Consider the following 47,352-nt stretch of genomic DNA (forward strand, 5'->3'; position numbering starts at 1 on the left):
CCCGATCCCGTCCCGATCTCGGAAGTTAAGTGCCGCCGCGGCAATGGTACTGCGTCTCAAGACGTGGGAGAGTAGCTCACCGCCAAACCTGAAAAGAAACACAACTCTCTCTCAACGATACAAAAAAACCAGCGCGGGGTGGAGCAGCCAGGTAGCTCGTCAGGCTCATAACCTGAAGGTCACAGGTTCAAATCCTGTCCCCGCAACCAAAAATACACACATAATCAGATACTTACACCGCCCGGCCCTCGCCGGGATTTCTTGCGTTCCGCCATCGTGCGCCACTCGTGCGCCACCGTGACGGAAAACACACGCGCTTTGCACCTTCCCGGTCAAGCTATTAGTTCGTTGAACATAGCCTGTAACCGCGCATCAATAGCAGCCCTTTGCCCGTCAGCGATCAGATTGAGAAACTCCGTCACCTGTTCGTCTCCCAGCGCGAGCATGAAGCCTCGGCCATCCTGCGCGGCGTCGCGACAACGGGCGCAGAGACGGCCATAGTTCTCGACTGTGCGGTACAGTAGCATACCTAGTTGTCCACGATTGACGGCAAAGCGGCCCGAGAGTTGGTCGAGTTCCGGATTGGCTAGGTCTTTGCTGTAGTTCTTGCACTCGACCATGATCATTCGGGATGCGATGTTGTGCGCAGTGTGCGCCCGCCAGAAGAATCCACTCTGTGCCGCATTGGTATATATTATGTCTATTCGCTTCCGCCCCTCGTGGATTTCCTGCTCTTTCTTTGGACAGATCAGGTTCGGCCAGAAAATGAATTCCAGTGCCCCCATGATGAACTTGTGGTAGCGGTCGGCGTTCGCATTGCCCGGCGGTATCGACAGGAGGGTCTCAGCGAGCGCCTGAGCCAACAGCACCTCGTCAAACTCATCATCGAAGTCCTCATGACGAAGCGTCCCCTGTGCCCCTTCGAGTTCCGCATATAGGCGCTTGTATCGGTTCAACACCTCCGGGTGTTCCTCAGAAAATCGCGCTACAAAATCCTTCGAGAAGGGAAAGCGCTCTTTCAATGACTTCTTGGTCGGGGGGCGGCGGGTGCCATCGCGAAGGACGCGCACGAGGGGCGATCCTCGCTGCATCTCTTCCTCTTGAATGAAGTTCAGTATATGCTGTGAATAGAATTCCTGCGAGGTCAGTGCCATCTTCCTACGGACCGTGTATTTTGGCACGAGGATCAGGCGCTTCTGCGCAACAACGGGGAGCCGGACATAGTCGTGCCGCCAAGCTCCGGCGTCGATATCCCAATAGCGGCCCGAAGGATAGTCGCCTTGGAGATCGATGTCGTGCAGCGCGCATTGCTCTTGGGTGTATTTGATCAGCGGGTGGCGAATGATGTTCGTTGTGATATCCGAAATCTTGTCGCTGCCGATGCCGGGAACGAACAAGTCGCATTCAGCCAGTTCCTCGAGAAGACCGCTCTGAGCGGCCTGCGATGCCGCGAGGCTTTCATACAGATCAAACGCTTGCCGTCCGCCAACTCCTCGACCCGCAGGGGCACCTTGGGAAAGGCCAAGACAGGTTTCATTTGGCTCACGCAAGCCATTCAGCATCGCCCGCGCGCTGTCATCGCGCCCGGCTCGAATATGGTCGAGCGCAGTCTGGAAAAAATGGTTGATGTGCTGGTGGCACAGTTCCGACCATGCGTCGCCTTTTAGCGAAATAGCAAACGGGTCGATGAACAGCGGCATGTCACTGTCCGGAGTAATGTCAACGAAGTCGAGTTGGGGCTGCTCAAGCCCTATTCCAAAAATTTCTGAAAACTTCATATTCAATCCAATCTAGCAGCAAGATCCGCGCCCTCATGTTAGGATTATCATTCCTCTTCATCCTCATCGTCCTCGAATAGACCAAGCTGCCCTTCTGCTGTCTGCTTTGCACCGCCCCGTGCTTTTCTTTCGACATCGCTCGGGGTGGGTAGGTCGCTTGCGAGGAAACATGGTCCTGCGACCACCTTGTCGAGCATAGCCTCTAAAGCGGGTTCCATAGCCAGCGTCGCTTCCAACACCCAGAGCATCTCGAGCAGTTCGTCGCTCATGCGGGCAGTCCACCGTTCGGGTCGAATTTCATCCAAGGGAGAGGATTTCTTGCCCGCCCGCTTTTTCATCCGGTAGCCAAGCCATGATCTCACGACATGCAGGCCTGAAACCTCGAATGCCCAGATCTCCGGTGCCACAGGGCCGAAGCGGCCATCGCCGACGGTAATTTCCTGAGTAGCAGGGTCGTATGCGTATTCCTCGGGGTATCTTTCTAGGTCGTCCGACACGCCCTTGATGATCTTTGCCGTGCCGGGCGGAATTTCATCGCCCCGTTCGGCGCTGCGGAACCGTTCGGAATAGGTGTGTAACCAGATCATCTTGCCGCCCAGAGCAACCGCCTCGTAAAAAATTGCGGCGTCTTTGGTGATAGGCACGCGGGGGCCGGGGGTTTCGAGTTCGTTCCAGAACCGGCGAGTATAGGACTGCCCCGCAAGGACGGCATAGACATAGGCCGCTAGATCCTCCACCGAGGGCGCGGTGTCGAAGGTATCGTCCAACTTCGCAAGCAAACCGGTCGTCACGTTCGGATCGGCCCCGGCTGTATCGTGGTATAGGGGGATCACGTCCTTCCCGCCTCGACCACAAAGGTGGTGAATGTCGGGAACAGCGGTTGAAGCCATAACTGCTTGCCCGAAACCGAAAACCTCCGTGGTCATTGTGGTCAGATATAGCTGACAGTCAGACTGTATGCGCCATAACACTTCGCCCATCCGGTCGTTGAACCGAATGTCTTCAATGGCAAAGTGCCGGTCAAAGGATCGGAACGCATATGGCGAAACTTTTGGCGTTGCCGCGCCCGGCTTCAAACTCGCAATCGACGGCAAAGCCAGTCCTGTTTCGTGGTCTCGATACTCGCGTTCTATCTTTCTGTATTTGTTGCTCTTGAAATGCTTGGCGCGCGATTCACATGGCTCGCCTAGGAGCTTCGCCCAGCGCCGATCAATCAATTCCCTTGTCTCGGCAATAGGCCAAGGCCTGCCGAACTTTGATCCGCTCCTCTGATAGGGGAACAGATCAATCAGCATCGGCCACTGGAAGAAGTCCCCCTTCCCAACCGGAAGGAAGGGTTTGTGCCAGTCATCCGGGCAGTCGCGCCACCGGATGCCCGCAAAGGCCCCGATACCGTCCAGTTGCGTCAGCTTGTCTTCCCGGGTCGCCCCTTCAATCTTCGCATACCGGACCTTGGCGGGCTGGTCGGGCGTCGGCTTGGTCCCGCGAACACCGATGGCGATGGCAACCGGCGTCTGGATATTGAACACATTTGGTGTCTTGCGTGTCCCGAGGTTGTCGCCGCCGAGGTCAATGATCCAGATTTCATCGAAGGTGCGCCGCATCACCTCGCGCACACCAACAAATCCCGGTCCGGCCAGATAGCTGGACGCGGTAATGAAGGTGACGATCCCGCCGCAGGCCTGCTGTTCGAACAGACGCCATAGCGCCCAACGCCAGAAATAGACATAGTCGTTATAGAGGTTCTTGAGGTGGCCGCCTGCACCTACCTTCGATGCGGGTTCGGTAAAGTCTTTGAGTATGGCGCGTTCGCCTTGCTTTTCCTGCTTCGCGCCGCCCTCAATCTGGTCACCAAATCGAACCCAGCCACCTTTGCGTTGTGTTGTCTGGTCGCCTTCTTCGATGGTCTGCCGGTCATAGGGGGGATTGCCTAGACAAACGAGAATATCTTCGCCCTGCTTGACCTTGCGGGCGGCCTCGTGCTCCTGAGTCAAGGCTTTATGTGTGAGGTCCAGTCCACCCGGCGGGGCTTTGTTCGGGCTGGATAGTGTATCTGCTAGATAGATGTTGAGCCGCTTTGCAAGTTTTTCTTCCTGCTCACCAGCCGCTGCCTTAGCGTCATTCATTGCACCTTCGAGCGCCTGTGTCAGCCGCAGATGCGCAACGGCATAGGGGCCAACCAGCACTTCGAATCCGTGCAGGTTCTCGGCCATCTGGCGCGCGCGGGCGGGCACTGCGCCGGGCCCGGATCGTGCGCGCACCTTCTCCAGCCCGTGCTTTACAGCCGCAACGGGATAGGTGCCGGTGCCTACGGCGGGATCGAGGAACACCACCCCATCATCGGCAAAGCCCAGCTTTTTGCCGAACCGGTTGTCCAGAAGTTCTGAGGCAAGGCGAACCTGTAACTCGACAACCTCGCGCGGGGTGTAATACACTCCGTAATCCTTTCGCAGCTTGGGATCATAGGCGGCAAGGAAATCTTCATAGAAATACAGCCAAAGGTCAGGCTTCGATTTCATGAAGTCGTGCGGATCAAGTGCCTCGAGCGAGCGTTGCAGCATCTCGAAACCGACCGCCAGTTGCTTGCGGGCATCTGTATGGCCGAGAAGCTCCAAAGTTCTGGCAAGCAGGCCATTATTTGTGTCAAGCGTCTTGGCAGCCTCTGCCGGATCGAGCTTTGCGGCACCGGACAGACGAGCAAGCAGCATCGCATAGGTCACGGTCTGTGCGTAGGCATCCGCGAATTTAGCATCATCAGAGTCGGGAAAGAAGAACTGCCGCCATTCGTTTGCAAGGAGTTTAACGGCGGAGTCTTCCACCGTTAGTGCGCTCTCAACTTCTGATCGTAGAAACCGGCTGAGCGGCGCGAGGTAACTTGCTAGTCCAGTGGGTGTGTGTGGGACGAGGGGTTTCCATCCGAGGAAGTCGCGCAGCAAGCGCTCCACGGCTTCCTCATTGCCCTTGGCGACTGCAGCCTTGCCCATTGCGCTAGGATCGTCGTGCAGGCGAATAACCGGCTGTCCCTCTGGCCGCGTCCCGGAGCGGTAGAGCGCCCACTCTCGGCCATCTGTATAGATCAGATTGGGCAACCCCTTGAGTTTTTCCCACTGAGCCCTGTTGTGCTTGCCGGTCAGTCGCGGCGCATCTGCGCCTAATCCGGGAGCCTTGAGTTCGATGTAACCGCAGATCAGCCCATCCGCGTAGATGGCAATGTCAGGGCGCACCTTGTGTTCCGCAAGATGTGTTTCGGTCCGCGTCTCGATGACGACGCCATAACCCGCCCCGGCGAGCTTGATCAGATCGGCCACGAGCGGCTTGAGCTGATCCTCGGGCGATGCCTGCCCCGGCAACTGGAACTTGGCTTTCAACTGATCGGCGAAAGATATCAGGTCATCAAATTTCATGGCAGCCTCAAGCAATCAATCACTCGTGGCATCAGACAGCATCCGACCGCGCGGCGCAAGCAATGACGACTGTTTGATAGCAAACACTTGTATGTTCTTGGATCAAGTTGCTTGTGGTTGGTCATCTTCCCAGATGTAGGCCGACTTCTATTCTGCTTGCGTTATTTTCTTCGGAAGCAGTCGACAGAAAAGGGCGGCCCTGACAGGCCGCCCCTATAGACAATCGGCGCAATCGCAGAAGGACGAAGCGATGTCCGAATAATGCGCCGGGCGGCGTTAAAATACAATAGGAGTAAAGCGTTGATTTGTTTCCAACGCCAATTCAAATCTTTCCAGTTTTTTAAGCTACTGAATTAGAAAATACTCCGTCATGTTTTCACAATGAAGGGGGGGGGGTGTTTTTAATGCTTTGCGGAGCATGGGTGGCGAGTTCAATGCTATGGTTTTTCGGTGGGCGCGCGGCACGGGCGGAAGTGGTAGCATATGACCTGACCGCGTCGACCATCTTGCGCCGAGTAACACCCTTGGCTGCGCCACGACGATTCGGCCAGCGACAGCGAGCATGCCGTAGCATGACGAGAATGGACGTCCCATTTTGTTGTGTTAGCGACCCTGCGCAGGAGAGCTTTGAGCCCTAGGCACTACTAGATAGGAAAAAAGGGGAGAGAAGGAGCAAGAATGACACAATGAGCCCACAAGACACATTCATGCACACCGCAGCATGGCCAGCCATTTCGTAGGTGTAGCATCATACTCGAACCATTGCGGACCTCAAGCGAGCGTTGAAATGCCTTCGTATAGAGCAATGGAAACTGACATTAGCCAAGAGTCCGCCTCTGTCTTGAAATTCTTTGCAGCATCAATGGTAAGCGGGCAGACCACATGAACGCAAAGACGCCGACTGAGGCCGTCACGCACGCCAATATCTTCAAATACCACTTGCTGTAATCTGTCGTGTCACCTGCTGTTGTCCAATTGAACAAGAGCGCCAAGGCAAGCGCACAAAAATATATCCAAAAAAACATTAGCTGCCCGCTGGCAAGCGTTTCATCATCGTTCTTAACCAGTTTTGTCATACGCGCGGCCTCGTCTTTATCACCCACTGCATTCTCCGAAACAGAAAACGGCGAGGTAAGTACTGCGATCACCGCTAGTGACACACCAATAAGGATTGAAATGATCGTTGCTAGTAAATCCACGATGACGGCAAATTTCTCGGCATCACCATAGGCTACATAGCCTGCCAGACCGGCAGCGATCAGGCTTACAAACAGCCATGCTATGGAACCAAGCCTTACCATGTCAGGTACCTAACGACGAATCTGCGGTCAGCTCTCGATAGTACGCTTCCAGCTCCATTTTAGCATGATCGAATGAAAAACTGTTCGCGTGCCGACGCAAGTTTACAGTCTTGGTCTTCTTCAACATCGAATTTGAGACTTTGGTTTTGTCTTCGAGAATAATGGTGAAGTTATCGGACGACCCCGCTATCATCAGCTCCTTGCCAATGTTTGTAAGCCATTGGTCTTTCTGAATTTCATCTTTTGTGAAGCGCCCGCGCTTTAATACTAGGCGGCCCATCGCATTGGCACGCTTACGCAACCCCGCATCATCAGCGGGCATTCCAAAAATCATTTGCATGATACGAGAACCGGCCTGCTGCCGAGTCGATATGTTTAAATTTTCCATAAAGGAAGTGATCGAAAAATCAACCTCCTTCACCCCTACCTCTTCGATGCGTGCAAGTGTTGTTTGGTCTGGCACGTCGGCTATCTTCATCTTTACCTCGTTCCCCAAAACATCCGCACGCTGCGCAAGCTGTAGCATATTCGATGCAAAGGTTCCATGTTTGTTCTTGACATTGCAGGCTACTATGTGGTTGCGCACCACGTAAAAAACGATCTCGTCCTTGAGGAAATCCTGCTTTCTTGGATGAAAAAATTCCTCAACTGCAGCGCTGTTGTCTGTTGTGTCGAGATTGATTACTCCTATCGCGCCCCGCTCAAACTCAAGCACCCTGACAAAGATCCCCTCGCCACCTCTGGCGCCCTCAAAGCTCGCAAAGAGCTGGCTTGCAAACAAATCGATCTCAACAATTCGGTCTTTGGCGCTTGGAAGGCTACTGAACGCATTTCGTAGAACTGTTTCCAGCGTGCTGTTAAATCCCTCGTTAAAATAAGCTCTTTGAAGCGAAAGCGTTTTAGACCTGTAGGACATGAAAAACCATTTCTCCTGAATATAACTTAGCATCTCGCATCAAGCACAAGACTTCAAACACTTTTCGTCGCCCAGCAGCAAACTATTTTTTGAATTCCAGTTTCGGTTGCTACAGATGACATCTTTTGCATTCGCAGCTATCTGTCCCTGACAAGATCAATGGCGCTGCCAACATCTTCAAGTGAACCGCGCTGTAATGCGGGATGAGCGCGGCCAGAAGGGCCGCGATCCGCTCTTCTGCGCTCTAATGGTGAAAGGCCCGATGCGCGATAGCCAGCCATGCCAACGGATTGATCCGCGACCCCGACAGGGCCTGATTGGCCCCGACCAACGCGGTTTTTGCGGCCCGCGCCTCACGCGTCTTGATCACGAGATCAGGCATCGCTGTTGGCCTCCGACTTCATCAATGCCGGGTTCGTGCGCGGGTCTGCCGCGAGGGCGCGCATGAGCGCATCTTCATCAATTTCAGGCGGCGGGGTCAGTGCCTCTGCCGCATAGTGCAATAAGTCAACAAGTGCTGGCCGTGCCATTTAATTCCCCTTCCGTTTTTAATGGCCGCTCTGATTATTCTCGTCCATTCGACCGCTTGCAACTGTCTTCGCGGCCTCCATCATTCTGTCGCCCATCCTAGAACGCGCGGCCCTGATTTCGGCCTCGATCTTCCGGCGCATTGGCATGTCCCTCGTAATCCGCGCGGCCATGCCGTCCAATTCCGAAACAACCGCAGCAAAATACTCATCGATAATCTCGGTAGCCTCATCGACCGGGATCAGTTCCCGCAGCCTGACCGAATTACGCAATTCGATTTCTTTTGCCCGGGCGTCACGGACGCGGCTGTCGGCGGCGGACTTGTTCGCTCGCCGGTCTGCATCGTCGCGAAACTTGAGATAGCCCTGCACCGCGCCGACAAGGTGGACGTGGCCGCGCTGGCTTCCTCGCGGGATGTAACCGTCCTTTATCAATTGGCGCACCCTTTCGGCGCTGATCATCAGCAAACGCGCAGCGGCGCTGGTTTGTATCTCTGTTGTGGTTCTCGTTCCGGCATCTTCCGGCATTTTCTGTCCTTTCGATTGTCAGATCAGGGGATCACTTCCAAAACAAAACGCATTTTTTCGGGCCTAAAAAACGCGAAAATTCCGGGGCAAGGCTGCGCCGCGTAAATCCGGCCCCCAGAAAGGTACCTAAATAGGGGGGGGCGGGGGGTGTTGCCCCGCCCCTCACTCGTCAGCGTGTTGCGTTGATCCGCTCGGCTGCGCGCCTGAGAGCGGCCTGTGCATCCGTTGTAGATACCTGCCCGTCGTTGTCCTTGGCCTCGGTGTGCGCTCCGGCGCGCTCATCTTGCGCAGGAGCGGCATCCCCGGCTTCTTGGTTGGTCACCCCCCGGCTGGCGTTTATGCGCCCGACGGCGGCGGAAAGCGCCGCTTGTGCAAGATTGGGCTTCTCTGCCTCGGCCCTCGCTGCCTCCTTGGCCTCGTGGGCGGCGATGCGCTGTCGGGTTGCTTCAAGACTGCGCTCGCGCTGCGCTGCTGCATCTTGCCGCCCATCTGTGAACGCATTCGCGGTCGCAAAGGCGAATTGAATTGCCTTCATTGGTTCGCCGCTGCCCGCTTGATCGGCCTCTGCGAGTGCAGCTTCATAGGCTGCACGCCACGCGCCGTCATTGTGATAGCGTTCCAGTTCTTCCTTCATCATGTCGTTTCCTTTCGGGTTGGTGTGATTTGTGCCGGGGCGCGCGTCATGCCGCCTCAACGTTTCGATGCGGTGGCGACGGCTGCCGGGTGCCGGGGGGGCCGCCGTCGCCGCCGCTCATCCGGCGAAGTGCGATTTTGAGGGCGGCGCGGAATGCGCTGATGTGTTCCTTGACTGCCGCGTCAGGCACCCCCGCCGCGATCAAAGGATCGACAAGCGCATGAGCCGCTGCGCGCCATGCGGCCTGCATGCAAACCTCGTCGGTTGCGTGGAGAATGGCGCGCGCGGTCTCGATGACAAACGGGGACCGGGGTGACGGGGCGAGCGGCAGGATCGCCGCGCGATGCTGGTCACGCTGCATGGTCATCCTCCTCCAACGATGCGCCCCGCATCGCGCGAAGTACGCGGATCACCGAGGCGGCATCGAGGCGCGCGTCGAGATAGCTCGCGTACACGAATTCACGGCAGGACCATGCGTTTTCTTCTTGCATGATTTCAGTCAAGCCTTCGCGGGAGCGTCGGACGCCTTCGGTCCAGTTGGCGGCGTAATTCTCGGCCCATGCCGCGACGGCGGGGTCAGCCAGATTTGCATCAGGGCCGAAACGGTTTTCGGCTGCGATACGTGCGGCGGCACGGGCGGCTTCGGGTGATTTCAACATTTCAATCTCCTCAGATCATCAGAACCAATCGGGATCGGACGGTTCGGGGGTGGGTGTGGGCGGATTGGCGAAAAGCTCATCGCGGGCCTCGACCAGAAGCGCGATGTGCCGCCGTGAGGCGAATTCGACATCGCGCCAGAAGCGCCGGGCGTCGATGCATGCGCGGAGCATTTCCGCAGGCGTGGGCATGAATACGGAGGTTTCTTTTATTCTCCGGGCCGCAACTTGCGCGGTGGGGATACTGAACCCTCGAAACACCGAGCCGTAGATGCTCTCGGTGTCCTCGAAGTCGGCCAGTGTTTCGACAACGGCGCTCACGCGCTCCGGCGCGGGGCCGCCGCCGGATGATTGCAAGACCTTGGCCAAACCCACCACAATCGCCGCGAGGACGTCCCGCCTCGCCTCGGTCTGTGCCGCAGCGAGCGCAAACCTGTTCTGCGCTTGCAGGTCTTCCAACGCTGGCAGCGCCTCGCAAACTGCCATCGCCCACTCGCGTGATCCGTCGAAAACTGACCGGCGGAGACGATGGTTATTGGCTAGGTGAAGCTGCAACGCCTCATTCCGTCGCAATGTCTCCGACGAAGTCGAACGCGCATGCTTCGTGATATCCACAAGTTGGGTGAGTGGCGCAGTCGGTTCTTTTCCGGCGACCATGTCGATAAGTGCCTGATCTGGCATAGTGAGAATTTTTTGGGCGAATCTGTCTGGCTCGAAGATCGCAATCTCTGTGTTCAAAAAGGGCATGAATATTTACCTCCCGGAAGAAGATCCTCGACTGACCAGCTATTCACGATCTCTGCGTCGGTCCGGCGTCGGCCAGCGCCGCCGCCTGCGGGCGTGGTCTGGATTACGTTCCCCTCCGCGTCGAGCGTAGTGGCCTGCGCCGGTGCAGCATCCGGTTCATCGAGCCAAGCCTCGGCGCGCAGCCATGATGCGGCGTGCTTGATGAAGCGGGGCTCGGTGTCGAGCGTGGCGCTCGCATACCGCCGCGCCCCGTCGATCAGGTTCTCGGCGTCGGTCTTTTTCAGTGCCGCCGCAAAGGCGCTGCGAGCCGCGCCCTTGGAGACCCGACGCGGATAGTTTTGCCAGAACCTGTCGAACGCGTCCTCGACTTCATCAGACGAAATCGACTTGCTGGATGATCTCCTTTTACTGTCCGCCGGAAGGCGGGCAGTATTGAGTTCATTACGAGGGTTCTCTCTAAGGGTTCTCTCTAAGAGTTCTGTGCCCACACTGGTGGGCACCCCCTGCCCACGCTGGTGGGCACCCCTGCTCACCCTCGTGGGCACCCTCTGCCCACCCTCGTGGGCCTTTTCCTCCGCATAATGCTCACCCTCGTGGGCCTTTTTAGGACTAAAAGGCTCACGCTCGTGGGCATTTTCTGGCGAATAATGCTCACCCTCGTGGGCCTTTATTGCGAAGAAAGCTGGACGGTATTGGTTCGTTGACCCTCGGCCCTTCTGTACCTCGACCAATAGGTGACCATGCGATACGAGGGCGCGTAGGGCATTCTGCAATCCCGACCGCGACAGACCCGTCACATCGACAAGCCGGGCCTGCGACGGCCATGCTACGCCGCTCCGACTGTTGAAGTAGCGACGCAGCACGATTGCGACCCGCACGGCGACCGGAGGCAGATCGCGGTCGTCCGCGATCTGGTCCAGCCAGCGAAATGATGAGGCCGCATCCATCAGCGGGCCTCGACAATCTCGATTCCCAGAACCGCTCTGAAATCGGCATCCGGTCTGCGCTGCACTTTCTGGCCTCGCGCCTCGGCCTGCATGATGAGCTGCTCTTCGATCCGTTCGATCCGCAAGAGGTCGGCCCGGAGGGCGGTAAGCCGCTTCTCGCGCTGTGAGGCGGTCAATGCGCCGGGGATCGTGTCCGGCACGAGTTCTAGCAAGCGCTCCTCGATGAGGTCGCGCAGCGTCCAGATGAGGAAGTTCGTCCCGCCATCTCCGATCAGGCTGCTGCCGTGGACGCCCAGCATAAAGTGAGATGCGAGGTTTGCCGGATCACCGCTTCGATTGCGCAAATTGATCTGAACATTGGCCCGTTCAGCACGTCGATCTAGCGCGGCGATGATGTCCCGCTTGATCGCGTCCGGATGATTGGGGGCCGCCTCAGCCTCGGCAATCTGGCCAAGGCGGTCGATTCTTTCCGCCCGTGCCGTGTCTAGGTTCCAGCCCGAAGGAATCGGAAGCGGCTTCGCGCGTTTGATTTTCCGCAGACCCGCCACGCCCTCGCGGATCGCCGCCCCAAGAGCACTTGCATCGTTGGCACTTTCCGACGCCGTGCGAAACTCCTCGTCAAGGTCTTTCACACGCGCTTCGATACGGACAATATTGCCCTGCCGCCGCGATATTTCCTCCTCGAAATGTTTCTTGAGCAGGCGTTCTGATGTTCCCGTGCTCAAACGCGCAATCTCGCGTTTGTCGGTATTTTGCTTTTGCTTTTCTTCGGCGCGAGTCTCAGCAATCGCGTTTCGTACCGCGTGTGCTTCGCGGGGCACGTCAACCCTCAGGCGAAGAAACTTCCTGCCGATGTCTTCGCCGACCTGTGCGCGCAGATTCTCGGCGATCTCTTCTGCCGATGCGGAGCCAATTGAAATCAGGGGTGTAACGACGTTCATGCTACTGCCTCCCCATGCGCACCCGTGCGGGCGAGCTTGCGGTTCAGCCAAGCATCGAGGTCGGCGCGACGATACAAAACCTTTCGGGCAGACTGCCTGATGAAGCGCGGGCCATCGTCCGAGTAGCAGCGCAGTTTTGCCAGTGTGCTGGTGGATGTGCGCAGGTAGGCGGCGGCCTCAGAACTGTCGAGAATTTCCAGATTCTTGACATAATCGGGGTCGAGATTGCGGGGTTTCATCTTTTCTCTCCATGCGATTGTTGTTCGACATGGAAAGACTTGCCAAGCTATGCCCCGTTTATCTAGGCGGCGGTTTTCGTCAAAATCGCGCGAAAACCGCCGCCTTGACTAAGTTTTGTTGCTGATCCGGCGCCTCTTTTTCTGCGGGCTGGTCGCCGATTTTATTCCTACGAGATGATCGCGGATGGTGCGACGTTTCCGTCCCTGAATTTTATCCAGCTCTCCATGCGTCGCCGTGTCCTCCGGCGGGACCATTAGACGGGCGCGGGAAACGACATCAAAAATGAAGTCCTCGGCGAAATTCAGCACCGGGTGATCCTCGTCACAGTCGGCTTTTCCGGGCAGAGGTGGCGCGTCCGGAGCTATTTGTGTGAGAAAGTGCCAAACGCCGGTGAGCATCTGAACCTCGGCATTCTTGATGCGTTGCGGCTTCTTGCCGGGCAGATTTCGGGCCAAACGCGCTCGTGCAAGATCGCGTATTTGCACCGCCCCTTTCCGCGTTTCGGCGTCAATGCCTTTGAACACACCAAGATACACCAGACCGGACCGCACAAGGCTACCCGCGCGGCTCATAGGTTCATCTTCAAGTGTTCCCGCCGGATCGGTAGCAATGCACTCTAACTCCGCGCGGCGCTCATCCATTATGCCCGGGTCTTTGAGAAGAGCAGTCTCTAGCTCGCAGACTGCATTTGTGATGGCGTCGCTGAGGGCTTTTGCCCGCGCGGCATTCACCATCAGGCCGAGCGGTTCAAGGAGCTTCGCCGCGTCATCGTCGGAAAGCGGCTTAATCCTCGTCACGCCCCCTTCCCGGTGCCTGAAATGGGGCTGCTTCCATGGCCTAAGCATTTCCTGCACCCCTGCGCATCGGCTTGATCTCGGCGCTCCTGCCCCTGAGCGCGGCGTCGATCCGGTTCCCGACGGTATCCGCCGCCGCGCGGACGGGATCATCCGCGAGGTGTGCATAGCGTTGCGTCGTGGAAGGCTGACTATGGCCGAGGAGCTTGCCGATGACGGCGAGCGGGACGCCGCCGCCAGCCGCGACGCTGGCGTTCGTATGGCGCAGATCGTGCAGGCGGACATCGTCAAGCCCCGCATGGGCGCGGACGGCGTCCCACGGGCGTTTCAGATCGCTCCGGGGGCGGTCCCGGTCGCCGCCGGGGATGACCCAATCTGAAAGCCGTTCCAGATCCTCTAGGAGGGCAAGGGCAGGGGCGTTCAAGACTGCATACCTGCGACCGGTCTTCGTGTCGGCCAGCAGTGCGACCCCGCGCTCGAAGTCGATCTCTGACCAGCGCAGGTGCAGCACCTCGCGCAGGCGCAGCCCGGTCAAGATCAGAAGGCGGATCGCGGCGACGGCATGGCGGTCGATGATCGTGCGCTGGTTCTCTTTCGGCGTGTGCTTGTTGTCGCTCACGCGCCACGGCAGGCCCTCGGTCTCGGCCAGCGCGAGGGTTTCCCCAAGCCGGGCCAGTTCCGCCGCAGAGAGAAACCTCTCGCGGGCATGTTCCTTGAATGCCGTGATGCCCGCCGCCGGATTGTGGCCCTTCTCGACCAGACCGCATGTCGCGGCGTATCTGAAAATCGACCCGATGCATTCGATCAGCCTGTTCGCCGTGACAGGGCTGGTCTTCCCGACCTTCCGGTGGACACGCGCGACCTCGGAGGCCCCGATGGCGTCGAGCTTCGCCGTGCCAAGCGCCGGGAGGATGTGTTTCTTGATATAGCTGCGATAGTTCCTGACGGACGCCGGTTTCAGCTTCGTCTCGGCCTCCTCCTCAAGGTAGCGGGATGCGAAGTCGCGGAATAGCGGCATTTCCCGATCTGCCCGCCGGTCGGCGGCAGGATCAGCGCCAAGCCGGACGCGGGCGAGCAGTTCCTTGGCGCGCTCGCGGGCCTTCTCCGGGTTGAATTCCTCAGTCGTCCCGAGGTTGAGGCGCTTCTTCGCGACACTGCGCCCGCCAGCGCCGGGCCGGTATTCGATGAAATAGGTCATCCGCCCCGTCGGCTCGACCCGTAGGGCGAAGCCGGTCAGGGCGCTGTCGTAATAGACGACACGCTTGTCGGCGGGCTTGATGGCGGTCATTCCCCGCCGGGTGAGCTTCGCAATCGGCATCCTGTTCCCCTCGATCCGCAGCCCCTTGAGGGGCCTTTGTGCGCCACCGTGCGCCACCTGTGCGCCACCGTGACCGGCATAACGTGGCATAACTTGGGGCGAAGCTATACAAAAACAAACTGGATATCAATTACATATGCTATGTTCTGGAAAGGTTCGGAAACACCGGAAACGACCGCTCATATATCTCATAACCTGAAGGTCACAGGTTCAAATCCTGTCCCCGCAACCAAAATACCTATATATATCAACACCCTGCGCCCCGCAACACGCGGGGCTTTTTGCTGTGTTGAGTTCGTGTCCGCACCATGTCCGCAAATGGAAGCGTTACCTCTCCCGCATCATCAATATTTACCGTCACTGCTTCGATCAGTCCTCTGATCGTCTCCAGCGCCGCTGGCCTGATGGCCGGATCGCGCAGGCTTTCTGCCAGCTGTTCGACCTTGCGTCGATAAAGCTCTGACAACCGACATTTTTAATGGCGAATGTAGAGGTTGCGGCCACCTATGAGCTATACAACATTAACCGCACCAAGCTTGAGAACCTGATCCACCGAATTTTCGACCCCGCGCGGCTTGAGATTGAGATTATGGATCGCTTCGGGCGTCCGGTCACGCCCAGAGAGTGGTTTCTTGTGCCGCTGTTCGCGATTAATGATGCGGTAGAGAAGATCAAGGACGGTACGATTGCCAATTTTGTATATGATCCTATGCAGGCGAGGTTCGTGAAGCGCTCAAACCTCTCGATAAACGCGGGTGATGGAGAGTGAATAAAGTGCAGCAGCAGTGCGTTCGCGTGACTTTGACATCAGGCTGGCTTTAAACGTTTTTGCCCAAAAGACGACGCAACGGGCGGACAGCCGCCTGTGACGCTGCGGCATTGCAGTCGCAGAAAACTGTAAAAGCAGTCATCCGTTTTGCATGCTCTACACCCCGGCCTGAAAACCGTCCGGCGAAGGTGCGAATGCGCACGAAGCTACTCCCTCATTGCGCATACTCCTGCATGTTCCCCAACAACACCCCCGTCATGCTCAGGTTCGACGTGTCCGTCACTGCTGGATCAAAGCGGATACCTTCTTCGACCCGCGTATCGTTGCGATCGATATGACTGAGATCGGCGTCGCTATCCATGAAGAACCATCTGGGCTGATTTGCGCTTTGCAGCCCCACAGCAGCGCGCAGCACCTCTAGTGCGTCCAATGCCGTCACCTGCCCATCCTGGTTGATGTCAGCCGCAATGAAGTCCATCGGCGAGGCTGTGCCCCAACTGGGAGAGAGCCCGACGGCCAGACGCAACACGTTTAGAGCGTCAAGGGCTGTCACGTTGCCTTCATTGACGGGGTCATATTCACGAGTGGCAGTTAGTCGCCCGCCGGTACCGATGAGCATATCGAAGCTGAATTCGCCATCTTCATTACTCTGCGCAACTGAAAAATTACCGAAGCTTCGCTCAAGGTTTATGGAAACCCCGTCCAGAGCATTACCTGAAGCAGCTGCTACCTTGGCCTCAACTTGAAATAACATTTCTGGCGGCGGAGCCTCATAGAAAATTGCTGTTCCACCGGGTGCAGGCAAAACGCCGAAAGCATCAAGCGAATAGTCACCTTCCAAACGGATCACGAAGGACTGCGGTTCTTCGGCAGGCAAATCTACAGATAGGATTGCCGATCCTGCTACGATCCCCATCGCGCCAGCGTCAAAAGCAGCCCCTTGGGCAATGATCAAGTCTGTCGTGCCGAAACCTGTGATTATGTCGCCGTCAAGATCTTGGGCACCGCCCAAAACTGTGTTACCTCCACCGCCCATGACGATGTGATCAGGGCTTGGACCTAACAAGAATGCACTCTCGCCTACCATTGATGACAATGTACTGCCCGTCTCGGCAGCGATCATGATGACGCTATGACCTGTCTCATTGACAAGCTCCTCTCCAGATCTGGCGACGATTACCTCTGTTCCCGTCAGGTTGGCGAGCGGATCGCCATCGTTCGGCAGGATAGAGTCGGCAAACAGCTGGAACGACGCCAATTCGCCTAGAAATCGCGCGCCTTCGTCCCAACCTGCGCGTGTCTGGAAATCAAGCTCGGCTGCGCGAAGACGGAGTGCGCGGGCGTCCTCGCTGTATTGCAAAAGCTGGTTGGCCATCTCATCTATCTCTTCATCGGTATATCCTTCGCGGTGAAGAGCGCGCCGCTTCATGAAGTTGGACGTTTTGTTCCACGCCCTAAGGTCGAAATATGTCGCGATAAGAATCGGTGCAACATCGAAGATATAATCAACCTGTTCAACAAATGATCGGAATTGAGGATCAAAATAAGTAAAGCTAGGTCTCGAAGCATCATCGGAAGGCATACCTGGAAACTGAATAGCCGTCGTCGGACCGAGGACTGATGTGGTCCAGTGGCCTGTGTGAACATCTTCTACATAGGCTGCAAGCCCAGTTAGCGCCGATCTCAATTGCGATACGTTTCTGAGGCTCACTTCTTGTATGTCGTCAGTTTCTATCCGATAGAGCGTAACCCCGCCCTGCAGATATCCTGATCCCACAAGAGACACGATATCGCCAACCGAGACGTAGTGGCTTACCCGGCCAATATTCGAACCTACATCGTAAGCCAGCGCTGCTGTCGGCAAAGCCGGAGCATTAAATGTGACGACCTGATCCACGTAAATTCCGTTTGCCGCCGCGCGTGCCGCGATGACTTGCGCCTGCGCTCCGGCTTGGCTGTGCCCTGTTATATGCAAAGGCAATGGTGTGCCACCAGCCGCTGAAAGATCGTTCATCCAAGCGAGCAGATCGTCCCAGACGACATCAACCTGCCGGTATCCGACACCGGCGGAATTGAGATTGTCGACCCAGTCCAGCGTCCCGGTCGTGCCGCGCATGACAAGCATCGGATCGCCATTGTCCGACACCAGCCCGATACCCAAAAACCCGTCTTGGGCGACAGTGCGCCCCGGCTCAGTGAAAACACGGTCGACGACATAGCCCTCAGGAATATTGAATATTGGGGCGAGCGCCTCGTATTGCTCCCAGCGACCGGAAGCGGCTGCTTGCAACATTCGGAAATCTGGGGCAGCGTCCAAATCGAAACGACCGTATGAGAGTGCCCGCGCCAAGTATTCGAGTTCGAGATCGGTTGGATAGAAGTAGTAATCCAATCCGCTTTCGGCGATGGCCCACACGAAACTCGCGCTGGTCACGCCGCCGCGGCCATCATCGGCGGTGACGGTGACGGTGTATTCGCCCGGTTCGGCGGTGATGGTGCCGGTCAGTTGGCCGCCATTGGCCATCACGCCTTCGGGCAGGCCGTCAAACCTGAATGTCAGCGGGTCGCCATCGGGGTCGGAAAAGGCGCTGGACAAATCGAACGAGACTTCAGTTCCGATCAGAACGTCGACATCGGGCAGATCGGCGGTGATGACCGGTGGCCTGTTGGTTTGTTAATTGCCACTGAGATTTGACCCGGCAACAGCAGAAATTGTCACTGAGAATTGACCCATGTGCAACCTTTCCCCGGCTTGAACCAGCTGGGGGCAAATGGAGTGATCGACATGGGATTTTTGAAGGTTATCAGGACATGGGCGCTGCGAGACAAGATGCCCATTCGCGAGATTGCGCGGCGCACGGGCATCGCGCGCAACACAATCAAGAAGTATCTTCGGGAGGGGATTGTTGAGCCTGCGTTTCAGACGCCGGATCGTCCGAGCAAGTTGGATCCCTATGCCAAACAGCTGACAGCATGGCTTGTTTCGGATCAGCGCAAATCACGCAAGGATCGCCGAACGGCGAAGCTGATACATGCGGATCTGGTGAAGCTTGGATATGAAGGCTCCTATGAACGGGTTGCGGCCTTCGTTCGGGAATGGAAAGGCGAACGCCAGCGCGCGTATCATACGACGGATCGGGGAACTTTCGTGCCGCTGGTGTTCGCACCAGGCGAGGCGTTCCAGTTCGACTGGAGCGAGGACTGGGCCTATGTTGGCGGAGAGCGGATCAAGCTGCAGGTCGCGCATATCAAGCTGTCGCATAGTCGCGCCTTTCTGGTTCGGGCCTATTTGCTGCAAACGCATGAGATGCTGTTCGATGCCCATTGGCATGCGTTCCGTGCCTTCGAAGGCGTCCCGGGCCGCGGGATCTACGACAACATGAAGACGGCCGTCGACAAGGTCGGACTTGGCAAGAAGCGCGATGTGAATGCGCGGTTCACCGCGATGACCAGCCATTATGTCTTCGATCCCGAGTTCTGTAACCCGGCGGCGGGATGGGAGAAGGGACAGGTCGAGAAGAATGTCCGCGACGCGCGCCATCGCATGTGGCAGCTGATGCCGGCCTTTCCGGATCTGGATGCGCTGAATGATTGGTTGGAAGAGCGCTGCAAACAGCTGTGGGCAGAGACAGCCCATGGCAGGTTGCCTGGAACCATCGCCGATGTTTGGGAAGCAGAGAAGCCAGCGCTGATGGCGCTCCCCACAATGTTCGATGGCTTTGTCGAGGAAAGAAAGCGCGTCTCACCGACCTGTCTGATCAACTTTGATCGCACCCGTTATTCTGTGCCCGCCAGCTTTGCGAACCGGCCAGTGAGCCTGCGCATTTACCCTGAGCGGCTGGTGGTTGTGGCCGAGGGCCACGTGATTTGCACGCATGAGCGCATCATCGACCGGTCGCACCGCCAGCCGGGGCGCGTCATCTATGACTGGCGCCATTATCTTGCGGTAGTTCAGCGCAAGCCCGGAGCGCTGCGCAACGGTGCCCCCTTCGTGGAAATGCCTGAACCCTTCCGCATGTTACAGGCGAAGATACTGCGCCAGCCTGGCGGGGACCGCGAAATGGTCGATATCCTGTCCTTGGTGCTGCACCTTGACGAACAGGCCGTGCTGTGCGCCGTGGAATTGGCTCTGGAGGCGGGCGTGCCGACCAAGACCCATGTTCTGAACCTGCTCCACAGGCTGCTGGATGGCAAACCGACCGACCAGCCGGATGTGAACCCTCCAGCGGCACTGTCGCTGAGCAAAGAGCCTGAGGCCAATGTCGCGCGCTATGATGGGCTGCGCACCCAGAAAGGAACCCGTCATGCGTCATGACCCCGCCGGTGCAGCTCTCATCATCATGTTGCGCAGCCTGAAGATGCCAGGCATGGCGCAGGCCGTGCAGGACTTGCATGAGCAAGGTTCACCCGCCTTCGAATCCGCCATGCCGATCCTGTCGCAGTTGCTCAAGGCTGAAATGGCCGAGCGAGAGGTGCGCTCGATCGCGTATCACATGAAGGCAGCCCGCTTCCCAGCATACAAGGACTTATCCGCCTTCGACTTCGCGGCCAGTGAAATGCGTGAAGCTCTGGTTCGCCAGCTCCATCGCTGCGAATTTCTGGATGGCGCAGAGAATGTGGTGCTGATCGGGGGGCCTGGCACAGGGAAATCGCATGTTGCGACGGCCCTCGGCATCCAGGCTATCGAGCATCACCGTAAGCGCGTGCGTTTCTTCTCAACAGTCGAACTGGTCAACGCCCTGGAACAGGAAAAGGCCCAGGGCAAGGCTGGCAAGATCGCCGATGCGCTGGTGAAAACCGATCTCGTGATCCTCGATGAGCTGGGATACCTGCCGTTCAGTGCTTCAGGTGGCGCATTGCTGTTCCACCTCCTGAGCAAGCTCTACGAACGCACCAGCGTCATCATCACCACCAACCTGAGCTTCAGCGAATGGGCGAGCGTCTTTGGCGACGCCAAGATGACCACCGCGCTGCTCGATCGCCTCACCCACCGCTGCCACATCCTGGAGACCGGAAACGACAGCTATCGCTTCAAGGCCAGCTCCGAAACCGCGAAAAAGAAACGGAAGGAAACAGCAGCATTGACGCCATCATGACGCGCAGAACATAACAACTGGGTGGGTCAGTTCTCGGTGACAATGCCGGGTCAAATCTCAGTGGCAATTAACAGTCCAGCGCCCTGGCCACGGCGAAGGCATCGGCCGCGTAGTGGTCGATGTCGTGACCCTCCGCGACTTGGCTCGACCGTCCATGGCCACGCCGGTCATGCGCGACGACGCGGTAGCCCTTGGACAGGAAGAACAGCATCTGCGCATCCCAGTCGTCCGAGCTGAGCGGCCAGCCGTGGTGGAAGACGATGGGCTGGGCGTCTTGCGGACCCCAGTCCTTGTAGAAAATCTGTATATCGTCGTCGGTTGTGACAAAGCCCATGGTGGGTTCTCCTTCTGGAAGTCCGTGGGTGGATGTTCGTTACATCGCTGCGTCCTGTGGGGCCGTCAGGGCGGACCAGATCATCAGGGCTCCGAAGGCCACGAAGATGATGCCGGTCAGCATTCGTCCGCGTCTTGCATGCTCCGGGTTGCTGAGCAGTCGGACGAAGTGGCGGGCTCCGAAGGCATAGCCACCGAGAACAAGGAGCTTCACGATGACGAAGGTTGCAACCAGAAGGGCGAGGACGGATGGCCCGCTTCCTACAGGGAGGAACTGGGGGAACAGTGCGGCGAAAAACAGAATCGCCTTCGGATTGCTGATCCCGACACCAAAGGAGTGAAGCCAAAGCCCCAAGCTGCTTTCCCCATGAGCTGCCTCCGTGCCCGAAGGGTCCGCTTGCGGCGCGGCAGGGCGCAGAAAGTTCCATCCGAGCCAGATAATATAAGACGCGCCCGCAAGGCGCAGGGCGAGGAACGCAACCGGATAGGCCACAAGCAGAGCGCCCAGCCCGATGATGGAAAACGTGGCCAACAACGCGATAGCGACCAGATCTCCGCTCAGGGCGGCCAGCGCGCGGCGCCACCCGTAGGCAATGGCGTTGTTCACAATGAATACCGTGGACGGACCCGGCGTTGCAGCTTGGGCCGCACTGACGAAGAGAAAGGTCAGATAGACTGGGAGTTCCATTCTCGCATCCTTCGGTGACGCTGACATGGAGGATATGGACAGGACTGAAGCAACCCGTCCGCTTTGCTGCGTGATCTCCTGAGTACGGGGACCGAATCTTCAGGAGAAATAAGCGAAGCAAAGCCGTTGCGAAGGATCATTGAGCGCTCCTTTTCTTGCCCGTCGGTGCGGCAGCGGCGCCGCGAGGCATGCGCCGGATACATTTTTGACTGCATGCAGTTTGCCGTTCCCTTCGGCAATACGGTAGTGCCATACTCGGGCAAACTGCGTCGCGAAACGAGGAACGCCGGAATGGATATCGAGGATCTGCAGACATTCGTCGCCGTGGCCGATGCCGGGGGGGTTTCGGCCGCCGCGCGTCGGCTCGGTGTCTCCAAGTCGATCGTCAGTCGGCGACTCGTCCGGATCGAAGCGGAACTCGGCACCCAGCTCCTCGCACGGACAACCCCGGCGCCGCGCTTACAGAGGCGGGCTCAACCTTCAGAGACCATGCGGCGCGGGCCAGCGCCGAGATCGACATGGCGAGGGAAACGATCCTCCCGACCGGCGATCTGCGTGGCCGCCTGAGGGTCGCCATGCCGCTTTCCATCGGCCCGACCCACTTCGCCCCCGCACTTGCAGAAATGGCGCATCGCCACCCGAACCTTCACATCCAGAGCTCCTACAGTGATCGCTTCGTCGATCTCATCGCAGAGGGTTTCGACTGCGCGCTTCGGGTCGGATATCTTCCGGATTCCAACCTGATCGCGAAGCGCATCGCCACGATCCATGGAACGCTTGTCGCAAGCCCAGACTATATCAAGACGCACGGTTCGCCTCAGACGCCAGACGAGATTGTCGCCCATGAGGCGCTCATGCAGGGAACCGAAGCCTGGCAATTCCAGGATGGGGACAAGATTGTGACGGTTCAGCCGCAGGGCAGGTTCAAGGCCGACAACGCTGTGGCGCTTGCTGCTGCCTCGGCAGGGGGGCTTGGCATCGCCTGGCTTCCTGATTGCATTACCCATGACTATGTCGGGTCAGGCGCCCTCGTCCCGATCATGACGCGCTATCCCCCGCCACCGGCAGGGGCCTTCGTCGTCAGACCGCCGGGCCTGCATCCCGCACGGAAAATCCGCGTCCTCACTGAAACCCTGATCGACTATTTCGCACAAAATCCGGACATTCTGGGCCGTGATCAATGTGTCCCGACCGGCGGATAATGTTCGGCGCAAGCTCATGGCCGACCTTCGAGGCGGCGCACGCGTTCCGCTATCCGCGACACAGTTTGATGCGTGCCAAGACTAGCCGCCGGGTGGCTGAGGCGCCAATCTACACCTCGATCGCACGGGCATCGCCCAACCGCTCGGGCAGTATGGATGTATCGAGATCAGGCACTCGCATCGGCAAATCCGACGCCGACCGCGAGCCAAAGAGAGGAAGACACTCATGAGTTGGAACCCAGCACTCGACCCCGGCTGCCCCGATGACGTGGGCGTCGACGCGATTGAGACGCTCATCATTCCGCGGGCCAGGGATATTGGCGGTTTTGAGGTCCGGCGCGCATTGCCCGCCCCAAAGCGGCAAATGGTCGGCCCGTTCATCTTCTTCGATCAGGCCGGGCCGGCTGAGCTGTTGACTGGTCAGGGCATCGATGTCCGGCCGCATCCGCATATCGGCCTTGGCACCGTGACCTATCTTTATCGCGGCGACTTCCATCACCGTGACAGTACCGGTGCCGATCAGATCATAAGGCCCGGCGCACTGAACTGGATGGTCGCCGGGCGCGGTGTTTCGCATTCCGAACGCACTTCGGCAGCCGCTCGCACCGGTCCGAACAGCCTGTTCGGGATACAGACCTGGCTGGCTCTGCCCGACAGCCATGAAGACATGGCGCCCAGTTTCGAACATCACGGCAAGGCGGCGTTGCCGATGATCGAGGATCACGGGGTCTCCGTGCGGCTTATCCTTGGGAACGCCTATGGCGAGGTTGCGCCTGCGAAGATGCTCTCGGAAACCTTCTACGCCGATGTGACCCTCGGCCCGGGAAGCCGGTTGCCGATGCCGGATGATCACGAGGACCGGGGCATCTATATCGTCGATGGCTCCATCTCGGTTGCGGGGCAGGATTTCGACGCGGGTCGGATGATGGTGTTCCGCCCCGGTGACAAGATCACGGTCGCCGCCGGGGACCGGGGCGCGCGGCTCATGATCCTTGGCGGCGCGACCTTTCCCGGCCCCCGTTACATCTGGTGGAACTTCGTCGCCTCATCAAAAGAACGCATCGAAGCGGCCAAGGCCGAATGGCGCGCCGCAAACTGGGGCAACGGGCGCTTCGATCTTCCGGTCGATGACCGGGCCGAGCATATACCCTTGCCGGATTGACAGGTGCTGATGACATGATCGCCGGGACACGACGCGGGCGACCCACGACCAGATGACCGACACCCGCAAGCGATAGATGCTGAATGGAGAAGACACGCAATGACCAACAAATGGCCCGCCCTCGATTATCTTGGATGGCGCGAGACCTGTTCCGCGCTGCACCTCTATCTGCAGATTGTCGGAAAATACCGGCTCGCGCACACGCCGTGGCTCAACCATTCCTGGAACGCGACATTCTATGTCACGCCGACGGGGCTGGCATCCTCGCCGATACCGGACGGTCCGGGCATCGAGATCCTGTTCGACTTTCGAGAGCACAAGGTCATCGGTACCTGCGGCAACGGCCACCGGGCATCGTTTGATCTCGGGCCGACCACGGTCGCGGCGTTTCGTGCGGAATTTGTGAAGCTGCTCACCGCTCTCGGCGGTACGCCAACCTTCAGCAACATCCCGAACGAGGTACCCAATCCCATCCCGTTCAGCGAGGATCATCGCGACAGGCCCTATGACCGGGACGCGGTGCAGCGCTACCACCAGGCCTTGGTGGCGATCGACAGGGTGTTCTATCGCTTCCGAACCTCCTTCCTCGGTAAATCCAGCCCTGTTCACCTGTTCTGGGGGGCGCTGGACCTTGCTGTGACCCGCTTTTCAGGGCGCCGCGCCCCACTGCATCCCGCGGGGATTCCGTCCTTGCCCGACAACGTGGCGCAGGAAGCCTATGACCGTGAAGTTTCCTCTGCCGGTTTCTGGCCGGGCGGCAATGGCATCGATTACCCCGCCTTCTATGCCTACGCCTATCCTTCCCCCGCCGGTTACCGGAACGCGCCGGTGCGGCCCGATGCGGCCTTCTGGCATGATGGCCTGTCGGAATTCATGCTGCCCTACGACGCGGTGCAGACCGCGCCAGATCCCGACGAAGCCTTGATGGCGTTCCTTATCTCAACCTACGAGGCGGCGGCCGACCTTGGCGGATGGGACCGCGATCTGCTGGAATGCGCCCATGGGCGCCCGCGCGAGGTGCGCGCGCCGACTGCTGCACCGACGACTGCGACCTCGACGACGGACGGCACGGTCGAGCGGGAAGATGGCCCATCGAAGGGGCGTTACCGCCTTGTTGTCGATGGTGTCGAGGCCGAGATGACCTATAGCCGCGTCGGCGAAAGCCAGATCATCATCGACCACACCGATGTTCCCGATGTCTTGCGTGGCCGCAAGGTCGGAGAAAGGCTGGTGCGACAGGCGATCGAGGACGCGCGACGGGACAACGTGGTCATCATCCCGCTCTGCCCGTTCGCGAAGGCGATGATCGGTCGCCGTCCGGAATGGCAAGACGTGTTGCCGCCGTCAAAGACCTGACAGTCACGGATCGACCTTGCAGGTTCACACCTACGGGCGTTTTCTGAGACACAGCTTTCCATGGCCTGTATTTCTCCGATCTGAACGGTAAACTGTTCGAACGGCTACCTTTGAGCAACCGGTGGAAAGAAAGAAGGATTGGGTATGCAAATCAGAGACGCAGTCGTCGAGGACGTCAAGCAGATGAGTGCATTTCTTAAAGAACTGACAGCCTCTGGTAAGCGCACCAGCCGTGACGATGAGAGCTTTGTTCGCGCCCATTATATTGAGGATCCTGGCAAGATCCGATGTTCCGTCGCCGAGGACGAAGGCGTTATTCTGGGTTTCCAATCGCTCAAGTTAGCTGAGCCTGGCAATCAGTGGGGCGTTGAACCGGGATGGGGCATCATCGGCACCCACATAAGGCCCTCTGCCGCCCGCCGTGGGGTTGGACGCGCGCTCTTTGAAGTAAGTCACGCGGCGGCTGCAAAAGCGGGTATCGGTAACATCGACGCGACGATTGCAGCAACCAATCCCGAGGCATTGGCATATTACGAGGCAATGGGCTTTCGAACCTACCGGACCCCAGATGGACTAATCTGCAAGCGTTTGACTGTTGCAGGGCAGAGATCCTAGACGCATGGTTTCGGGCATTGCCACGCGGGCCAGTTTTGAAAAAGCAGAAGTTGCAACAGAAAGGTATCCATCCGGTGAAGGCCGCCGGTGTTCAGGTTTGACGGTCGCGTTCCATGGCGATCATCTCGACGAGAGTTTCTACACCGAACGGGGTGAAAGCGAGGACCTCGACCTCTTCAGTGCCATAGACCCAGATGATGCCATCTTCGGGCTCCATGCTGATGGCGAGATCATGGAGGCGATCGACCGTTTCGCCCAGTTCTGCCGCGACGCGATCGACGGTTTTGACGGCGTGGACCTTGTTTAACTGCATGGTCAGGCAGCCTGAGCCATATATCGGGCCTTCCAGTTCCAGGGCAACAATTCCTGCACGCGCGATACGGGCGTATCCGGCAACCGCGCGAGGACATCGGCCATCCATGCCTGCGGGTCGATGTCGTTCATTTTTGCCGTCATGATGAGGTATACATGAAGGCTGTCCGGTCGCCACCGCGCTCGGATCTTGCAAAAAGCCATGATTTTCTACCCAATGCGATGCCTCTGAGGGCGCGCTCGGCCGCATTATTCGTCAGGCAGATCCGTCCATCATCAAGAAAGCGAGTGAATGCCTCCCAGCGGCCTTTCTCCTCGAACATGTAGTTGATGGCCTTGACGACCGGGTTGTGCTTCGACATCCGGGCCCGCTCCGCCCTCATCCAGTCATGCAGGTCATTGACCATCGGCGCTACCCGCTGCTGCCGGGCTTCATGACGCGCCTCGGAAGTCAGACCAGTGATCTCACACTCGACATCAAAGATAGCGTCGAAGCGTTTGACGGCTTCCAGCGCCATGGGCGATATATTTTCGGCCACCTTTTTTGCCCTTACGGGCTGTGGCTTTGATGTCGGCCAACTCAAAGAACTTGCGCCTGGCATGCGACCAGCATAGCGCGCTCAAAACTGGGGCTGGTTTATGCTGGGCGCTGTAGACGCTGTTATAGCCGCCATAGGCATCGGCTTGCAGGATGCCGGTCCCGCCCGCCAAGTGTTGGTTGGGATGCTCCATTCGCCTGTCCTGTAGAGAAGTAATAGAGGGCTGCAGGTGGCGCTCCGCCCCCGAACGGACGGTCATCACGCACATAGATCCACAGCCGCGCGGAACGGCGTGGAACGGGGCTGGTGGTTGGCTGATCTTCTCGCATGCCCCCAGCCGCCTTCTCGCTGAGCAAGGAGCCCCAGACCAATGTCGCGCGCTATGATGGGTTGCGGGTCCAGAAAGGAGTGCGAGATGCGTCATAATCGTGCTGGAGCTGCCATCGTCCTCATGCTGCGCAGCCTGAAGATGCCGGGCATGGCGCTGGCCGTACAAGACCTACTTGAGCAGGGGTTGCCTGCTTTCGAGGCGGCCATGCCCGGGATATCGGAGCTCTTCAAGCGTCCGGCGGAAGTGTTGTGATGGAATTTGTGGCACGGAAAGATCCAGACAGTCCCCCGTTTTGGCCTTCTGACAAGATGCGACAACACTCTTTATAAAGTAGCGCAAATCTTTGCAGACAAACTGCGCACTGCAGCGTCAAAATATTTTGCGCAGGTAAGCGGGAGAGGGCAGAACCTGTGGGTCATGCTGCAATGGAAAAGGGGCGGTCACACTCGTAACCGCCCCATGTTCCGCCCAGGGAGAAAGAAGACGGAACGACGCTATTGCTGTCGGGCGTAATTGCGCAGGAACGGCACAACATTCCCCGATTGCGGCTGCACATCTACCGAACTGTTGGTGTGGTAGATGTTATCGGGCCTGTACCATGGCGCGAACCATGCATTTTCGACCAGATAGGTGTTGATCTCCTGATAGATTGCAGGTTGATCATCTACGGCAGCATACTGCACCTTGTCGACCAGCCTCAGCAGCTCGGTATCCTCATACCCGACCGGGTTCCACGGGGAGTCGGGTCGCGCGAACTTGTTCATCTCGGCCCAGTCACCCTGATAACCGAAGGGCAGAATGAAAATCGCATACCGCCCGGATCGCAGGTCAGGAATGGTCATGTTGGGCGCAATGGACGCCCATTGAACCGCAACCCCGATTTCGGCAAGTTGCTGTTCGATGACGGGGTTGATATTGGCCATGGACGCAAGCGCAGGCATGGTTACCGAAAACCCGTCAGGAAAGCCGGCCTCTGCCAGCAACGCGCGGGCACCTTCGGGGTCATAAGAATACCGCCCGTTCAACTCCTCGCGATAGGACTGGGCCGTATCGGGAAATATCTGGTTGGTCAGGCTGCCATATCCCAACTGGAAATATTGCAGGATCGCGGCGGAATCGAAGGCCATGTTGATGGCTTGGCGCACCCGCACATCAGCCAGCGCCGGAACGATCTTGCCGCCACGGTCAGCAATGGTCAGGCCCATCCAGTTGACCGGGTTCGTATGCGTATCCAGATTGTTGGCCTGTGCATCAGCGACAGTGCCTGCCTCTCCCAGACCCGCATCCACCTGTCCCGATTTTAGCGCATTCAGCCGCGCAACAAGATCATTGATCGGCGTGATCGTGACACGTTCAAACGGGAACGCATCGGGGTTCCAATAGTCAGGATTGCGGGCATAGACATATTGTCTGCCGCCAACGGATGCGTCCGGATCATAGATATATGGCCCCGATCCGACCGGGTTGACCGAAGCCCCCTCGGTTCCCAGCGTTGCAGGACTTGCCACTGCCCCCGCGACCGAACTGAGGTTCTGCAACAAACTTGGGTCCGGTTCGTTGAGATGCAGGCGCAGTTCGGTGGGCGAAAGAACCTCGATCTCGCTGATCGGGCGGGCCATGAAACTGTTCTGCCCACTGCCTTCACGCAGATATTCAAGATTCGCCTTGACCGCATCTGCATCCAGCGGCGCGCCATCGGTAAAAGTCACGCCTTCGCGCAGGGTCAGGGTCAGTATGTCGTTACTGTCATTATACATGTATTCGGTGGCAAGGTTCGGTGCCACCGTACCATCTGGCTCCTGCACCAGCAGGGTATCAAAGACGGGTTGCCAGAATTGAATCTGGTTTGCGATCATCAACTGGGCGCGGTCAAAGCTGTTATTGTCCAGCAATGCGGCCAGAGCCAGCGTGTCGTCGTCATTCGGCACCTGTGCCGCGACGGGAACTGCCGCTGATGCAGCCATCAGCGCAGTCAACGCGACCAAAGTCTTGCGCATTTTTCATCCTCCCTATGCCGACGGGGCTATCCCGGTCGGCGGATTGTATGAAAGCTCCTCGTCTTTCATGCTGGCGGAAATTAGCACCCGCATTTATAAATTAGAAATGCAACTTTTCGACACACCTATCAGCCCATGTTATACCTGCGCGCTCATGACAATTCGTCTTTATCCACTGACTGGTGACACGACGGGCGGCCTGAACATACCGCGCGCGAAAGCATTGGCGCCCTGTCTAGGCACGCGCATCCGCCTTCGCGCGGTCGACACCCTGCCATGACCGGGACATTTCCCGGCATGGCGATGGGGTCTGCATAACAATGTGGTCAGCAACGAATGGACGACATGCCGCGACGACGCGCGTCAGAACCTTGCATCGGGCAGGCCGCAGAACGGATCGATGGGGTTGCTTGCCGTGAATTTCCCGCTGCCTGTCATCAGTGCAACCACTGCTTCCTGCATCGCATCCAGTGTGCAATAGGCATTGATACAGGTCGGCACGCGCGGGGCGTCATACAGGTAATAGGGGTAGCCGAATGAAATCAATGCAGTGGGAATATCATGCCAGTGACGCTGCATCGATGCGCCAAAATCCCCGCCAAGTTTGGCCCAGTCCAGAAAAATGCGCCCGCGTGTCAGCAAGGTTTCTTCGCCAAACAGGTAAAGCATAAGGTCATACTTGTCGGGAGACACCAGCGTTCCGGGTTCATACATTGTCACGTCGAAACCCTTGTCAGCCAACAGTCCGGGTAGGACCATCGGTGCGGGCGCACCGTGCAGGGGGCTGACAATGCCGCCCGAACAGATCAGCACACGCCTGTGGCTTTCGGGCGAGATCGGGAACAGGTTCTTTGTGTCCTTGACCAGCGTGGGTGCTGCTGCAATGGCCGCGTCGGCCAGCCGCGCCGCCGCAGGTGTGGCCAGCGCGAAGCGCGCATCCGGTCCCGCCTGCCGGTGCAGGTTCAACGATGCCTTCAGCGCCAGAATGCGCGTGACGGCATCATCCAGCCGCGCCTGCGAAATCGTGCCGTCCCTAACCGCTGCCAGCACGGCGTCCATGTCATCCTCGGGGGTGCGGGAAAACAAGATCATGTCACAGCCCCCGGCAATGATCTGCACCTTGCCATCGCGCAGCGGCATCCATGCCCCCAGCCCGGCCATTTCGCTGGCATCGGACACGATTAACCCGTCGAACCCCAATTCTCCGCGCAAAAGGTCTATATTCAGCCGCCGGTTGACCGATGCCGGGCAGAACGCGTCAACGCCCAGATCAGGTTCTTGCGCCTGCATATAGGCGGGCAGCGCGATATGGGCCGACATGACGCATTTCACCCCCGCCGCAATGGACGCACGGTAAAGGCGGCCGAAACTGGCGTCCCATTCCGGCATGGTTTGCGGGTTGATGGTTGTCACCAGATGCTGATCGCGGTCATCATAGCCTTCGCCCGGCCAATGCTTGACCGTCGCGGCGACCCCTAGGTCCTGAAAGGCCGCGATCTGGGTCAACGCATGACGTTCGATCGTGCCGACATCGGACCCGAAACTGCGGGTTGCAACGATCGGGCTGCGAAACGCGGCGTTGATATCTATAACCGGGGTGAACGACCAGTTGACGCCGATGGCGCGGGCTTCTTCCGCCATGATCCGCGCGATATCGCGCGTTGTCGCAAGGTCATCAATCGCGGCAAGGGCAAGCGGGTTGGGCACCTGCGTTCCGAAAGGCAGGCTCATCCTGGAACCTTCAAGATCGGCGCTGACCAGCAGCGGAATATCCGCATCGGCCTGAAGCTCCGCAATCCTGTCACGTTCCGCCGCCCCGTCAGGGCCGAAAAACCGGGTGATGCCGCCGGGGCGAAGCTGCTTGATCCGCGCCTGCTCCTCCGCGTCATCCCCGCGCGAAATCAGCACGAAAAGCTGCGCGACCTTTTCTTTCAGCGTCATTGAATCGCGTGTCAGCGCAACCCAGTGGCGCGCGGCACCATTCAGGTTGAAAGGCGCGCCTGTCAGAAAGTCCCGCTTCGGCATGGTCAAATTTGTCCCTTTACCTGATATCATAAGCCACCCGAAAACCGGTATTCGACCCGGCACTATCGGGGGTCATCGCCATGCGCGCAGCAATCCGGTATCGGTAGCAATAAGTGATGTGGCACAGAAAAGACCCGCCCTTCAGCACCTTTTCGGCATATCGTCTGGAATGCGCATTGCGCAGTTTCGCGGCCTTGGAAACCGACCGGATGCGAAACGGATCGCCAGTCCATTCCCAGACATTCCCGCACATCGCATAGAAGCCCGCGCCATAGGGTCCGAAACTGCGCGCGGGCGCAGTGCGCGCATAGCCGTCCCGGCAGGTATTCACGGATGGGAAACGGCCCTGCCAGATGTTGCAGAAGATGTTGTCGTCATCATCCGGCTCGGTATCGCCCCAAGGGAACCGCTTGCGCACAGTACCATCGCGCGCGGCATGTTCCCATTCCGCTTCCGACGGCAGGCGACCGTCCACCCAGCGGGCGAACGCATTGGCATCATTCCACGACACCTGAACGACGGGATGGTCCATGCGGTTCGCAACCGATGATCCCGGCCCTTCGGGTTGCCGCCAGTGCGCGCCGTCAATCTTGTGCCACCATGGCAGTTGTGACCCCACGCGCGTTGCGGCATCCAGATGCGCGCGGTCGCCAAAGAACACCGCCGACCAGCCAAAGCGCTCTGCCTCGGTCACATAGCCGGTTGCATCGACGAATTCGGCGAAACGCGCGTTGGTCACTGTCGTTGCCTCCAGCGCGTAATCGGCAAGCGTCACGGCCCGTTCCGGCCCCTCGCCATCGTGCGGAATGGCAGGCCGATGGGTGCCGACGAAGGTTTTGCCACCGGTAACCTGCACAGCGTCCTGCGGCGCGCCACCCCCCGGTGCGACGACGGACTGGTCAGTCGCCAGTGCTACAGCACACGGCTGCGACGGGCGTGATGGACCGCAACAAGACGTCATGGCCCAGGCGCGGTCCGATGTGAAGCAGTAGACGACAACCCGGCGCGGATGGTCGCGCTGTCATGTTCGGGCAGATCCCCGATCTCCTGCATCTTCGTGTCCAGGCGGTCCAGCATCGCGGCAAATATATCCTGATAATCAGGGTTGTCAGCCAGATTGTTCAACTCAAACTGGTCGGTCGCGCAGTCGAACAATTCCCATTCAGGCGGGGCATCATTGGGCCGCGCACCAAGCTGGCCCAGATCCTTGTTATACCAGTAGATCAGCTTGTAACGCGCATCGCGCACGCCATAATGGGCATATGCTTCATGGATGCCATCATTATGCATCCAGTAGCGGTGATAGGCCAGATTGTCCCAGTCATCGGGCGTGTTGCCTTCCAGAACCGGACGCATCGAACGTCCCTGCATATAGCTGGGAACAGGCAGGCCCGCATAGTCAAGAAATGTCGGCGCAAAATCGACATTGCATGAAATCGCGTCGCTGGTTGTCCCCGCCTTGATGCCCGCAGGATAGCGGATAAGGAAGGGCATCTGCAAGGATTCCTCATACATGAAGCGCTTGTCGAACCACCCATGTTCACCAAGGAAAAACCCCTGATCCGAGGTGTAGATAACAATGGTATTTTCGGCCAGCCCGGTTTCATCCAGATAATCAAGCAGACGGCCCACGTTCTCATCAATCGACTGCACGGTACGCAGATAGCGCTTCATGAAGCGCTGATATTTGAACTCGGCAAAAGCCTGCGGGTCATCAAAGGTGAAATTCCGTCCGGTATCAGCGCAAATCACGGTAATCTCTTCGCCCGGTTGCAGGTCTGGCACCTTGCGCATGTTCAGATGGCCCACATCCCACATCAACTCTCCTGCAGTATCCGCACCGCCTGATGGCTGAACAAGGCCCAGATCGTCATAGATCATGTCGGACCTGATGCGCATCTTCGCCGCAGCCGCTGCGGCCGCCCGGTTGGAATAGTCATCGTTGAAGGTTGCGGGCAGCGGTATGTCTTCGTCTTCCCAAAGGTGCTGGTGTTTCGGGTGCGGCTCGAAACACCGGTGGGGTGCCTTGTGGTGGCACATCACGAAAAAGGGCTGATCCCCTGATTGCGCGATGAAATCAATGCTCATGTCGGTGATCAGATCTGTGGCATAGCCCGGATACCGCTTGCGCCCCTCTGGTGTGATCATGGCCGGATCAAAATAGTCGCCCTGCCCCGGCAACACGCACCATTCATCAAAGCCGGTAGGGGCATGTGCCGCACCTTCGCCCAAATGCCATTTGCCGAACATGCCGGTGCGATACCCGCCCTGCCGCAGGTGCTTGGCAACATGGGGCAGCCGGTTGTCCAGCCCGGTAAACAGCGTCGTGACACAGTTGACGTGGTTATAGGTGCCCGTAAGTATCGCGGCACGGCTGGGCGTGCAGATCGAATTTGTCACATAGGTCCGGTCATGCCGCAAGCCTTCGTTCGCCAGACGGTCAAGATTGGGCGTGGAATTCAACCCCCCACCATAGGCAGAGATTGCGCGCGCGGCGTGATCATCGCTCATGATGAAGATGATGTTGGGGCGTGATGGTTGGGTCATAGCTGTGGTATCTTTCGTTCTTGGTGATTTCTGGTGCGCGGGCGCTCAGGCAGGCAGTTTGCCCTGCAACGCCGCTTCCAGCTGTTCCAGACCCTCTCGGCCCAGATCAGGCCAGATGCCCGCCAGTTCAATCAGTGTCTTTTCCGACAGCAGCCGGGGCAGTTCCGCAGATTTCAGACGCGGCAGCACCTCGGTCACCACGTTGCGCGTTTCGGGGTCGGCCATCAAGGTGCGCAGCGGTGCCGTGCCGATGATCGCGCCGGGGGCGAAATCGCTTACCCGCAGGGCAGTGCGCTGCCCGGCCTCGACCAGATCCCACTGCGCCTGAACCATCAGATGCGCGGGTCCGACAGCCCCTTCGGCAGGCAGCCCCAGACGTTCATACTGGCAGGGCGGGGCGTCATTGGCGCGCATCAGATCAACCAGCAACCCTGCCATCCGCAATTCCAGCGCCGGGTCGTCCAGCGGCTGCTGTTGGTCGGGATCGGTTTCAAGGTCATACAGCAATGTGCCATATTCCCAGGGCCCCCGGATTGTCCAACCGGGCATGCGCATGACGGGAACGCCCTTGGTAAAGGAAAACCCCGCGACCAGTTCCACCGCAGCAAATTCCTGCGGTTCGAACCGTGACCGCATATGCGTGGGCATCAGCGTGTGTTCATAAAGGGGCGTGTTGGTCGCAGTTGCGGATGACCGCATATAGACATACCGCCCGTCGGTCACGCTGACATGACCACCAAAATTGCCGAACAACGCGCCCTCATGCACCGGCGTATCCTGTGCGACACTGTCTGCAAGGGCCCGCCCCATCATGTCGGGCGTTGGTTCCAGCCCGAAAAAGTCCAGCAGCGTGGGCGCAATGTCAATGGTCTGAACTAGTGCCGAGCGCCGCTTTCCCGCCACCTTCGTGCGGGGGTCCCAAATGAAAAACGGTGTGTGGATTGTCTCGTCATACCAAGGCATCACGGATTTGCCCCACCAGCCCTTTTCACCCAGCATGTAGCCATGGTCGGTGCAGACGATCAGCATGGTGTCGTCCCACATGTCGCGGGTGTCCATCGCATCCAGCACCCGACCCAGATTGTGGTCGCACATCGACAGCAGGGCCAGATAACGGTTGCGCGCGTGCTCCACCTGGTCTGCAGATTGCGTGACACGGGCATAGGGCGGCCAGTCAAAATCCGGCGCGGCGTCGAATCCCGCGTCAGTGTCGGGATAAAGCTTGTGGTAGTGGTCGTAGCTGAAGAACGGCTCATGCGGATCGAATGTTTCGATCTGAAGCATCCAGTTGTCCTGCTTGGCATTCGTGGCGATAAATTCCAGACCGGCATCGAAGGTCTGGGTCTGGCTATGGCCATCCTCTTGCGACATCGCCCGGCGGTTGACCTGATCCTGCGTGACCATGCGGTAATGAATATCGCCCAGCCGGGCGTGGTCCAGGCCGTTCAGATCGGCCTTCCACAGATCGCCTTCCTGCCCGCGCAGAAATTCATAGCTGGAATAGCGATTGTGATAGGTGGCACCGCCATCTTCCCAGTAATGCTGATGGTCGGTCACCAAATGGGTATAGACGCCGTTGTGCTTCAGCATTTCTGGCATGGAATCGTCAAAAGGTTCAATCGGTCCCCAGGACCGATGCAGGAAGTTGTAACGCCCGGTATGCAGTTCACGGCGCGCGGGCATACAAGGCATGGAACCCGCATAGCAATTGTCAAACGTTGCGCTGCGCTGTGCCAGACGTTCAAAATTCGGCGCGTGAACGCCCTTGCCACCATACGGCGGCAGCATGCGGCGGTTCAGGCTGTCATACATTACAATGATGGCACGCATGATCAGTTGCCCTTTTCAAGGGCCTGAAACGCCGCGCGGCGTTCAGCCTGTCTGATCGGGTCGGCAACCGGTGCAGCCAGTAGCAGGCGGCGTGTATAGTCATGCGCGGGGCGGGCCGTTACCTGATCGCATTCGCCGAATTCAACGATTTCACCACTGCGCATCACAGCCACCCGGTGCGAGATATGACGCACCACCGACAGGTCATGCGACACAAACAGATAGGCGACACCAGTGCGTTCCTGAATCTCGATAAACAGATCGAGGACACGCGCCTGCGTTGATAGATCAAGCGCAGAAACCGGCTCGTCGCAGACAATCAGCCGCGGCGACAGCGCAAGCGCGCGCGCAATAGCCACACGCTGTCGCTGGCCGCCAGAAAACTCGCGCGGGTAACGTTGCGCGGCATCGGTGGGCAGCGCCACCTGCTTCAGCAACTTGCGCACCTGCGCTGTCGCGTCCACGCGGGACGCGAGGCCCCGCGCAATCACCGGCTCGATCAGGATATCTTCGATCGTCATCGAAGGGTTGAGCGAACTGTAGGGGTCCTGAAACACAGCCTGAATGGCAGCGGCCTCGCCGGCGCGCGCACCGGGCGGGCACCCGGCAATATCGGTGCCATTGAACAGGATGCGGCCGGAACTGACCGGGCCAATCCCCAGAATGGCGCGGCCCAGCGTTGTCTTGCCCGAACCGCTTTCGCCCACAAGGCCCACGGTTTCACCGGGCCGGATGGTCAGGGATACGTTTTTCAGGACATGCAGCGCCCCGAAATGCGTGTTGACGTCAATGCAATCGACCAGAAGCTGCGGGTTCATGCTGTCACCTCTGGGTTGCGCGGTGCAACATAGCTGCGGACCGTGGTGTCATTCAGAACCGAACCCAGCAGCATTTTCGTATAGGGATGCGCTGGTTCCGCGAAAAGTTTTGTCACCTCCTGCATTTCGACCACGGCACCGTCCTTCATCACAGCCACCCTTTCGCAGCTATCAGCGACTACCCCGAAATTATGCGTGACAAGGATCATCGACATGCCGAATTCAGCCTGAAGGTTGCGCATCAGCTCGAGAACCTCTGCCTGAACGGTGACGTCCAGCGCAGTCGTCGGTTCATCCGCGATCAGCAGGTCGGGCTTGCACGAAACCGCACCTGCAATCAGCACCCGCTGCGCCATACCGCCCGAAATTTCATGCGGATAGGCACTGAACGTGCGCTTCGGGTCCGGCAGGCCCACCCGCGCCAGCAGTTCCAGCGCACGCGCCTTCGCTTCTGTCCGCGATATGCCCAAAACCGCCACCATCGGTTCGACAAGCTGATAGCCGATGCGGAAAACCGGATCGAGGTTGGACATCGGTTCCTGCGGGACATAGGCGATGCGCTTGCCGCGCAGCGGGCGCATTTCCTTTTCAGAGAAATGCGCCAGATCCTGACCATCAAACAATATCGACCCGGATAGCACGCGCCCGCCTTCGGACAAAAGCCCAAGAATGGCAAAGGCAGTCTGCGTCTTGCCCGACCCACTTTCGCCCACAAGGCCAAGCACCTCTCCGCGCCGAAGCGTCAATGACACACCGCGCACAACTTCCGTCCAGCCACCCTTGCCGGGATAGCCGACCACAAGATCGCGCACGTCCAGCAGCACATCATCATCGGGGCTGTCACCGCGCGGGTGCGAAGATGACGGGGCGGGTTTCGGCTTTGGTGTGGTGCCAGCCGTTACCCGGTCGCCCTGTTGCAGCCGGTCGCGGATGGCATTGGCCAGCAGCACAAAGGACGCAACCGTGACCGAAATGGCCAGTCCCGGCCACAGGATCGCCATGGGCGCGGTATACATATTGGCAAAGGCATTTTGCAGCATCCCGCCCCATGTTGGCGTCGCCGGATCACCCAGCCCCAAAAACTCCAGGCCGGCCTGAATGACAATCGCAATCCCCGCGACAATAGACGTCTGAATGACCAGCGGCGCGCGGATAACCCGCAAAACATGCCGCACGATGATGCGCAGGTCTGACAGGCCCGAAACGCGGGCGGCGTCAATATACAGCTCGTGCTTGACGCCATTGACAAGGTTGCGCGTCAGCCGGAAAAAGCTGGGCGACAGCATGATGCCGAAAACAATCATCGACAAATAGATCGACGCGCCAAGCGCCTGATAGAAGGCCAGCAGCACAATCAACGCAGGCAGCGCCATCAGCCCGTCCGACACCCAGCTTAGCACCACATCGCGGTTGCCGCCGAAGTAGCCCGCGATCAGGCCGGTCACCACCCCGATAAGCCCCGCCACGCCGACCGCCACGGCAGCGCCCGCCAGTGTGTTACGGCTGCCATAAATCAGCCGGGTCAGAATATCGCGCCCGGCCCCGTCGCCGCCCAACAAATAACCGTCGCCGGGCGGGGCATTCATCTTGAATATCTGAAGATCGCCGGGCGCATAGGGCGCAATGAACGGGGCAAAGGCCGCCACGCACAACACCGCAACCAGCATCACACAAGCCACCAGTCCAAGCGGGTTTGCAAGAACGGCGCGCGCGAAGGCGAAGCGCCCCTGTTTCGGCGACCGGGAAGTTGGTTCATTGGAAAAATCAGTCATTGCAGGCGTACCTTGGGGTTGACCCATGCATGGATGATGTCAATCGTGACATTGACGATCAAAACGATGATGATGGCAGCGACAACCACACCCATCAGCACGGGTATGTCGCCCGAAAGCGATGCCTGAACCGTCAACGACCCCAGACCCGGTATCGCAAAGACCCGCTCGATGATCGCCGCACCGCCCAGAAGGGCAATGAACTGCACCGATAGCACCGTCAGCGCAGCGGGCAGTGCATTGCGCAGCGCGTGACGTATCACCACCGAACCGGGGCCGACGCCGCGCGCGCGCAGGGTGCGAATATAGTCCTGACGCAGCGCATCCATGACAGCACCCCGTATCTGCTGAGAGGCAGAAGCGATACCCGACAGCACAATGGCTGTCACTGGCAGCGCCAGCGATGCCAGCCAACCCCCAGGTGAGGAGCTGAAGGGAACATAGCCTGTCGCGGGCAGCCAGCGCAGCGTTAGCGCGAAAATGACAACAAGGATCAGCCCCAGCCAGAAGTTCGGCATGGAAAAGCCTACGACGCTGATCACCTGTATCACCTTGTCAGCCCAACCGCCGCGCACTGCAGCGATCACCCCAAGCACCGCCGACACAATGCCAATCACCAAAATCGCCAGCGACACCATCGATAACGTGACAGGCAAGCGATGGAGCAGAATGGTAGATACACGCTCGCTTTGCAGCCATGATGTGCCCAGATCCCCCCTGACCGCTCCCGAAAGCCATTTCCCGTATTGAACATGCAACGGCTGGTCCAAACCAAGGCGCTGTTCGAGTGCAACGATCTGCGCGCTGGTTGCGTTTTCACCCAGAATGTTCTGCGCCACATTTTCCGTTGCGCCAAACAGCATCACGAATGTGATCGTCGTCACGATTGCCAGAAGCACAAGCCCCGAAGCAATCCGTTTGGCCAGATAGGTGATCATGCGGTCGTGCCCGCGCAGAATATGCTGTGCCGGGCAGGGTGTGCCCTGCCTGTAAATAATGTCATCGTCTCCCTCCCTGCGTTCCCGCGCCGCTTGCAGCTTCGGGGAATATGGTGCGTCTGTATCACTTGCTGTGATGCACTAAAAATGCAAAAAGACATCAGGATGATAAAGAGGATTAATCGCTAAGATGCTCGACCAGATTACCCACCTTTTCCGGCTGCGCACCATCCTTGCTGAAGGAAGCCTGCGCCGCGCAGCAGAAAAGCTGAATGTCACGCAGCCTGCGCTGTCGCGGTCGCTTGCACAGCTGGAAGCGCGGTTCGGTCAGCCTCTGGTCGAACGCCACGCGCGCGGTGTGGTTGCAACGGCCTTCGGCACGCGGGTGCTCGCAGTGTCCAACCGGATCGAGCGGTACTGGGAAATTGCCGAACATGAACTGACATCGGACCAGACGCAGTTCAAGATGCGGATGCGGATAGGCGCGGGGCCACTCTGGCGGTCAGGCATCCTGTCACCGATCTTTGTCGAGATGCAGAAACGCCATCCCGAACTGATCTTCGAGGTGGTCCCGCTTACGTTTGGAGAGACAGCGAAAGATCTGGCAGAGGCACGGCTTGACGTCGCATTCAGCGGTATGCTGAGCGGAAATCCGGGGGAAACCGGGAAATACAATCTGATCCGGCACAAGCTGGCAGAAATCAGCAACGAAATCATGGCGCGCGAGGATCATCCGATCTTTAATGATCTGGACAGCGATGCACTTGTCCGTCCCGCCGCCCTTCTTGATTACCCTTGGATCGTCTACACGGAATGGCCGATTTATGGCGAGATCACACAGCACATGATCTATGAACGGCTTGGTCGTAATGCCGATATCCGCATGTTGTGTCAGAACCTGCTTGTTACCCTGACCATGCTGCAACAAAGCGACAATCTATGTTTCCTGCCTGAATTCGCAATAAATTCAGCCCGCGCGCCCCGCGTTGTCCCGGTGCCCTTCACCCTGCATCCCCGACGCGCCGATGTGGGCATCGTGCACCGCAAGGAATTGTCAGACTGGGCACCGATGCAAACCCTGATCGACCTGAGTCAGGAACTGTTCAGCCGTAGAAACAAGAATGTATAAGGAAGGACAAGCGCCAAACCATTCGGGTGAGCTCCTTGTTTACAGCGCATGTTCAGGACCAAAGGCGCGCAGCCTCATTCTGCCTGCTGCAAATGCTGATCAAGAAACGCAATAACATCGGCGACAATGGGATCAGTACTTGCCCCGACAAAACAATGGTTCGCTCCCGCGACCGGCCTGAATTCCGCGGGCACACCAGATAGCTGCAACAGGTCGAACAACTCGCGCCCTTGCCCCGGCGGCACGACAAGGTCAGCGGTGCCATGCTGAATCAAACAAGGTGCTGCGTCAGCGGTGACCCAGGTTACTGGCGACGCCGCCCGCGCGGCGTCCGGGTTCGCAGAAATCGTCTGGCCAAGTAACCGTGATGACGCAGAGTCTGCAGCATCATGTGTAAAGGGCGACCCCGGAATACGCTGCGCATCCAGCGTCAGGAAATCGGTAATACCATACCAGCTGACGACCGCCTGAACCTTGCTGGTCGGTCCGGTCACGCCGACCTCGCCTTCAAATTCCGGCGGAGTATCCAGCCCCAGAAGTACCGCAAGATGCCCACCTGCGCTTTCGCCAATCACACCGATCCGCGCCGCATCTATGCCGAAACGGGCGGCGTGATGGCGCAGATAACGTATCGCGGCCTTCAGATCATGCAACTGTGTCGGAAACTTGCCCTCTGCGCTCAAACGATAGGACGCGCGGGCCACGGCATAGCCCGCGGCATGAAGCTTGTCGAAAAGTGCCATCGCTGCCAGATGCGGATGCTGCACATTGGGATGTCCGAACAGCCAGCCGCCGCCGTGAATATACACAACGACCGGCGCGGGCATGTCACCTGCTGGCACCGTAAGCTGCATTGTCAGGGCGCGGTAACCTTCGGGTTGGGCGAAATACAATTCCCGCCAGTTGCGACCGCCATCGGGAAGATGCGACATCCGCTCAAGGCAGATGTCAAGTTCGCGGGTTATGGAGATCTCGCGCTGCGTTTTCATCGATTCCTCCGACTATGCAGACTGACGGCATATCCCCGCCGCCAGCTTTCTGTCATACTGCAACGGGGTATTGCAACAGGGCGTTCCGGCGATGGAATGGTCGGAATTGATCAGGGCATTGACGGCCACAAAGATGGTTGTAGGCATCAACAGCGGCAGGACAATCCGGCGGGTATAGGTCCAGGGGCTGGCGCCTTCGATATCGGCGGCTTCCTTCAGGTCTGGCGGAATGGTTTGCAGAGCTGCCAGATAGATGATCATGAAGAACCCGGCTTCTTTCCAGATGGTCACGATAATCACCGCCCAAAGCGCGGTTTCCAGACGCCCCAGCCAGTTGACTGACGCGAACCCGAACAGCGCGCCGATCTGGTCCAGCACCCCAAGGCCCGGTGTATAGAAGAACAGCCAGATATTGGCCGCAGCAATCATTGGCAGGATGGTCGGCGTGAAAAACGCAGTGCGCACAAAACCACGCGCGGAATAGTCAGAGAAATATCTTCAACCCCAAGCTGGCCGTTCCAGCGCTTTTCAACGCTTTCGATACGAACGAAAGGGTCAGTCATTCCATCTCTCTTTCTTCTGAAAACACGATCCGATCGCCAAGATCTTCGATCAACGGCGCGAAGGTTGCGACGGGCGGCCGGTCGCAGATCACATGGTCCACCTCGGTGATGGCACAACCGATCGAGGGAGCATGGCGTCCGAATTTGCTGCGATCAATGACCAGAACCGATGTTTGGGCATTCTGCCGCATCCGTTCCGATGCGCGCACTTCGGCCTGATGAAATTCCGACAGGCCGCCATCGATATCCACGCCAGCGGTGCCGAAAATCGCATATTCAGCACGGTAGCGCCCAAAGAAGGATACCACGTCTTCACCGATGAAATCGCGATCCGGCAAGCGCAATTCTCCGCCCGGCAGGATAATCCTGTTCGAGACTTCCTCGCTCAGGGTCATTGCCGCACTCAGGTTATTCGTGATGACTGTCAGTTCGCGGCGGCGACGCAATGCGCGTGCCACACTCAGCGCGGTGGAGCCGATGGACAGAAACAGCGTTGCGCCGTCTGGGATCATGCTGGCCGCCACTTCGGCAATGGCGCGCTTGCCCACCAGATTGGTGCCCGCGCGCTGATCCAATGGGGTGTTCAGCCGATCTTCTGCCAGCTCAATGCGCCCATGGACGCGGCGCATCGCGCCATCATCGCATAAAGTGTCCAGATCACGCCTTATGGTCTGCATCGACACGCCCAGCATATCCGCCAGCGCGCCCACACTAATGCCGCCACGTTCCTGCACAACCTGCTGGATCAAGTAGCACCGTCTGATTTTCTTTGATGCCACGATAAACCTGTTACTTTGTTGTAGGCAGAGCAGACCTAAAACACCAAAGCAACAAAATTTGATGAGATAATACGCATATCCTACGATTTATGCTTAATTTCAGTAAACTTTATGACGATTATATCGTCATCCGACCGGAAAACGCGGTTCATGGCCAACCTACTTTGTCATTTTGTTGTTCTTTCATTTTATCTTGGTGCGCAACCGCTATAACGACAAACACAGCCTAACCAGCGAACGAAGACGGCCCATCGCGCGCATGAATGATGTATCAGACATTTTTAACCGCTACGAAGCGATCCGCCATCGCATGCCGCACGCGCGATTTGGCGCCGCCACCCGCAAGCTGGACTCGTTGCTGGACATTGCTGCGGATGCCGATGCGTTCGTGTTTGATGCCTATGGCGTTCTGAATATCGGCGAAACACCCATTTCCGGCGCAGCGCAGCGGCTGGACGAGTTGCGCGCAGCGGGCAAAGCCATTCGCATTCTGTCGAATGCAGCAAGCTACAGCCATCCAGCCGCCGTGGAAAAGTTTGCCAAGTTGGGCATAAGCGTAACCCCGAACGAGATTGTCACCAGCCGTGACGCGGCTATTTCCGGGCTTGGGTCCGGGCTTTGGGGCTGCATTACTGCCCCGCATGATGACCTTGCCGACATTGACGCCGACATTTGCAGACTTGATAAGAACCCGGAGGATTTCGACCGCGTTGAAAGCTTCCTGTTTCTTTCCTCGACGGCCTGGACGGACGACCATCAGGCCATTCTGACACAAAGCCTGCGCAACCGACCACGCCCGGTAATCGTTGCGAATGCCGATCTCGTTGCCCCGCGCGAAGGTGGTTTTTCCCTTGAGCCGGGCCATTATGCGCATCTGTTGGCGGATGCGGGTCTTGGACAAATGACTTTTTTCGGCAAACCCTTTCCGCAAGTTCACCAGATGATCGAAGCAACCTTGCCAGACACCCCGCCCGACCGGATTGTCATGTCCGGGGACACGCTTCATACGGACATTCTTGGCGCTGCGGCGCGCGGCTGGCGTACGGTTCTGGTCACCCGCGACGGGCTTTTTTCAGGCACAGATACCGAAGATTTTTGTCGCCGCAGTGCCATTTTCCCGAACTGGCGAACTGAAAGAATATAAGTTGACAAGCCACGGTCTGCACCTCTGATCTGGTGCTTAACCGAGGCTTGGCGGATATACGTGTTCAGGTCGGCATTGTTGGGACATCTGCGGGCTTCAAGCCCGGTCAAATCATGGACAAAATGGCCCTCGAAAACCGGCTTGGGCCGCAGGCACGCCACTTCATTCCGTTGCCTCCGTGCGTGGTGATTCAGCGCGTGATTTGAGCTTCTGAAACTTGCCCGACATACCTTCGAGCTTGGCATCCCATTCAGGGTTTGGGGTCTGCCCCTCGATGGTGCGGAAATAGGCTTGCAACAGACAGGCAACCGCCAGCGGCTCAAGCAAGGCCTGTTTGACGGACCATGCCAGAATAAAGGCGATCACGATCCCCATAGCCGACATTCCGCCGGGATACAGGTTGCTGATCAGCGCAGCAGGGGCCAGCATGATAAAGAACAAGGCCACCATCAGCCCATAGACAAATAGCGTGATCCACGCGGCATTTTTCAGCATGGGGCGGTAGTTCTGCGCATACAGCACCAGCGCCGCGCGCGCCGAGGCCCAAGGGTCGGTCGCGCGCGTACGCATGCCATAAGCAAGGATAACTTCATCAATAAAGCCCACCGCGACACGAAGAAATGCGCGCAGAATGGTAATAAGCTGGCGCACCCCCGGAATGGGAAGCAGGGTGAACACCCCACGGATCAGCCCGGTAACCGCGCGCAATACCCCCTTGATCAGTTGATCAATGGCGAACAATACGCTGGCCTCGCCAAAGCGTTCGCGTACCATCGCCTGTGCATGGCCGATCTGGCTCCGCCCGTCCGGCATCGGGCGGTCATCAATCAGTTCCACCATGACCGCGATATGCCCGGCCTTAACCATGTATAGGATGTATTCGCGCAGCCAATACATCACGATCAACACAATGCCAAAGCCCGTTAGTCCGCCAAAAAACGTGGCCGAGGCGCGAAAGCCGTCATCGCCAAGCGCGCCGATCCCCCAGCCAATGCCTGCGCCGGTGCCGGTAACCAGAACATAGGCCAGGGCCGCGCCGAAATAGACAGCCATGCGCAAAAGCACAAATGGCAGGGTTTGCATCATCAGGCTAATTCCGCGGCGAAATGAGAAGTCCCACATGGTTCATATCTTTCGTTTTAAATCAGTTGGTTGATGGCGCTGGTCCGAATCAGCGCAGGCGCGTCTTGATGTCTTGCTGCCACTGGCTGACAGCGTGCGGGCTCTCGCCCACAAGACGCCCGATGACACTTGGATTGGCCGCCATGAAGTCAGCAAGTGTCGTGATACCTTGCGATGTCAGCGCGCGCTGTTGTCGGGGGCTGAAATGATCCCCCGGAAACGCCTGTGTGAAATGATCGCCGGGGAACATGATCTTTCCGCTATGAGGAACACGCGCACTGCCAGTGCTTGTTTGTTCGCCCACAACCCCGTCGATCTGAAGTGCCCTGCTGTCGGTTTTGTTTGTTTGCGAAAGGGTTTGCACCCACACCTCTGAGGGGCCAGACCCGATCAGGGCAGATGCGGCCAGTGAAGTGGCGACCAGCTTTGGTAAGACATGATGTGACATCGGGATTTCCTGTTCATTTGGGCGGTGCGGCACCAACGATGCGCAGCTTTTCGCACTCTAGATGGAAATCCGGCATGTTGCCCCGTCCGAACAGGGGGGTCAGGCAGGGTGGCGCACAGGCAATGACAGCAACAGCGCCACAAGATCGGCCTGCCTGTGCGTGCCGGTCTTGGCAAAGACATTGCGCAGATGAAAGGCGATGGTGGTCCCGGCGACGTCAAGTTCCAGCGCAATTTCATCTGGTCGCAAACCGGATGCCAGATGCCGGGCAACTCGGGCCTCGGTCGGGGTCAGGTCGAACATCGCGCTTAGGGCGACAGATGACAGGGGGACCAGTGCATCCTGTCTTGTCAAAAAGGCCATGACCATCGCCGGGGCGCCTGTAACCGGCGCTGGCGGGCAGGCATGCAGTTGTGCAATGCAGGACGTGGTTTCATCCAGCAACAGTGATCTGACATCTTCGCGCCCGGCACGTGCCTGCGCCCCCAGCGCGTGGATCGACTTTGCCAGAGTGTCGCTGATCTCGGACCCTTTCTCCAAAAGGATTTGATCTGCGATTGCATTGGCCCTGATCAGCGTGCCGTCTGCCGTGAAGATCAGCACCCCAATTGTGAGGTTTTCCAGCAGATGCTGGCCTAGCCCCGCCACATGCGTGATGTTGGCCCGCGCCTGTGTGCTTTGGCGCAGCCGTGCCTCGATTGTGGACAAAAGCAGGTCATAATTTATGGGCTTTGTCAGATAGTCATCCGCGCCAGCGCGCTTGCCTCGGATGATGGCATCGGTCATGGACAGGGCCGACAGAAAGACAAGTGGCACATGTGCCAAATGCGAGTAGTCACGGCGCAGGCGCGCAAGCACGCCGTACCCATCCAATTCTGGCATCATTATGTCACATAACAACAGGTCGGGGTTACAATGCTGTAGGCTGGCAAGCAGTTCTGCACCATTGCGTGCCTCTTGCACACGGTAGCCTGCGGCTTGCAACTCGTCTGATATGTCGCGCAGCAGTTGCGGTTCATCCTCGCAACACAGGATCAGGGGTGGGTCAAGCATTGTATCTGTCCATCATTACTATGCCACAGGCAGCCAGAAGGTGAAAACCGAGCCCTTACCCGGCCACGTCTCGAAGCTGATATGCCCGCCTTGCAGATGCGCAAGGGCTTGCGCCAGCGCCAGCCCAAGCCCGGCCCCTTCCCGGTGTGTCTTGCCGCGAAAATAGCGATCGAACAGATGGGGTTGATCAAAGGCATCAATCCCATCGCCCTGATCAGTTATCGCGCAAGCCAATGCGTTGCCTTGCCGGAACAGGCGCAATTCTACGGGGAGGTCGGCATCACTGAACTTCAGTGCATTCGAGAGCAGGTTGTCTATGATATGGCCGACCAAATGCAGATCACCTTTCGCGGTCAAGGATCCATCGGCGCAAGATATGCGCAATTCCCGGTTTGGATGGCGGTTTTGCGCCTCGGCCACGGCTGAATGGAGAACTTGTTTCATGTCAAGCACCGCGAAATCGGCTTGCAACTGTTCATTATCAAGCCTCGCCAGCAACAGCACCGTATCGCTTAGGCGAATAAGGCGGCCAATCGCATCGCTCACCACCGCGCGCCGCTCGATCACATCATCTGCGGTCACGGCATCGCCCTTGCGTTCAAGCCGGTGCAATGCGCTGTCGATCAGGCTGAGAGGGGTGCGTAACTGGTGTGACACGATGGCGGCGAAATCCCGATACATCAGCGCGACATCCCTTTCCTGTTCCAGCAATTTGGTAGCGCGCAGGTTCTGGACATCGGCAAGATGCAACTGGCGCTGCTTGCGCAACAGTAGCCCAGAGATTGCTAGGGCGGCCAGAAATGCGGCCGTGACCGCTAGTATGACCAGTCGCTGGGTGCTGCGATAGGCATCAAGCCGCGCTGCAGCCCTGCTCCAATCCTCGATCATCACATCATTTGCGATGCGATTTATCTGCGGGTGCAGCCCCTCGGTCAGGCTAAAAAGTGCCTGATGCTGCTGCTTGCCATGCCCAAGAACCTGTGGGTCCAGTTCCAGCAGGGCAGTTGCCATATCGTTGACGGTTTGCAGATGCCCGATCTCATCCAGATATCGCGCCTGCGGCC

Annotated in this window: 46 protein-coding genes, 1 tRNA gene, 1 rRNA gene and 3 pseudogenes; 14 read left to right on the top strand and 37 right to left on the bottom strand. The window is 58.4% G+C overall.

The features are described 5' to 3' along the window. Together rrf and PUT78_RS19045 are read left to right on the top strand one after the other, a co-directional pair. Positions 1–88: ribosomal RNA gene (rrf, locus tag PUT78_RS19040) — 5S ribosomal RNA — on the top strand; the annotation flags it as partial. 44 nt (positions 89–132) lie between these two features. Next, a tRNA-Met gene (locus PUT78_RS19045) sits at positions 133–209 on the top strand. Positions 210–332: 123 nt separating this feature from the next. Here PUT78_RS19045 and PUT78_RS19050 read toward each other — a convergent pair. From PUT78_RS19050 to PUT78_RS19130, 17 genes are all read right to left on the bottom strand, one after another. Beyond that, entirely contained in the window at positions 333–1,778 is a 1,446-nt protein-coding gene (locus PUT78_RS19050; protein ID WP_274353860.1) for a hypothetical protein, read from the bottom strand. A 47-nt stretch (positions 1,779–1,825) separates the two neighbouring features. Beyond that, positions 1,826–5,182 carry a type ISP restriction/modification enzyme gene (locus PUT78_RS19055; protein WP_274353861.1) on the bottom strand — a complete coding sequence of 1,119 codons (3,357 nt, stop codon included), beginning with the start codon at positions 5,180–5,182 and terminating at the stop codon, positions 1,826–1,828. Positions 5,183–6,000: 818 nt separating this feature from the next. Beyond that, positions 6,001–6,483, bottom strand: a complete 483-nt coding sequence (locus PUT78_RS19060; RefSeq protein WP_274353862.1) for a hypothetical protein — start codon at positions 6,481–6,483, stop codon at positions 6,001–6,003. A gap of 1 nt (position 6,484) precedes the next feature. Continuing rightward, entirely contained in the window at positions 6,485–7,432 is a 948-nt protein-coding gene (locus PUT78_RS19065; protein ID WP_274353863.1) for a hypothetical protein, read from the bottom strand. A 211-nt stretch (positions 7,433–7,643) separates the two neighbouring features. Then, on the bottom strand, positions 7,644–7,781 hold the full coding sequence (locus PUT78_RS19070) for a hypothetical protein (RefSeq protein WP_274353864.1): 138 nt from the start codon (positions 7,779–7,781) through the stop codon (positions 7,644–7,646). Beyond that, positions 7,774–7,929 carry a hypothetical protein gene (locus PUT78_RS19075; RefSeq protein ID WP_274353865.1) on the bottom strand — a complete coding sequence of 52 codons (156 nt, stop codon included), beginning with the start codon at positions 7,927–7,929 and terminating at the stop codon, positions 7,774–7,776. The genes PUT78_RS19070 and PUT78_RS19075 overlap by 8 nt, the downstream gene beginning before the upstream one ends. Before the next feature lie 18 nt (positions 7,930–7,947). Further along, entirely contained in the window at positions 7,948–8,454 is a 507-nt protein-coding gene (locus PUT78_RS19080) for a hypothetical protein (protein WP_274353866.1), read from the bottom strand. 169 nt (positions 8,455–8,623) lie between these two features. Beyond that, a complete protein-coding gene (locus PUT78_RS19085; RefSeq protein ID WP_274353867.1) occupies positions 8,624–9,091 on the bottom strand; it encodes a hypothetical protein in 468 nt (155 codons plus the stop codon). 43 nt (positions 9,092–9,134) lie between these two features. After that, positions 9,135–9,449 (bottom strand): DUF6074 family protein, encoded by a 315-nt coding sequence (locus tag PUT78_RS19090; RefSeq protein WP_274353868.1) that lies wholly within the window; start codon positions 9,447–9,449, stop codon positions 9,135–9,137. Further along, complete coding sequence (locus tag PUT78_RS19095) at positions 9,439–9,747, bottom strand: hypothetical protein (protein WP_274353869.1); 309 nt, start codon at positions 9,745–9,747, stop codon at positions 9,439–9,441. The genes PUT78_RS19090 and PUT78_RS19095 overlap by 11 nt, the downstream gene beginning before the upstream one ends. 18 nt (positions 9,748–9,765) lie before the next feature. Continuing rightward, complete coding sequence (locus tag PUT78_RS19100; protein ID WP_274353870.1) at positions 9,766–10,491, bottom strand: hypothetical protein; 726 nt, start codon at positions 10,489–10,491, stop codon at positions 9,766–9,768. Beyond that, positions 10,479–11,438 (bottom strand): helix-turn-helix domain-containing protein, encoded by a 960-nt coding sequence (locus PUT78_RS19105; protein ID WP_274353871.1) that lies wholly within the window; start codon positions 11,436–11,438, stop codon positions 10,479–10,481. The genes PUT78_RS19100 and PUT78_RS19105 overlap by 13 nt, the downstream gene beginning before the upstream one ends. Next, on the bottom strand, positions 11,438–12,379 hold the full coding sequence (locus PUT78_RS19110; protein WP_274353872.1) for a hypothetical protein: 942 nt from the start codon (positions 12,377–12,379) through the stop codon (positions 11,438–11,440). Before PUT78_RS19110 ends, PUT78_RS19105 begins: the two co-directional genes overlap by 1 nt. Continuing rightward, positions 12,376–12,618 (bottom strand): helix-turn-helix domain-containing protein, encoded by a 243-nt coding sequence (locus tag PUT78_RS19115; protein WP_274353873.1) that lies wholly within the window; start codon positions 12,616–12,618, stop codon positions 12,376–12,378. Before PUT78_RS19115 ends, PUT78_RS19110 begins: the two co-directional genes overlap by 4 nt. A gap of 108 nt (positions 12,619–12,726) precedes the next feature. After that, entirely contained in the window at positions 12,727–13,416 is a 690-nt protein-coding gene (locus PUT78_RS19120; RefSeq protein WP_274353874.1) for a hypothetical protein, read from the bottom strand. 40 nt (positions 13,417–13,456) lie between these two features. Further along, positions 13,457–14,731 carry a tyrosine-type recombinase/integrase gene (locus PUT78_RS19125; RefSeq protein WP_274353875.1) on the bottom strand — a complete coding sequence of 425 codons (1,275 nt, stop codon included), beginning with the start codon at positions 14,729–14,731 and terminating at the stop codon, positions 13,457–13,459. Between the two features lie 247 nt (positions 14,732–14,978). After that, the gene (locus PUT78_RS19130) at positions 14,979–15,197 is read right to left on the bottom strand and encodes a hypothetical protein (RefSeq protein ID WP_274353876.1); all 219 of its coding nucleotides are present in this window, start codon (positions 15,195–15,197) and stop codon (positions 14,979–14,981) included. 12 nt (positions 15,198–15,209) lie between these two features. Here PUT78_RS19130 and PUT78_RS19135 point away from each other — a divergent pair, with 12 nt between their 5' ends. After that, positions 15,210–15,500, top strand: coding sequence for a GIY-YIG nuclease family protein (locus tag PUT78_RS19135; protein WP_274353877.1), 291 nt, complete (start codon positions 15,210–15,212; stop codon positions 15,498–15,500). Positions 15,501–15,714: 214 nt separating this feature from the next. Here PUT78_RS19135 and PUT78_RS19140 read toward each other — a convergent pair whose 3' ends face one another. After that, a complete protein-coding gene (locus PUT78_RS19140; protein ID WP_420793528.1) occupies positions 15,715–17,793 on the bottom strand; it encodes a dockerin type I domain-containing protein in 2,079 nt (692 codons plus the stop codon). 123 nt (positions 17,794–17,916) lie between these two features. After that, positions 17,917–18,156, bottom strand: a pseudogene (locus tag PUT78_RS23870) (putative Ig domain-containing protein); the annotation flags it as partial. 129 nt (positions 18,157–18,285) lie between these two features. Here PUT78_RS23870 and istA point away from each other — a divergent pair. Next, entirely contained in the window at positions 18,286–19,815 is a 1,530-nt protein-coding gene (gene istA / locus PUT78_RS19145; protein ID WP_274353902.1) for an IS21 family transposase, read from the top strand. Next, positions 19,805–20,596 carry an IS21-like element helper ATPase IstB gene (istB, locus tag PUT78_RS19150; protein ID WP_274353878.1) on the top strand — a complete coding sequence of 264 codons (792 nt, stop codon included), beginning with the start codon at positions 19,805–19,807 and terminating at the stop codon, positions 20,594–20,596. Before istA ends, istB begins: the two co-directional genes overlap by 11 nt. A 67-nt stretch (positions 20,597–20,663) precedes the next feature. Here istB and PUT78_RS19155 read toward each other — a convergent pair whose 3' ends face one another. Both PUT78_RS19155 and PUT78_RS19160 read right to left on the bottom strand, forming a co-directional pair. After that, positions 20,664–20,930 (bottom strand): alpha/beta fold hydrolase, encoded by a 267-nt coding sequence (locus PUT78_RS19155; RefSeq protein WP_274353879.1) that lies wholly within the window; start codon positions 20,928–20,930, stop codon positions 20,664–20,666. 39 nt (positions 20,931–20,969) lie between these two features. Beyond that, a complete protein-coding gene (locus tag PUT78_RS19160) occupies positions 20,970–21,617 on the bottom strand; it encodes a LysE family translocator (protein ID WP_274353880.1) in 648 nt (215 codons plus the stop codon). Positions 21,618–21,908: 291 nt separating this feature from the next. Between PUT78_RS19160 and PUT78_RS23875 the strand changes: the two genes are divergently transcribed. The 6 genes from PUT78_RS23875 (at position 21,909) to PUT78_RS19185 (ending at position 26,259) form a co-directional block, all read left to right on the top strand. Then, positions 21,909–22,184 carry a LysR family transcriptional regulator gene (locus tag PUT78_RS23875; RefSeq protein ID WP_420793526.1) on the top strand — a complete coding sequence of 92 codons (276 nt, stop codon included), beginning with the start codon at positions 21,909–21,911 and terminating at the stop codon, positions 22,182–22,184. A gap of 8 nt (positions 22,185–22,192) precedes the next feature. After that, positions 22,193–22,819, top strand: a complete 627-nt coding sequence (locus PUT78_RS19165) for a substrate binding domain-containing protein (protein WP_274353903.1) — start codon at positions 22,193–22,195, stop codon at positions 22,817–22,819. Between the two features lie 226 nt (positions 22,820–23,045). After that, positions 23,046–23,981, top strand: a complete 936-nt coding sequence (locus PUT78_RS19170) for a pirin family protein (RefSeq protein WP_274353881.1) — start codon at positions 23,046–23,048, stop codon at positions 23,979–23,981. Positions 23,982–24,080: 99 nt separating this feature from the next. After that, positions 24,081–25,337 carry a DUF5996 family protein gene (locus PUT78_RS19175; protein ID WP_274353882.1) on the top strand — a complete coding sequence of 419 codons (1,257 nt, stop codon included), beginning with the start codon at positions 24,081–24,083 and terminating at the stop codon, positions 25,335–25,337. Positions 25,338–25,481: 144 nt separating this feature from the next. Further along, positions 25,482–25,952 carry a GNAT family N-acetyltransferase gene (locus PUT78_RS19180; RefSeq protein WP_274353883.1) on the top strand — a complete coding sequence of 157 codons (471 nt, stop codon included), beginning with the start codon at positions 25,482–25,484 and terminating at the stop codon, positions 25,950–25,952. Between the two features lie 4 nt (positions 25,953–25,956). Beyond that, complete coding sequence (locus PUT78_RS19185) at positions 25,957–26,259, top strand: hypothetical protein (protein WP_274353884.1); 303 nt, start codon at positions 25,957–25,959, stop codon at positions 26,257–26,259. 8 nt (positions 26,260–26,267) lie between these two features. On the opposite strand, the pseudogene tnpC reads toward PUT78_RS19185, so the two are convergent. Further along, positions 26,268–27,114 (bottom strand): annotated as a pseudogene (gene tnpC / locus PUT78_RS19190) (IS66 family transposase); the annotation flags it as partial. Between the two features lie 104 nt (positions 27,115–27,218). Between tnpC and PUT78_RS19195 the strand changes: the two are divergent. Further along, positions 27,219–27,386: a hypothetical protein gene (locus tag PUT78_RS19195; protein ID WP_420793527.1), complete on the top strand. Its 168-nt coding sequence runs from the start codon at positions 27,219–27,221 to the stop codon at positions 27,384–27,386. A 242-nt stretch (positions 27,387–27,628) separates the two neighbouring features. On the opposite strand, the gene PUT78_RS19200 is transcribed toward PUT78_RS19195, so the two are convergent. From PUT78_RS19200 to PUT78_RS19235, 8 genes are all read right to left on the bottom strand, one after another. Then, positions 27,629–29,131 (bottom strand): ABC transporter substrate-binding protein, encoded by a 1,503-nt coding sequence (locus tag PUT78_RS19200; RefSeq protein ID WP_274353885.1) that lies wholly within the window; start codon positions 29,129–29,131, stop codon positions 27,629–27,631. Positions 29,132–29,494: 363 nt separating this feature from the next. Further along, positions 29,495–31,156 (bottom strand): glycoside hydrolase family 3 protein, encoded by a 1,662-nt coding sequence (locus PUT78_RS19205; protein ID WP_274353886.1) that lies wholly within the window; start codon positions 31,154–31,156, stop codon positions 29,495–29,497. Positions 31,157–31,172: 16 nt separating this feature from the next. Continuing rightward, positions 31,173–32,117, bottom strand: coding sequence for a formylglycine-generating enzyme family protein (locus tag PUT78_RS19210; protein WP_274353887.1), 945 nt, complete (start codon positions 32,115–32,117; stop codon positions 31,173–31,175). Further along, positions 32,114–33,703: a sulfatase family protein gene (locus PUT78_RS19215; protein ID WP_274353888.1), complete on the bottom strand. Its 1,590-nt coding sequence runs from the start codon at positions 33,701–33,703 to the stop codon at positions 32,114–32,116. The genes PUT78_RS19210 and PUT78_RS19215 overlap by 4 nt, the downstream gene beginning before the upstream one ends. 45 nt (positions 33,704–33,748) lie before the next feature. Further along, positions 33,749–35,533, bottom strand: a complete 1,785-nt coding sequence (locus tag PUT78_RS19220; protein WP_274353889.1) for a sulfatase — start codon at positions 35,531–35,533, stop codon at positions 33,749–33,751. 2 nt (positions 35,534–35,535) lie between these two features. Then, complete coding sequence (locus PUT78_RS19225) at positions 35,536–36,351, bottom strand: ATP-binding cassette domain-containing protein (RefSeq protein ID WP_274353890.1); 816 nt, start codon at positions 36,349–36,351, stop codon at positions 35,536–35,538. After that, entirely contained in the window at positions 36,348–38,123 is a 1,776-nt protein-coding gene (locus PUT78_RS19230; protein ID WP_274353891.1) for a dipeptide/oligopeptide/nickel ABC transporter permease/ATP-binding protein, read from the bottom strand. The genes PUT78_RS19225 and PUT78_RS19230 overlap by 4 nt, the downstream gene beginning before the upstream one ends. Next, on the bottom strand, positions 38,120–39,061 hold the full coding sequence (locus PUT78_RS19235) for an ABC transporter permease (RefSeq protein WP_274353892.1): 942 nt from the start codon (positions 39,059–39,061) through the stop codon (positions 38,120–38,122). Before PUT78_RS19235 ends, PUT78_RS19230 begins: the two co-directional genes overlap by 4 nt. 190 nt (positions 39,062–39,251) lie before the next feature. Here PUT78_RS19235 and PUT78_RS19240 point away from each other — a divergent pair, with 190 nt between their 5' ends. Then, a complete protein-coding gene (locus PUT78_RS19240) occupies positions 39,252–40,190 on the top strand; it encodes a LysR family transcriptional regulator (protein ID WP_274353893.1) in 939 nt (312 codons plus the stop codon). 74 nt (positions 40,191–40,264) lie between these two features. Here the strand turns inward: PUT78_RS19240 and PUT78_RS19245 are convergent, their stop codons facing one another. From PUT78_RS19245 to PUT78_RS19255, 3 genes and pseudogenes are all read right to left on the bottom strand, one after another. Next, on the bottom strand, positions 40,265–41,179 hold the full coding sequence (locus tag PUT78_RS19245; protein WP_274353894.1) for an alpha/beta hydrolase: 915 nt from the start codon (positions 41,177–41,179) through the stop codon (positions 40,265–40,267). A 102-nt stretch (positions 41,180–41,281) separates the two neighbouring features. Further along, a pseudogene (locus PUT78_RS19250) lies at positions 41,282–41,668 on the bottom strand (carbohydrate ABC transporter permease); the annotation flags it as partial. Between the two features lie 70 nt (positions 41,669–41,738). Next, on the bottom strand, positions 41,739–42,521 hold the full coding sequence (locus PUT78_RS19255; RefSeq protein ID WP_274353895.1) for a DeoR/GlpR family DNA-binding transcription regulator: 783 nt from the start codon (positions 42,519–42,521) through the stop codon (positions 41,739–41,741). Positions 42,522–42,780: 259 nt separating this feature from the next. Here PUT78_RS19255 and PUT78_RS19260 point away from each other — a divergent pair, with 259 nt between their 5' ends. After that, positions 42,781–43,665 (top strand): HAD-IIA family hydrolase, encoded by an 885-nt coding sequence (locus PUT78_RS19260; protein ID WP_274353896.1) that lies wholly within the window; start codon positions 42,781–42,783, stop codon positions 43,663–43,665. Positions 43,666–43,827: 162 nt separating this feature from the next. On the opposite strand, the gene PUT78_RS19265 is transcribed toward PUT78_RS19260, so the two are convergent. From PUT78_RS19265 to PUT78_RS19280, 4 genes are all read right to left on the bottom strand, one after another. Further along, a complete protein-coding gene (locus PUT78_RS19265; RefSeq protein ID WP_274353897.1) occupies positions 43,828–44,751 on the bottom strand; it encodes a hypothetical protein in 924 nt (307 codons plus the stop codon). Between the two features lie 85 nt (positions 44,752–44,836). Continuing rightward, positions 44,837–45,235 (bottom strand): hypothetical protein, encoded by a 399-nt coding sequence (locus tag PUT78_RS19270; RefSeq protein WP_274353898.1) that lies wholly within the window; start codon positions 45,233–45,235, stop codon positions 44,837–44,839. 99 nt (positions 45,236–45,334) lie between these two features. Continuing rightward, positions 45,335–46,288, bottom strand: a complete 954-nt coding sequence (locus tag PUT78_RS19275; protein ID WP_274353899.1) for a response regulator — start codon at positions 46,286–46,288, stop codon at positions 45,335–45,337. 18 nt (positions 46,289–46,306) lie between these two features. Beyond that, positions 46,307–47,352: sensor histidine kinase (locus tag PUT78_RS19280; RefSeq protein ID WP_274353900.1), on the bottom strand; the 1,046-nt coding region annotated here is incomplete at its 5' end.

This window comes from Roseinatronobacter alkalisoli (assembly GCF_028745735.1).
Taxonomy (GTDB): domain Bacteria; phylum Pseudomonadota; class Alphaproteobacteria; order Rhodobacterales; family Rhodobacteraceae; genus Roseinatronobacter; species Roseinatronobacter alkalisoli.

What these genes read in the sequence shown, in the direction of transcription:
- PUT78_RS19070 (WP_274353864.1), bottom strand. Translation starts at nt 7,781, where the DNA reads ATGCCTGATCTCGTGATCAAGACGCGTGAGGCGCGGGCCGCAAAAACC.
- PUT78_RS19235 (WP_274353892.1), bottom strand. Translation starts at nt 39,061, where the DNA reads ATGATCACCTATCTGGCCAAACGGATTGCTTCGGGGCTTGTGCTTCTG.
- PUT78_RS19155 (WP_274353879.1), bottom strand. Translation starts at nt 20,930, where the DNA reads ATGGGCTTTGTCACAACCGACGACGATATACAGATTTTCTACAAGGAC.
- PUT78_RS19265 (WP_274353897.1), bottom strand. Translation starts at nt 44,751, where the DNA reads ATGATGCAAACCCTGCCATTTGTGCTTTTGCGCATGGCTGTCTATTTC.
- PUT78_RS19240 (WP_274353893.1), top strand. Translation starts at nt 39,252, where the DNA reads ATGCTCGACCAGATTACCCACCTTTTCCGGCTGCGCACCATCCTTGCT.
- PUT78_RS19200 (WP_274353885.1), bottom strand. Translation starts at nt 29,131, where the DNA reads ATGCGCAAGACTTTGGTCGCGTTGACTGCGCTGATGGCTGCATCAGCG.
- PUT78_RS19080 (WP_274353866.1), bottom strand. Translation starts at nt 8,454, where the DNA reads ATGCCGGAAGATGCCGGAACGAGAACCACAACAGAGATACAAACCAGC.
- PUT78_RS19140 (WP_420793528.1), bottom strand. Translation starts at nt 17,793, where the DNA reads ATGTTGCAAGCAGCCGCTTCCGGTCGCTGGGAGCAATACGAGGCGCTC.
- PUT78_RS19175 (WP_274353882.1), top strand. Translation starts at nt 24,081, where the DNA reads ATGACCAACAAATGGCCCGCCCTCGATTATCTTGGATGGCGCGAGACC.
- PUT78_RS19185 (WP_274353884.1), top strand. Translation starts at nt 25,957, where the DNA reads ATGGTTTCGGGCATTGCCACGCGGGCCAGTTTTGAAAAAGCAGAAGTT.
- PUT78_RS19230 (WP_274353891.1), bottom strand. Translation starts at nt 38,123, where the DNA reads ATGACTGATTTTTCCAATGAACCAACTTCCCGGTCGCCGAAACAGGGG.
- PUT78_RS19225 (WP_274353890.1), bottom strand. Translation starts at nt 36,351, where the DNA reads ATGAACCCGCAGCTTCTGGTCGATTGCATTGACGTCAACACGCATTTC.
- istA (WP_274353902.1), top strand. Translation starts at nt 18,286, where the DNA reads ATGGGATTTTTGAAGGTTATCAGGACATGGGCGCTGCGAGACAAGATG.
- PUT78_RS19090 (WP_274353868.1), bottom strand. Translation starts at nt 9,449, where the DNA reads ATGCAGCGTGACCAGCATCGCGCGGCGATCCTGCCGCTCGCCCCGTCA.
- PUT78_RS19195 (WP_420793527.1), top strand. Translation starts at nt 27,219, where the DNA reads ATGCGTCATAATCGTGCTGGAGCTGCCATCGTCCTCATGCTGCGCAGC.
- PUT78_RS19110 (WP_274353872.1), bottom strand. Translation starts at nt 12,379, where the DNA reads ATGAACGTCGTTACACCCCTGATTTCAATTGGCTCCGCATCGGCAGAA.
- PUT78_RS19205 (WP_274353886.1), bottom strand. Translation starts at nt 31,156, where the DNA reads ATGCCGAAGCGGGACTTTCTGACAGGCGCGCCTTTCAACCTGAATGGT.
- PUT78_RS19160 (WP_274353880.1), bottom strand. Translation starts at nt 21,617, where the DNA reads ATGGAACTCCCAGTCTATCTGACCTTTCTCTTCGTCAGTGCGGCCCAA.
- PUT78_RS19075 (WP_274353865.1), bottom strand. Translation starts at nt 7,929, where the DNA reads ATGGCACGGCCAGCACTTGTTGACTTATTGCACTATGCGGCAGAGGCA.
- PUT78_RS19210 (WP_274353887.1), bottom strand. Translation starts at nt 32,117, where the DNA reads ATGACGTCTTGTTGCGGTCCATCACGCCCGTCGCAGCCGTGTGCTGTA.
- PUT78_RS19275 (WP_274353899.1), bottom strand. Translation starts at nt 46,288, where the DNA reads ATGCTTGACCCACCCCTGATCCTGTGTTGCGAGGATGAACCGCAACTG.
- PUT78_RS19165 (WP_274353903.1), top strand. Translation starts at nt 22,193, where the DNA reads ATGCCGCTTTCCATCGGCCCGACCCACTTCGCCCCCGCACTTGCAGAA.
- PUT78_RS19215 (WP_274353888.1), bottom strand. Translation starts at nt 33,703, where the DNA reads ATGACCCAACCATCACGCCCCAACATCATCTTCATCATGAGCGATGAT.
- PUT78_RS19180 (WP_274353883.1), top strand. Translation starts at nt 25,482, where the DNA reads ATGCAAATCAGAGACGCAGTCGTCGAGGACGTCAAGCAGATGAGTGCA.
- istB (WP_274353878.1), top strand. Translation starts at nt 19,805, where the DNA reads ATGCGTCATGACCCCGCCGGTGCAGCTCTCATCATCATGTTGCGCAGC.
- PUT78_RS19060 (WP_274353862.1), bottom strand. Translation starts at nt 6,483, where the DNA reads ATGGTAAGGCTTGGTTCCATAGCATGGCTGTTTGTAAGCCTGATCGCT.
- PUT78_RS19105 (WP_274353871.1), bottom strand. Translation starts at nt 11,438, where the DNA reads ATGGATGCGGCCTCATCATTTCGCTGGCTGGACCAGATCGCGGACGAC.
- PUT78_RS19260 (WP_274353896.1), top strand. Translation starts at nt 42,781, where the DNA reads ATGAATGATGTATCAGACATTTTTAACCGCTACGAAGCGATCCGCCAT.
- PUT78_RS19050 (WP_274353860.1), bottom strand. Translation starts at nt 1,778, where the DNA reads ATGAAGTTTTCAGAAATTTTTGGAATAGGGCTTGAGCAGCCCCAACTC.
- PUT78_RS23875 (WP_420793526.1), top strand. Translation starts at nt 21,909, where the DNA reads ATGGATATCGAGGATCTGCAGACATTCGTCGCCGTGGCCGATGCCGGG.
- PUT78_RS19095 (WP_274353869.1), bottom strand. Translation starts at nt 9,747, where the DNA reads ATGTTGAAATCACCCGAAGCCGCCCGTGCCGCCGCACGTATCGCAGCC.
- PUT78_RS19245 (WP_274353894.1), bottom strand. Translation starts at nt 41,179, where the DNA reads ATGAAAACGCAGCGCGAGATCTCCATAACCCGCGAACTTGACATCTGC.
- PUT78_RS19270 (WP_274353898.1), bottom strand. Translation starts at nt 45,235, where the DNA reads ATGTCACATCATGTCTTACCAAAGCTGGTCGCCACTTCACTGGCCGCA.
- PUT78_RS19135 (WP_274353877.1), top strand. Translation starts at nt 15,210, where the DNA reads ATGGCGAATGTAGAGGTTGCGGCCACCTATGAGCTATACAACATTAAC.
- PUT78_RS19065 (WP_274353863.1), bottom strand. Translation starts at nt 7,432, where the DNA reads ATGCTAAGTTATATTCAGGAGAAATGGTTTTTCATGTCCTACAGGTCT.
- PUT78_RS19220 (WP_274353889.1), bottom strand. Translation starts at nt 35,533, where the DNA reads ATGCGTGCCATCATTGTAATGTATGACAGCCTGAACCGCCGCATGCTG.
- PUT78_RS19100 (WP_274353870.1), bottom strand. Translation starts at nt 10,491, where the DNA reads ATGCCCTTTTTGAACACAGAGATTGCGATCTTCGAGCCAGACAGATTC.
- PUT78_RS19055 (WP_274353861.1), bottom strand. Translation starts at nt 5,182, where the DNA reads ATGAAATTTGATGACCTGATATCTTTCGCCGATCAGTTGAAAGCCAAG.
- PUT78_RS19115 (WP_274353873.1), bottom strand. Translation starts at nt 12,618, where the DNA reads ATGAAACCCCGCAATCTCGACCCCGATTATGTCAAGAATCTGGAAATT.
- PUT78_RS19170 (WP_274353881.1), top strand. Translation starts at nt 23,046, where the DNA reads ATGAGTTGGAACCCAGCACTCGACCCCGGCTGCCCCGATGACGTGGGC.
- PUT78_RS19125 (WP_274353875.1), bottom strand. Translation starts at nt 14,731, where the DNA reads ATGCCGATTGCGAAGCTCACCCGGCGGGGAATGACCGCCATCAAGCCC.
- PUT78_RS19085 (WP_274353867.1), bottom strand. Translation starts at nt 9,091, where the DNA reads ATGATGAAGGAAGAACTGGAACGCTATCACAATGACGGCGCGTGGCGT.